At 68.1% G+C, this 57671-nt stretch carries 47 protein-coding genes (1 of these 47 running past the window's edge); 22 read left to right on the forward strand and 25 right to left on the reverse strand.

The window, feature by feature from the left end:
- Positions 1-2875: Ig-like domain-containing protein (locus tag H0X95_RS29915; RefSeq protein WP_196446312.1), on the reverse strand; the 2875-nt coding region annotated here is incomplete at its 3' end.
- Positions 2876-4088: 1213 nt separating this feature from the next.
- Here H0X95_RS29915 and H0X95_RS29920 point away from each other — a divergent pair.
- The gene (locus tag H0X95_RS29920; RefSeq protein WP_006490854.1) at positions 4089-4826 is read left to right on the forward strand and encodes a sulfite exporter TauE/SafE family protein; all 738 of its coding nucleotides are present in this window, start codon (positions 4089-4091) and stop codon (positions 4824-4826) included.
- 289 nt (positions 4827-5115) lie between these two features.
- Entirely contained in the window at positions 5116-6495 is a 1380-nt protein-coding gene (locus tag H0X95_RS29925; RefSeq protein ID WP_006490861.1) for an amino acid permease, read from the forward strand.
- Between the two features lie 33 nt (positions 6496-6528).
- On the opposite strand, the gene H0X95_RS29930 is transcribed toward H0X95_RS29925, so the two are convergent.
- The 5 genes from H0X95_RS29930 to ftrA form a co-directional block, all read right to left on the reverse strand.
- Positions 6529-7107, reverse strand: coding sequence for an NnrU family protein (locus H0X95_RS29930; protein WP_006490860.1), 579 nt, complete (start codon positions 7105-7107; stop codon positions 6529-6531).
- Positions 7108-7408: 301 nt separating this feature from the next.
- Entirely contained in the window at positions 7409-7948 is a 540-nt protein-coding gene (locus tag H0X95_RS29935; protein ID WP_006490858.1) for a TfoX/Sxy family protein, read from the reverse strand.
- Positions 7945-9054 (reverse strand): malate/lactate/ureidoglycolate dehydrogenase, encoded by a 1110-nt coding sequence (locus H0X95_RS29940; RefSeq protein ID WP_006498874.1) that lies wholly within the window; start codon positions 9052-9054, stop codon positions 7945-7947. The genes H0X95_RS29935 and H0X95_RS29940 overlap by 4 nt, the downstream gene beginning before the upstream one ends.
- A 59-nt stretch (positions 9055-9113) precedes the next feature.
- Positions 9114-10568 (reverse strand): M20 family metallopeptidase, encoded by a 1455-nt coding sequence (locus H0X95_RS29945; protein WP_196446313.1) that lies wholly within the window; start codon positions 10566-10568, stop codon positions 9114-9116.
- Positions 10569-10753: 185 nt separating this feature from the next.
- Positions 10754-11716 (reverse strand): transcriptional regulator FtrA, encoded by a 963-nt coding sequence (gene ftrA / locus H0X95_RS29950; protein ID WP_196446314.1) that lies wholly within the window; start codon positions 11714-11716, stop codon positions 10754-10756.
- 114 nt (positions 11717-11830) lie between these two features.
- Here ftrA and H0X95_RS29955 point away from each other — a divergent pair, with 114 nt between their 5' ends.
- Entirely contained in the window at positions 11831-12250 is a 420-nt protein-coding gene (locus tag H0X95_RS29955) for a rhodanese-like domain-containing protein (protein WP_058903385.1), read from the forward strand.
- A gap of 90 nt (positions 12251-12340) precedes the next feature.
- The gene (locus tag H0X95_RS29960) at positions 12341-12667 is read left to right on the forward strand and encodes a superinfection immunity protein (protein ID WP_006490851.1); all 327 of its coding nucleotides are present in this window, start codon (positions 12341-12343) and stop codon (positions 12665-12667) included.
- 15 nt (positions 12668-12682) lie between these two features.
- Here H0X95_RS29960 and H0X95_RS29965 read toward each other — a convergent pair whose 3' ends face one another.
- The 7 genes from H0X95_RS29965 to H0X95_RS29995 all read right to left on the reverse strand — a co-directional run bounded on the left by H0X95_RS29965 (position 12683) and on the right by H0X95_RS29995 (position 19168).
- Positions 12683-13843 (reverse strand): cytochrome P450, encoded by a 1161-nt coding sequence (locus tag H0X95_RS29965; protein WP_196446315.1) that lies wholly within the window; start codon positions 13841-13843, stop codon positions 12683-12685.
- 105 nt (positions 13844-13948) lie between these two features.
- On the reverse strand, positions 13949-14215 hold the full coding sequence (locus H0X95_RS29970) for a YodC family protein (RefSeq protein WP_034178596.1): 267 nt from the start codon (positions 14213-14215) through the stop codon (positions 13949-13951).
- Positions 14216-14550: 335 nt separating this feature from the next.
- The gene (locus tag H0X95_RS29975; protein WP_196446316.1) at positions 14551-15411 is read right to left on the reverse strand and encodes an isocitrate lyase/PEP mutase family protein; all 861 of its coding nucleotides are present in this window, start codon (positions 15409-15411) and stop codon (positions 14551-14553) included.
- A gap of 146 nt (positions 15412-15557) precedes the next feature.
- Positions 15558-17225, reverse strand: a complete 1668-nt coding sequence (locus H0X95_RS29980) for an ankyrin repeat domain-containing protein (protein WP_125331651.1) — start codon at positions 17223-17225, stop codon at positions 15558-15560.
- A gap of 183 nt (positions 17226-17408) precedes the next feature.
- Positions 17409-17834, reverse strand: a complete 426-nt coding sequence (locus H0X95_RS29985; RefSeq protein ID WP_006485684.1) for a GNAT family N-acetyltransferase — start codon at positions 17832-17834, stop codon at positions 17409-17411.
- Positions 17835-17898: 64 nt separating this feature from the next.
- Positions 17899-18759 carry a MurR/RpiR family transcriptional regulator gene (locus H0X95_RS29990; protein ID WP_006485686.1) on the reverse strand — a complete coding sequence of 287 codons (861 nt, stop codon included), beginning with the start codon at positions 18757-18759 and terminating at the stop codon, positions 17899-17901.
- Positions 18760-18814: 55 nt separating this feature from the next.
- Positions 18815-19168 (reverse strand): YgiW/YdeI family stress tolerance OB fold protein, encoded by a 354-nt coding sequence (locus tag H0X95_RS29995; protein WP_077188780.1) that lies wholly within the window; start codon positions 19166-19168, stop codon positions 18815-18817.
- A gap of 234 nt (positions 19169-19402) precedes the next feature.
- On the opposite strand from H0X95_RS29995, the gene H0X95_RS30000 reads away from it, so the two are divergent.
- The 5 genes from H0X95_RS30000 to H0X95_RS30020 all read left to right on the forward strand — a co-directional run bounded on the left by H0X95_RS30000 (position 19403) and on the right by H0X95_RS30020 (position 23396).
- Positions 19403-20065 (forward strand): response regulator, encoded by a 663-nt coding sequence (locus H0X95_RS30000; protein ID WP_006485687.1) that lies wholly within the window; start codon positions 19403-19405, stop codon positions 20063-20065.
- 5 nt (positions 20066-20070) lie between these two features.
- Complete coding sequence (locus H0X95_RS30005; protein ID WP_006485692.1) at positions 20071-21438, forward strand: ATP-binding protein; 1368 nt, start codon at positions 20071-20073, stop codon at positions 21436-21438.
- Between the two features lie 322 nt (positions 21439-21760).
- The gene (locus H0X95_RS30010) at positions 21761-22207 is read left to right on the forward strand and encodes a MarR family winged helix-turn-helix transcriptional regulator (protein WP_006485683.1); all 447 of its coding nucleotides are present in this window, start codon (positions 21761-21763) and stop codon (positions 22205-22207) included.
- A 35-nt stretch (positions 22208-22242) separates the two neighbouring features.
- On the forward strand, positions 22243-22611 hold the full coding sequence (locus H0X95_RS30015) for an antibiotic biosynthesis monooxygenase family protein (protein WP_006485685.1): 369 nt from the start codon (positions 22243-22245) through the stop codon (positions 22609-22611).
- Between the two features lie 584 nt (positions 22612-23195).
- Positions 23196-23396 (forward strand): membrane protein, encoded by a 201-nt coding sequence (locus H0X95_RS30020; protein ID WP_006485688.1) that lies wholly within the window; start codon positions 23196-23198, stop codon positions 23394-23396.
- A 481-nt stretch (positions 23397-23877) separates the two neighbouring features.
- Here H0X95_RS30020 and H0X95_RS30025 read toward each other — a convergent pair whose 3' ends face one another.
- Positions 23878-24816 carry a class A beta-lactamase PEN-B1 gene (locus H0X95_RS30025; RefSeq protein WP_109342732.1) on the reverse strand — a complete coding sequence of 313 codons (939 nt, stop codon included), beginning with the start codon at positions 24814-24816 and terminating at the stop codon, positions 23878-23880.
- A 136-nt stretch (positions 24817-24952) separates the two neighbouring features.
- Between H0X95_RS30025 and penR the strand changes: the two genes are divergently transcribed.
- The gene (penR, locus tag H0X95_RS30030) at positions 24953-25843 is read left to right on the forward strand and encodes a beta-lactamase transcriptional regulator PenR (protein WP_196446317.1); all 891 of its coding nucleotides are present in this window, start codon (positions 24953-24955) and stop codon (positions 25841-25843) included.
- 478 nt (positions 25844-26321) lie between these two features.
- Here the strand turns inward: penR and H0X95_RS30035 are convergent, their stop codons facing one another.
- The 3 genes from H0X95_RS30035 to H0X95_RS30045 form a co-directional block, all read right to left on the reverse strand.
- Positions 26322-26573, reverse strand: a complete 252-nt coding sequence (locus H0X95_RS30035; protein WP_006482135.1) for a hypothetical protein — start codon at positions 26571-26573, stop codon at positions 26322-26324.
- Between the two features lie 96 nt (positions 26574-26669).
- A complete protein-coding gene (locus H0X95_RS30040) occupies positions 26670-28892 on the reverse strand; it encodes an amylo-alpha-1,6-glucosidase (protein WP_006482131.1) in 2223 nt (740 codons plus the stop codon).
- Positions 28893-28997: 105 nt separating this feature from the next.
- Positions 28998-36095 (reverse strand): autotransporter-associated beta strand repeat-containing protein, encoded by a 7098-nt coding sequence (locus tag H0X95_RS30045; RefSeq protein WP_196446318.1) that lies wholly within the window; start codon positions 36093-36095, stop codon positions 28998-29000.
- On the opposite strand from H0X95_RS30045, the gene H0X95_RS30050 reads away from it, so the two are divergent.
- On the forward strand, positions 36037-36234 hold the full coding sequence (locus H0X95_RS30050; RefSeq protein ID WP_077209982.1) for a hypothetical protein: 198 nt from the start codon (positions 36037-36039) through the stop codon (positions 36232-36234). The two genes, H0X95_RS30045 and H0X95_RS30050, sit on opposite strands and share 59 nt — an antisense overlap.
- Positions 36235-36718: 484 nt before the next feature.
- Here H0X95_RS30050 and H0X95_RS30055 read toward each other — a convergent pair whose 3' ends face one another.
- Both H0X95_RS30055 and H0X95_RS30060 read right to left on the reverse strand, forming a co-directional pair.
- The gene (locus H0X95_RS30055) at positions 36719-37378 is read right to left on the reverse strand and encodes a YdcF family protein (RefSeq protein ID WP_048989341.1); all 660 of its coding nucleotides are present in this window, start codon (positions 37376-37378) and stop codon (positions 36719-36721) included.
- A gap of 192 nt (positions 37379-37570) precedes the next feature.
- A complete protein-coding gene (locus H0X95_RS30060; RefSeq protein WP_006498859.1) occupies positions 37571-38605 on the reverse strand; it encodes a rod shape-determining protein in 1035 nt (344 codons plus the stop codon).
- A 272-nt stretch (positions 38606-38877) separates the two neighbouring features.
- Between H0X95_RS30060 and H0X95_RS30065 the strand changes: the two genes are divergently transcribed.
- The gene (locus tag H0X95_RS30065) at positions 38878-41286 is read left to right on the forward strand and encodes a patatin-like phospholipase family protein (RefSeq protein WP_196446319.1); all 2409 of its coding nucleotides are present in this window, start codon (positions 38878-38880) and stop codon (positions 41284-41286) included.
- A 60-nt stretch (positions 41287-41346) separates the two neighbouring features.
- Here H0X95_RS30065 and H0X95_RS30070 read toward each other — a convergent pair whose 3' ends face one another.
- The 3 genes from H0X95_RS30070 to H0X95_RS30080 all read right to left on the reverse strand — a co-directional run bounded on the left by H0X95_RS30070 (position 41347) and on the right by H0X95_RS30080 (position 44185).
- Positions 41347-41973 carry an FMN-dependent NADH-azoreductase gene (locus H0X95_RS30070; RefSeq protein ID WP_059721938.1) on the reverse strand — a complete coding sequence of 209 codons (627 nt, stop codon included), beginning with the start codon at positions 41971-41973 and terminating at the stop codon, positions 41347-41349.
- 306 nt (positions 41974-42279) lie between these two features.
- A complete protein-coding gene (locus H0X95_RS30075; RefSeq protein WP_006483159.1) occupies positions 42280-43410 on the reverse strand; it encodes an ATP-binding protein in 1131 nt (376 codons plus the stop codon).
- A 64-nt stretch (positions 43411-43474) separates the two neighbouring features.
- Positions 43475-44185 carry a response regulator gene (locus tag H0X95_RS30080; protein WP_006498855.1) on the reverse strand — a complete coding sequence of 237 codons (711 nt, stop codon included), beginning with the start codon at positions 44183-44185 and terminating at the stop codon, positions 43475-43477.
- A 219-nt stretch (positions 44186-44404) separates the two neighbouring features.
- On the opposite strand from H0X95_RS30080, the gene H0X95_RS30085 reads away from it, so the two are divergent.
- The 3 genes from H0X95_RS30085 to H0X95_RS30095 all read left to right on the forward strand — a co-directional run bounded on the left by H0X95_RS30085 (position 44405) and on the right by H0X95_RS30095 (position 47004).
- Positions 44405-45319, forward strand: coding sequence for a glutaminase (locus tag H0X95_RS30085; RefSeq protein WP_058903396.1), 915 nt, complete (start codon positions 44405-44407; stop codon positions 45317-45319).
- 180 nt (positions 45320-45499) lie between these two features.
- On the forward strand, positions 45500-46150 hold the full coding sequence (locus H0X95_RS30090) for a hypothetical protein (RefSeq protein WP_059721936.1): 651 nt from the start codon (positions 45500-45502) through the stop codon (positions 46148-46150).
- Between the two features lie 218 nt (positions 46151-46368).
- Positions 46369-47004 (forward strand): isochorismatase family cysteine hydrolase, encoded by a 636-nt coding sequence (locus H0X95_RS30095; RefSeq protein WP_125331647.1) that lies wholly within the window; start codon positions 46369-46371, stop codon positions 47002-47004.
- A gap of 25 nt (positions 47005-47029) precedes the next feature.
- Here H0X95_RS30095 and H0X95_RS30100 read toward each other — a convergent pair whose 3' ends face one another.
- Positions 47030-47761 carry a ribonuclease T2 gene (locus H0X95_RS30100; protein ID WP_006498851.1) on the reverse strand — a complete coding sequence of 244 codons (732 nt, stop codon included), beginning with the start codon at positions 47759-47761 and terminating at the stop codon, positions 47030-47032.
- A gap of 35 nt (positions 47762-47796) precedes the next feature.
- Here H0X95_RS30100 and H0X95_RS30105 point away from each other — a divergent pair, with 35 nt between their 5' ends.
- Positions 47797-48381 (forward strand): OsmC family protein, encoded by a 585-nt coding sequence (locus tag H0X95_RS30105; RefSeq protein ID WP_226244715.1) that lies wholly within the window; start codon positions 47797-47799, stop codon positions 48379-48381.
- A gap of 78 nt (positions 48382-48459) precedes the next feature.
- On the opposite strand, the gene H0X95_RS30110 is transcribed toward H0X95_RS30105, so the two are convergent.
- Both H0X95_RS30110 and H0X95_RS30115 read right to left on the reverse strand, forming a co-directional pair.
- The gene (locus H0X95_RS30110) at positions 48460-49032 is read right to left on the reverse strand and encodes a hypothetical protein (protein ID WP_059721933.1); all 573 of its coding nucleotides are present in this window, start codon (positions 49030-49032) and stop codon (positions 48460-48462) included.
- A gap of 93 nt (positions 49033-49125) precedes the next feature.
- Positions 49126-50529, reverse strand: coding sequence for an HdeD family acid-resistance protein (locus tag H0X95_RS30115; RefSeq protein ID WP_196446320.1), 1404 nt, complete (start codon positions 50527-50529; stop codon positions 49126-49128).
- A 446-nt stretch (positions 50530-50975) separates the two neighbouring features.
- Here H0X95_RS30115 and H0X95_RS30120 point away from each other — a divergent pair, with 446 nt between their 5' ends.
- The 6 genes from H0X95_RS30120 to H0X95_RS30145 all read left to right on the forward strand — a co-directional run.
- The gene (locus H0X95_RS30120) at positions 50976-51542 is read left to right on the forward strand and encodes a helix-turn-helix domain-containing protein (RefSeq protein ID WP_058903402.1); all 567 of its coding nucleotides are present in this window, start codon (positions 50976-50978) and stop codon (positions 51540-51542) included.
- Between the two features lie 78 nt (positions 51543-51620).
- The gene (locus H0X95_RS30125) at positions 51621-52202 is read left to right on the forward strand and encodes an HD domain-containing protein (RefSeq protein ID WP_006498847.1); all 582 of its coding nucleotides are present in this window, start codon (positions 51621-51623) and stop codon (positions 52200-52202) included.
- Positions 52203-52257: 55 nt separating this feature from the next.
- Positions 52258-52986: a class I SAM-dependent methyltransferase gene (locus tag H0X95_RS30130; protein WP_006483165.1), complete on the forward strand. Its 729-nt coding sequence runs from the start codon at positions 52258-52260 to the stop codon at positions 52984-52986.
- A gap of 271 nt (positions 52987-53257) precedes the next feature.
- Positions 53258-54451, forward strand: coding sequence for an efflux RND transporter periplasmic adaptor subunit (locus H0X95_RS30135; RefSeq protein ID WP_006483156.1), 1194 nt, complete (start codon positions 53258-53260; stop codon positions 54449-54451).
- A gap of 2 nt (positions 54452-54453) precedes the next feature.
- A complete protein-coding gene (locus H0X95_RS30140) occupies positions 54454-56487 on the forward strand; it encodes a MacB family efflux pump subunit (protein WP_196446321.1) in 2034 nt (677 codons plus the stop codon).
- 6 nt (positions 56488-56493) lie between these two features.
- Positions 56494-57671, forward strand: partial view of an efflux transporter outer membrane subunit gene (locus H0X95_RS30145; RefSeq protein ID WP_059721927.1) — the 5' portion only. The gene runs 202 nt beyond the window's last position; only the first 1178 of its 1380 coding nucleotides appear in the window; the start codon lies at positions 56494-56496; its stop codon lies beyond the right edge, outside the window.

Genomic DNA, 57671 nt, shown 5'->3' on the forward strand with positions numbered 1-57671 from the left:
CGTCCGGCGTGCCGTCGCCGTTCGTGTCGATGTTGACCGTCGCACCCGCTTCGGCCGTACCCGACAGCGACGTACCGTCCGTCGCGTTCACTGTCGGAATTGACGGAGCCGTCGTATCGATCGTCAGCTCGAAAGCCGTGCTCGGAACACTCACATTGCCTGCCGTGTCCGTGGCGGTGACGGTCAGGCTGTGCGCGCCCTCTCCCAAACCCGTGGTCGGCGTGAACGTCCAATTTCCGGACGGGTCGGCCGTCGTCGTACCCAACAACGTCGTGCCGTCATACACGCTCACTGTGCTGCCTGCCTCCGCTGTACCGCTCAATGTCGGCGTCGCGTCATCAGTACTGCCGCCGGAAATGATCGCACCAACAACAGAACCCACGTCATCCGTCACGGTGCCGATGACCGGCGCACCCGGTGCCGTCGTGTCACCCGTCACCGTTACCGAGGCAGACGGGCCCGTGTTGCCTGCCGCATCGGTGGCCGTCACGCCGATCACCGTACCAGCCGGCAGCGGGGTCGAGGGCGTGTACGTCCACGCGCCGCTGGGGTCGGCTGTTACGGTGGCGTCCGGCGTGCCGTCGCCGTTCGTATCGATGTTGACCGTTGCGCCCGCTTCGGCCGTACCCGACAGTGACGTACCGTCCGTCGCGTTCACTGTCGGAATCGCCGGAGCCGTCGTATCGATCGTCAGATCGAAGGCCGTGCTCGGAACACTCACGTTGCCGGCCGTATCCGTTGCGGTGACGGTCAGGCTGTGTGCACCCTCACCCAGTGCAGTAGTCGGCGTGAACGTCCAGTTTCCGGATGGGTCCGCTGTCGTCGTGCCGAGCAACGTCGTGCCGTCATACACGCTCACTGTGCTGCCTGCTTCCGCTGTACCGCTCAATGTCGGCGTCGCGTCATCAGTACTGCCGCCAGAGGCAATCGCACCAACAACAGAGCCCGCATCGTCCGTCACCGTACCGATGACCGGCGCACCCGGTGCCGTCGTATCGCCCGTCACCGTTACCGAAGCAGACGGGCCCGTATTGCCCGCCGCATCGGTGGCCGTCACGCCAATCACCGTGCCAGCCGGCAGCGGGGTCGAGGGCGTGTACGTCCACGTGCCGCTCGGGTCGGCTGTTACGGTGGCATCCGGCGTGCCGTCGCCGTTCGTATCGATGTTGACCGTCGCACCCGCCTCCGCCGTGCCCGACAACGACGTACCGTCGGTCGCGTTCACTGTCGGAATCGACGGAGCTGTCGTATCGATCGTCAGGTCGAAGGCCGTGCTCGGAACACTCACGTTGCCGACCGTGTCCGTGGCGGTGACGGTCAGGCTGTGCGCGCCCTCTCCCAAACCCGTGGTCGGCGTGAACGTCCAGTTTCCGGACGGATCTGCCGTCGTCGTGCCCAGCAACGTCGTGCCGTCATACACGCTCACCGTGCTGCCTGCTTCCGCTGTGCCGCTCAATGTCGGCGTCGCGTCATCAGTACTGCCGCCAGAGGCAATCGCACCAACAACAGAGCCCGCATCGTCCGTCACCGTACCGATGACCGGCGCACCCGGTGCCGTCGTATCGCCCGTCACCGTTACCGAGGCAAACGGCCCCGTATTGCCCGCCGCATCGGTGGCCGTCACGCCGATCACCGTGCCGACCGGCAGCGGAGTCGAGGGCGTGTACGTCCAGACGCCGCTCGGGTCAGCCGTCACGGTGGCGTCCGGCGTACCGTCGCCATTCGTATCGATGTTGACCGTCGCGCCCGCTTCCGCCGTGCCCGACAGCGACGTACCGTCCGTCGCGTTCACCGTGGGCAGCGCGGGAGCCGTCGTATCGATCGTCAGCTCGAAGGCCGCGCTCGGGGTGCTCACGTTGCCGGCCGCATCCGTCGCAGTCACCGTAATCGAGTGCGCGCCCTCGCCCAAACCCGTGGTCGGCGTAAATGTCCACTTCCCGGACGAATCCGCTGTCGTCGTTCCCAGCAGCGTCGTGCCGTCATACACGCTCACCCTGCTACCCGCTTCCGCGGTACCGCCGAGCGTCGGCGTCGTATCGCTCGTCGCACCGCCGATCGTCACCGGATGTTGTGCATCGTCGCTGACGGCCGTAATCGCAGGCGTTTCCGGCACGATCGTATCCACCACGATCCCCACCGTGCTCAGCTCGCTCGTATTGCCGCTACTGTCGGTCTGCGTCACGGTGATCTGATGGGCGCCCTCCGGCAACGTACCGGGCGTGTACGACCAGCGCCCGTTCGCGTCCGCAGTCACCGCACCGATCGTCTGACCATCGACCTGGATCGTCACCGTCGTGTTCGGCTGAGCGCCCGAACCCGCGATCGTCGGCGACGCCCGCCCCGTGACGATATTGCCGTTGCCGTCGGTCGACTGCCCATCGATCGAATCGATCGCCAGTCGCGCCGGCCCGGTCGGCGTTCCTCCGCCACTGGCGCCGCTACCGCCGTCATCCCCACCGCCGCCGCTGGCCGCGGCTGCCGCAATGCCGCCGGCCGCGGCGACGCCGCCGAGTATTCCGAGCAGCGCACCAGTCGACAACCCGTCGCCGATCGGCGCATAAGTGAGCGCCGCATCGACGATGCCATCGCCGGTCGCCTGCAGTGCGGGGCCGAACTGCACAAGAAATCGCCCGTCGTCCTGAACGAAGACGAGATTGTGATAATCCGCGCCGTTCTCGAAGAACGCCTGAACGCGCACTGTTCGGCCGTCCTTGAATTCGACGACCAGGTCGTTCCCCGAACGCGCATAGTTGGCCACGTCCTCCTTGTGGGCCGACAGCAGAAAATTCGCCGGGCCTCCCGGCGACGCGACGACCTGCGAACCGTTGGCGACCGGAACATCGACGTGATTGCTCAAGACCGACGAGGAAACCATTGCCCGACTCCTTGTAGATGGATGTGACAAAACCTGGCCCGTCGATGACAGGCAAACGTTCAACCAAACAGGCGCGACGGAGCACGACGCGAATTCGCGCCGCTGCAAACCGGGTATCCGGCTCGCGCGGGACGCAACGAGCCGCTAGCCCGCCCGAGGCGGCCTATGCCGGAAAAGGAAGAATGGAGCCGGGGCTGCTACGGAATCAGGGATGAGTCCAGACGGCCGGAACAGCCGTTCGCCCTGCGTGCCGGGAAATGGCCCAATACAACGCGCCAGTCCGACGGACATACGTGTTTGATGGCCCTCGCGCCGCGGGTGTTGTCCACGCGGCGATTTTTTGTTTGATATTGGATCTGCATTTCTACCGCCCTCGCCATATTAGTTATTTCCTTTTATCGCGAATCATCAACAATTCGCTTGATCAGGGCGAATTGCCGCGGTGCACCATCACTCTCTCTATGTACCGCTCGTGCCTGCGTTTAGATTACACCGGTCTTTCACGTACATGATTGCACTCCACTGGCACTTTTACAAATATTTTCAGCCTTTCTTTCGCATATTTCCCGTCGCTTATAAAAACATAAACAATTGTCTGGATTGGTTCACCTTATTCGCTGTCGTGGCAATGATTCACCGCGATACGGGTTACCCCGAAAGCACCGCTGGAAACCGAATGTTTTCGGCCCAGCCGGCGCGACAAGGCGCATGTACGCACGCTCGCACCCAACGCTGCAGGGTGAAAAATGAAATCGAACCTCACCATGCAACTATATTGAGATCGAGCATTTCGACGCGTCGGATCTTGCCAAAAACCTCTTCGACGACAAGGATTTTCGCGAGACGCTTCTCTCTTCCCGACATTCACTCAAAAACTTCCGACATCCGGGCGCTTCCGACCCCAGCATCCGTTTCTGCCTGGATGCCCGGAATCCAATTGAACTTTCACCGCAACCCTGTCCGCTCATACCAAAAAACCCGCCTCCCGAAAACCACACCCGATGAATCCAGAAACGAAATAAACGACCTGGTCTTTATTAATTGAATCGTCGCCGCAGACAATCGATGCTCATTTCGTCCGTGTCCTGGCCGCCATCGGCACGCCGCGTATCGTGCGTGCATCGGCCGCGGTCCTGAATTACCATCGTGCATCCCCGCCCCGCAAGCCTGGCCGTTCGCGGTTCAAGGTCGGAATATCCCGGATCAATCGATCGTGCTCGCCCTCATCATCCTCGCCGGCCTGTGGGCCGGCCTGCAGAACGCTCTCGCCGGCGGCGGCTCGTTCGTCACGCTGCCCGCGCTGATCGTGTCGGGGATGTCGCCGCTCGCGGCCAACATCACGTCGACGGTCGCACTGTTCCCCGGCCAGGTCACGACGGGCTGGGCGAGCCGGAACATGGTGAGCGGCGTGGGCAGGCTGCCGTTTCGCGCGCTGTTCGCGATCAGCGTGGTCGGCGGCGCGCTCGGCGGGCTGCTGTTGCTGAAGACGCCTTCGTCGATCTTCTCGCGCCTCGTCCCGTGGCTCGTGCTGTTCGCGACGATCGTGTTCGCATGGGGCAGCTTCTTTCGCAAGCCGGGCGCGGGCACGCAACATCTCGGCCCAGTCGCGGCCGGGGCCTCGCAGTTCCTGATCGCGATCTACGGCGGCTACTTCGGCGGCGGCATCGGGTTCCTGATGATGGCCGCGCTGACGATGGCCGGCCTGCCGCCGCGTCGCGCGATGTCGACCAAGAACGCGCTCGCGGGCGTGATGAATGCGTCGGCGGTCGTGCTGTTCCTCACCTCGCCGCACCTTCACTGGCGCGCGGCGATCGCACTCGGCGGCGGCGCCATCGTCGGCGGCCTGCTCGGCGCATGGGCGCTGCATCGCGTCAACGAACGCGTGCTGCGAATCGCGATCGTCTGCATCGGCGTGCTGCTGACCATCGGGTTGTTCGTCAAACCGATCTGACCCACGCCCACGCCTGCCGCGATCGCGGCAATTGATGAGCAAACCGCAAGACGTCTTTCGCATATCTCGTTTGCCGTCGCGGCGGTGTCCGCCGACAATCCGGTTTGTCGCCATCATCGCCCTCTCGCGGGCACCGACCGGCACACCGTGGCCGCCATTTCGATACACCGCAGGCGGCCCCGCACATCGCGTCACACACGCTCCCTCGACATCGGCGCCCCGCGGCGGCAGAACGCTTGCCGCCGCGCCGCCCGATACGTTCCCGGCCAACAATAACTAGAGGTAGGAGATGCAGGACAACTCGTTGAGGCAAAGCCTCAAGCAACGGCACATCACGATGATCGCGCTCGGCGGCGTGATCGGCGCGGGCCTGTTCGTCGGCTCCGGCGCGATCATCGCAACGGCCGGCCCCGCGGCGATCCTGTCGTACCTGATCGGCGGCGTGATCGTCACGCTGGTCATGTTCATGCTCGGCGAAATGGCGTCCCGCAATCCCGACAGCGGATCGTTCTCCACGTATGCGAGCAGCTATCTCGGCGAATGGGCCGGCTTCGCGGTCGGCTGGCTGTACTGGTTCAAGTCGATGATGACGATCACCGTCGAAGCGATCCTGCTCGGCGCGATCCTCCACGATTTCCTGCCGTGGCTGCCGATCTGGGGCGGCGCGCTGTTCATGCTCGTCACGCTGATCGCGAGCAACGCGTATTCGGTGCGCTCGTTCGGCGAAGCCGAATACTGGCTGTCGTTCGCGAAGGTCGCGACGATCATCGTGTTCATGGCGCTCGGCGCGTCGATCCTGCTCGGCTTCCAGCCGCGCATTCCCGCGCCGGGGCTCGTGAACCTCACGGATCACGGCGGCTTCATGCCGAACGGCATCTCGCCCGTGCTCGCCGGCGTGATGGTCGTGATCTTCTCGCTCGGCGGCAGCGAGATCGCGGCAGTGGCCGCGGGCGAATCGGAAAACCCGAGCAGGAACGTGATCCGCGCGATCAAGAGCGTGATCGTGCGCGTGATGGTGTTCTACGTCGGCTCGGTGTCGATCCTGATCCTGTGCATGCCGTGGACCGACAAGGCCAACCTGAAATCGCCGTACGTATCGCTGTTCGGCATGGCAGGCTTCACGGAGGCCGCCGTCGCGATGAAGATCGTGCTGTTCGTGTCGTTCATGTCGGTGATGAACTCGTTCCTGTTCTCGAACTCGCGCATGCTGTTCTCGCTGAGCCAGCGCGGCCACGCGCCCGCGGTGTTCGGCCGCACCAACGCGAAGGGCGTGCCGATGAACGCGCTCGTGCTGTGCCTCGCGATCTGCGTGTCGATCCTCGGCATTCACTTCGTGAGCGGCGGCGACCTGTTCCTGATGCTCGCGAAGAGCAGCGGCGCGTTCGTGATGATCGTGTGGATCTTCATCATCGTCGCGCACTTCGCGATGCGCCGGCAGACGAAGCACGAGCAACGCGATCCGACGGCGTTCCGCGCGTGGTTCTATCCGGTATCGAACTGGGTCGCGCTGCTGGCGCTGGTCGCCGTGCTGGGGTCGCAGGCGTTCAACCCGGATTCGCGCTTCCAGTTCTGGTTCACGGTGCTGACGGCGCTCGCGATCGTCGCGGCGTACTTCCTGCGGCGCAAGCAGCCGTCGTTCGGGCAGGCCGCCGGCGCGAAGGGGCGTTGACCGGCGGGAGGCCGACCGGCGTGCGCGTTCCGTTCAGCCGAACGGCCGCACGCCGATCAGCGGGCCGTGCAGGAACAGCGCGAACACGGCCCAGGCGACGAGCCCGGCCGCCACGGTTGCGAGGTCGCCGGCCAGCCCGCCGGCCGGATAGCGGACACCGTCGCTGCGATCCCGCGCACGCGACACGACGAAATCGACGATCGACCACACGAAGAACGCACCGAACAGCACGACCGCATGCACGGTGCCGTTCACGAGCAGGTGCGCCACCGCCCACACCATCACGCCGGCCAGCATCGGATGCCCGACGAGCGTCTTGATCCGGTTGCGCGGCACGTAGGACGCGGCGATCAGCACGAATGCGACCGCGGTCAGCATGCCCGTCAGGTGGCGCACGCCGACCGGCGACACCCACAGCAACGTCGCGCCCGCGCGGGCGATCCCGTACCCCCAGATGATCAGCACGAAGCCGACGATCGACGCGATCGCGTAGCCGCCCTTCCAGCCTTTCTCGCCGATCCGATCGATCGTCGCGGACCGCCAGCCGTCGGCGACGATCCGGACCGAGTGCACACCGAGGAAGATCGCTAAACCGAGAATCAGGACGAGCATCGGCTGTCTCCGTCTGGAATGATGAGTGGGGAAGCGTGCCGCGCGGCGTACGGTGCGCCGTTCGCGGGCCGGCGGCGAGGCCGGCGCGGGTCGCGCGACGCACGGGCGCAGCCCGCGCCGATCATAAACGTCGGGGCCGCCGTTGTGAAGCACGCAGGATGTGCGGTGCGTCACGCTCGATGCGTTCATGCGCCGGATCGCGCGGGCCAGTCGCCCGCGCGGCGTGCTGGTCGGCCGCGACGAGGCGGTCTGAAAGAAAGGAAAGCGAACCTTGCGAGGCTGTCGCGCCACGCGGCCGGTATTACGTCTGCTTGCGCTTCGCTGCCGGTTTCGGTGCCGGCGCGGATGATGATTTCGATGCCGGTTTCGCTTTCTGCGCCGACGCCGGTTTCGATGCGGATTTCGCCGCTGGCGTGGATGCCTTTTTGGGCGCCGGTTTCGCTGCAGGCTTCGGCGCCGCCCTCGATCCCGTCTTCGACACCGCCCGCGCCTTGCGCTTCGGCGGCCCGGCCAGCAGCGCCGCGCGATACGCGCTGCGGCACCAGTCGAACAGCGCGCCCGCATCCTCGAGCACGTCGGCCGGCGTTTCGTAATAGCCCTCGAGCGAGACGGTGCGCGTGGGCCGCGCATACGAGAACGGCCCCATCCCCGCCGCGACGAACGCCGGGCGATTCACGTCGTCGACACGCAGGAACAGCGACCCGCGCGACAGGAAGCCGAACATCACGCCGTCGAGCCGCAAGGCCGCCCCGCTGAAGAACCGTGCTACGGCGACCGTACCGAGCGGCGCAAGCTGATACGCAATTTCCTCGCCGTGCGCCTTCTCCGCCTGCCAGCTCATGCGGACGCCTCGCAGCGCTGCGTCCACGCATCGAACTCGGCCGCGTCGACCCCGACGGCCGCCGCGCTCTCGCGAATCTGCCGCCACGTTGCGCGGTCGACCGGAATCCCGGCCGTGCCGCGTGCGGCGCGGCTCGCCTCTTCCGGCTCGCCGGGCACCTGCACCGGCGCATCGCCGGCCCGCGGCGACGCCTTCGCCCACGCGACGAACGCATCGGCTTCGCGTTCGGCATCGGCCGCGTCGAACGCGTTCGGATCGATCAGCACCGACAGCATTCCGTTGACGATCGCGCTCGTCTTCTGCAGCGTATCGCCGTACGTCGTATGCCCGCCCACCAGCGCGCCGCCGAAGATCTCGCACATCGCCGCGAGCGCATAGCCCTTGTGCAGCCCGAACGGCAGCAGCGCGCCGAACGGCTGCTCGTGCATCACGGCCGGATCGTCGGTCGGCTGGCCGCGATGGTCGATCAGCGACCCGGCCGGCACGCGCTTGCCCTGGTTGTACGCGACACGCGTCTTGCCGTACGCGATCGCACTCGTCGCGAAATCGAGCAGCAACGGCGGCTTGCCCGCCCGCGGATACGCGGCGCAGAACGGATTCGTGCCGAAACGCGGATCGGTGCCGTGCAGCGGCGCGACCAGCAGGTCGCCCGGCACGTTGACGAAATGGAACGACACGAGCCCGGCGCGCGCGCACTGCTCGGCCCAGTGCCCAATGCGGCCGAGGTGATGAACGTCGCGCAGCCCGATCGCGCAAATGCCCATGCGCCGCGCGCGCTCGATTCCTTCGACCATCGCCTCGAACGCGATCACCTGGCCGAAGCCGCGCCCGCCGTCGATCGTCAGCACCGCGCCGCCGTCGCGGACGATCGACGCGTGCCCGTTCAACTGCAACTGCCCTTCGCGCCACGACGCGACGTAATTCGGGATCATCCCGATCCCGTGCGAATCGTGGCCCGCGAGATTCGCGCCGACCAGGTGATCGGCGACCAGCGTCGCCTCGCGCGGGTGGCTGCCGGCCCGTTCCCAGAGTGCCGCGACGAAGGCATGCAGCGGTTCGGCGCGCATGCGCAGCGGTTCGGTATCGGGCGTCGGCAGTGCGGTCATCGGCAACACTCCATCAAGGCGGTTCGGGTCGGGCAACGGTACGTCGAACGTTGCGCCGATCAGCGCGCGGTCGCGATCACGTCGGCAACGGCCGCGGTGAGCTTCTTCGCATACGGTACGGGCAGGAACTCGTTCGGGCCGTGCGCGTTCGACTTCGGCCCGAGCACGCCGCACACCATGAATTGCGCTGCGGGGAAGCCTTCCTGCAGCACGTTCATCAGCGGGATCGTGCCGCCGAGGCCCATGTACGCGCAGTCGGCGCCGAAGTGGCGGCGCGACGCGGCGTCGAGCGACGACGCGAGCCACGGCGCGAGATCCGGCGCGCTCCAGCCCGTCGCGGCGCCGGCGTCCGGCTTGAACGTGACCTTCGCGTTGTACGGCGGATCGAGTTCGAGCAATTCCTTCAGTTGCTGGACGGCCTGCGCGGCGTCGACGAGCGGCGGCAGCCGCAGCGACAGCTTGAATGCGGTGCGCGGACGCAGCACGTTGCCCGCATCGGCGAGCGCCGGCATGCCGGCCGCGCCCGTCACCGACAGCGACGGACGCCACGTCGAATTCAGCAGCGCCTCGCGCGGATCGGTCGTGGTCGGCAGCACGGGCTTGCCATCCTGGCCGCACGCCCACGGCAGCCCCTTCCACACCGTGTCACCGAGAATCGCGGCAGCGGCCTCGGCTTCGCGCACGCGGCTCGACGGAATCTCGCAATGGAACACGCCCGGCAGCAGGTTGCCGTTCTTCGCGTCTTCGAGGCGTTCGAACAGCTGGCGCATCACGCGGAAGCTCGACGGCGCGATGCCGCCGTAGACACCCGAGTGGACGCCTTCTTCCAGCACCTCGACCTGCAGGTCGCCGGACACGAGGCCGCGCAGCGACGTGGTGAGCCACATCTGGTCGTAGTTGCCGGCGCCCGAATCGAGGCACACGACGAGCGACACCTGACCGAGCCGGTCGCGCAATGCGTCGACGTACGGCAGCAGGTCGTAGCTGCCCGACTCCTCGCACGTCTCGATCAGGCCGACGCAGCGCGGCCGCTCGATGCCCTGCTCGTCGAGCGCGCCGAGCGCCGCGAGGCTTGCGTAGATCGCATAGCCGTCGTCCGCGCCGCCGCGGCCGTACAGCTTGCCGTTCTCGAACTTCGGCGTCCACGGGCCGAGGTCCGCGCGCCAGCCGTCGAATTCGGGCTGCTTGTCGAGGTGGCCGTACAGCAGGATCGTGTCGGTGCTGCCCGAGCGCGTGGCCGGAGACTCGAAGAAGATCACCGGCGTGCGGCCCGGCAGGCGCACGATTTCGAGCTTCAGGCCCTTCACCGGCTGCCGTTCGGCCCACTGCGCGGCATCGGTGACGACGCGCTCGAGATATCCGCGTTTCGCCCAGTCGGGGTCGAATGCGGGGCTCTTCGCGGGAATCGCGATGTAGTCGGTCAGGGCGTGGAGGATTTCATCGTTCCACTTGCGCTCGATGAAGGTAACGAGCTTGTCATGGTCGAGGACGGGGGTAGTGTCGACGGAAGTCATGGTGGGGGTGCCTGGATCGGGCTGACGAAAACCCAGATCATACGCCGATGCGCCCCCGCCGGCGCCCCTCCTGGCCGTTCAGACAGCGTTCGGAAATGCGTCGCGCAGCCCGGCCGCGCGGGTGAGCGCATCGTGCCGCAGGGACGGCTTTTCATCGTCGCGCGAGCGCTCCGGCCCGACACCCGCTACGTGCCGCCGCGATCCATCCCGCGCCGGTACGCGGCCGGGCTCGTCGCCGCGACGCGCCGGAAATGCCGGCGCAGCGACTCCTCGGAACCGAACCCGGCGCGCGCCGCGACTTGTGCGAGCGGCAGCGCGGGCTGCGCCTCGAGCATGTCCTTCGCGACGTTCACGCGCTCGCGGATCAGCCACGCGAGCGGCGACATCCCCGTCGCATCGGAGAACTGACGCTGCAGCGTGCGCGTGCTCATCGCGGCCTGCGCGGCGAGCGACGCGAGCGTGTGCGGCTCGGCCACATGCGCGCGCATCCAGTCGATCAGCTTGGCGAGCCGGTCGGTGCCGCCCGGTGCGACCGGACGCGGCACGAACTGCGCCTGGCCGCCGTCGCGATGCGGCGGCAGCACGAGACGCTGCGCGACGCGGTTCGCGATCGCGCCGCCATGATCGCGGCGCACGAGATGCAGCAGCATGTCGAGCCCCGCCGCCGAGCCGGCCGACGTGACGATCTGCCCTTCGTCGACGTACAGCGCATCGGGATTCACGCGCAGCGCCGGATTACGGGCCTGCAGGCGTTCCGCATACCGCCAGTGAGTCGTCACGGTGAGGCCGTCGAGCACGCCGGCCGCCGCGAGCACGAACACGCCCGAACAGATCGAGCAGAGCCGCGCGCCGCGCCGGTGCGCGGCCCGCAGCTTCTTCAGCAACGGCTCGGGCGGCAATTCGTCCGGATCGCGCCAGCCGGGAATCACGATGGTGTCCGCGCGATCGAGCGTCGCGAGCCGGTAGGGCGCGGCAACGGTAATGCCGCCCGCCGCGCGCACCGGCCCCGGCTCGCTCGCGGCTACCGCGAAGCGATACCAGTCGACGCCGAGTTCGGGGCGCTCGAGCGCGAACAGTTCGACCACGCAGCCGAATTCGAACGTGCAGAGCCGATCGTAGGCGAGCGCGACGACGAGATGATTGTGCATGGCGCGATGTTACCGGAACTTGTCGATCGCGCCACTGCCGCGACCCGCGCCGAACCGCGATACTGCCCTTCATTGCGGCGCATTTCGTGCCCGTTCAACCCGGAGAGCCTGACCATGTCCCACGTCACCGACGTCCCCGCCGCCGACAGCCCCGCCGCCCTCGCGCATTTCGAGGCCTCGCTGCGCTTCGAGACCGATTGCTGGGACGTGCACGACGCGTTCGCATCCGGCACGCCCGATTTCGTGCTGCTCGACGTGCGCGGCCCCGACCAGTTCGCCGCCGGCCACGTGCCCGGCGCGCGCAACCTGCCGCACCGCAAGATCGTCGAAAGCAAGCTCGCCGGCTACCCGGCCGACACGCTGTTCGTCGTCTACTGCGCGGGGCCGCACTGCAACGGCGCCGCCCGCGCGGCGATCCGGCTCGCGCGCCTCGGCCGCCCGGTCAAGCTGATGATCGGCGGCGTGACGGGCTGGCTCGACGAAGGTTTCGCACTGAGCAACGACGTGCAGCCGGCGGACGTCGAACCCGCCTGATCGTCACTAAAAGCGCAACAATCAATTGCCTGCACACGAACGGAAAAAGCGCGACAATCAGCCTCATTGCAGTTCGGACGGAGCAGCACCATGCATGATGCAGTCCTGATTCAAGTGGCCGGTTCAGTCGCGGCGATCGCGCTCTATTTCCTGCCGGCCGTCATTGCCGACCGGCGCGGCCGGCACGACAAGCTGACGATCGCGATGTTCAACGCCCTGTTCGCGTGGACAGGCATCGGCTGGCTGATGACGCTGTACTGGGCGTGCCAGCCGAACCCGCGCACCGACGTCGCGCAGACGATCCTCGCGAAGCGCCGCGGTATCAGCATGCGGACTTTTTCGACCGGCCTCGTCGAACGCGTGCAACGCCGTGTCGCCGCCCAGGAGCAATGGGCGGAAAAACAAGGCTGTCGGTAAGTCCCTCTTTCCCCTTCACCGACTCGCGTCGAACTTCGGCATCCTGACATTGGTCGACGCGCGGTAATCCCACTTCAGTGCGTCACGCGGCGGCCAGCCGCCCGCGTGCAACCGCGCCGCGAATGCCCCCGCCGTGACCGCCAGTGCGATCCGCTCGCCCGGACATCCATGCGGCCCCGTGCCGAAGCCGAAATTCGGCCCCGCCGTGCGGCCGGGCATCAGCCGGTGCGGCTCGCGATGCACGGCCGGATCGCGATTCGCCGCCGCCAGCACGACGAGGATCGCGTCGCCGGCTTCGACGCTCACGCCTTCGATCGTCGTGCGTGCCGCGACGAAGCGGCGCGTGTTCTGTACCGGTGAATCGAAACGCCCGACTTCGGCGACGAATGCGTCGATCGCGGCGGCGTCCGGCACCTCGCGTGCTTCGCCGTTCCACGCCACGAGTGCATTGCCGAGCCATGCAGCGGTCGCCTCGCATGTCTGCGACAGCAACCCGACGAGATTCGCGACCAGCGCGCCGCCCGCCTGCCAGCCCGACGCGCGGGCCGCCTGCTGTACCGCGGCGACCAGCGTGCCGTCCTGCGCATGCGACTGCGCGACGCGTTCCGTCATCCGGTCGAGCAGTTGTCGCGCCGCGTCGCTCGCGCGCGCCAGCGCCGCGGCATCCGACAGCGGCGACAGTGCCGCGACGAATTCGACGACCCGCGCCGCGATGTCGTCGAGCTGGGTTTCGTCGAAGCCGAGCAGCTCGGCAACCGCGCACACGGGCACCGTCATGCACCACGCGTTCAGCGCGTCGGCATCGCCGGGCGCGGACAACCGCCGCGCGGCAATCGCCTCGGCGCGATCGCGCAGCGCGGCCGGGTCGAGCGGCGCGAACGCCGCACGCAACGCCTGCTTCGGTACGTCGTGTCGCGATGCACCCTCGTTCATGCGTACCAGCTCGCCGAACAGCGCGCCGGCCGTCGTGCCGCGCAACGCGGGCGGCACCGGCGCGTCGAGCGGGCGCACGCGGCAGGCCGGATCGCCGAGCACGGCCGTCACGGCCGTCGCGCGGCTCGCGACCCACAGGCCGAGCGTGGCATCGAACGCGAGCGGCGGCCCGTCGACGAGCGCGGCGTAATAGGGATAGGGACCGCGGTGCGTGACCGCGGCAATGGGATCGGTCGGGTTCATGCGCTCAGTATCGGCGCAGTGCGCCGCCGCATGTTTCGGGATGGCGTGAAATGTCGCGGTACGGACGGGGAGCGATGAGTCACGGCATGGCTGAGGCGGCCGGCGTCAGGCCGCCGATCGGTCGCGGTGCGACTGCATGCGCAGCCGGACCCGCCCGGCCGAAATCGCGCGCGGTTCGGGCACCACCGTGTCGTGATGGAACATTTCCTGCCGGAATTCGCCGCTTTCGTCGAACCACTGGCAGATCAGCCAGTCGCCGTCGTCGAACACGACCGGCCCGGCATACGTGACGGTCATGCGCGGGCCGCCCGTTTTAAGCGTCACGACATCGCCCACGCGAAACCTCATGCGGTGATTTTCTCGGATCGTCATCGCTCTCTCAGCTTTTTATATATTGAATATATTGATATTCCCGGCGGCGCACTGACCGGCCATTGGAACGTGCCGCAGATTATCAATCAAAAAATCATCCGGCAACTGCCGCGCGCGGCAACGCTCTGAACAATAACCTGCAACAATGCGCGGGATCGTCACGCCTGACGGCCCGCCGGGCGTCAGGCGCGGCGCGCCGGCTGTGGCCGAACAGGCGGAATGCGGAGAATAGACGATGATTTTCGCGTCGTCATCGACGATTAATTCGGACGCGAAACCGGTTGATTATTGTCAATCAATGTTTCGCCGTAAACGATTCCGGCTTTTATTGGGGCTCATTCGTCGAACAAAATCGGCGAATTATCCGGCGCCGCAAACCAGCGGTTGATATCGCGCCCCGGCACGGCCGCCTGGGTAAAGGTGAAGGTGCCGTCGCGCCTCATCTCCGTCGCCGCGCGCAGGAACGCGCCGAGCGCGGCCCGCGCCAGCGCGCCGCCGACGCTGACACGCTTCACGCCGAGCGCCGCCAGTTCGTCGAGGCTCAGCAGCCCGCCCTGCAGGCCCATGACGACATTGACCGGCGCGCCGACCGCCCGCGTCACCGCCGCGATCTCGTCGGCGTCGGTGATGCCGGGCGCGTACAGCACGTCGGCGCCGGCGTCGCGATAGGCGACGAGCCGCGCGATCGTGTCGTCGAGGTCGCGGCGGCCGTGCAGGTAGTTTTCGCAGCGGGCGGTCAGCGTGAACGGAAACGGCAGCGCGCGCGCCGCGTCGACGGCCGCCGCGATGCGCTCGACCGACGCGTCGCGCGCATAGATCGGCGTATCGGCGCGACCGGTCGCATCCTCGATCGAGCCACCGACCGCGCCGGCTTCGGCCGCCAGCCGGATCGTTTCGGCCACCGTGCCGGGCGCGTCGCCGAAGCCGTTCTCGAGATCGGCGCTCACCGGCAGGCCCCCCGCGGCGACGAGATCGGCGATGTGATCGAGCATCGCGTCGCGGTCAATCGCGTTGTCGGGCTGCCCTTTCGAAAACGCGTAGCCGGCGCTGGTCGTGGCGAGCGCCTCGAAGCCGGCCATCGCGAGCAGGCGCGCGGTGCCGGCGTCCCACGGGTTCGGGATGATGAACGCGCCGGGGCGCGTATGCAGCGCACGGAAAGCTTCGGAGTGGCGGGCTTGCAGGTCGGAACGGATCATCGCGAACTCCAGGGACAGTGTTGACGGGTGAGCTTACGCCGGTCGTGCACGCGACGTTTCAGCTTTCGTCGAAATGTCGTCGCGCAACAGGAAGAATGCGGCCCAACGCCGAATGCAGGCAACCCCGCGCGGCCGCCCGCGTCGGTTCACGTCGATACGGGCCGCCCGCCGTCGCTGCCGAGCAACACGTCGGTGACGGCCTCGGAGAACCGCATCGCGCGACCGTCGATCAGCACGCCATCCGGATTCGACGGATCGCGCACCGCTGGCGGCACGCCATGCGCAAGCAGCACGCGCGCGCACGCCTCCCAGTCGGCCTCACCGGCTCCCTCCGGTTCGTTGACCGACGCCCACGACAACGTACCGAGCGCGTCGCTGCCGAACCCGTGCAGGTCGCGCCAGCCCGCACCGTGCGCGAGCAGAAACGCCAGCAGTTCCGCATCGCCGCGGAACACCGCGTGATTCAGCGCGCTCGCGTCCCAGTCGCCGCCACGCGCGTCGATCGGCCAGCCCAGCTCGACCATCACCTTCACCGCATCGCGCGAACCCCATGCGGCGGCGTCCGGCAGCAACCGCAGCCGGTCGTCGGACAGCGCACCGGGCAGTTCGCGATGACGCCCCTGGATGCGCCGTGCGTCGTCGGCATCGGCGCGCGCGCACGCCGCCACGAACGCGTCTTGCGCATCGAGCGCTTCCTCCGCGCCGGCCGCGCGCAACAGCGCCGCGACATCGGACAATCCGGTCTGCATCGCGAGCCGGTACGCGCTGACGCCCGCGGCGGTCCGCGCGTGGGGATCGGCGCCGGCCGCCAGCAGCGCGGCGACGTGGCGCGCCGGGCAACGCACGGCGATCGCGCGCAGCAACGGCGCGCCCCACGTCCTGGTCGGCCCCTCGCCGGCCGGTTCGTTCGGATCGCCGCCATGCGCGAGCAGCAGTTCGAGCGCGGCCGCGTCCGGCACGTCGAGCGCGCGTCGCAACGCATTCGTCCCGCCCACCCGCGCGCCGTGCTCGAGCAGCAGCCGCGTGCACGCCGGGTTCTCCACCGAGTGATACAGCGATTCGCCGTCGTTCGGATCGGCGCCGGCTTCCAGCAGCATCGCGGTGAGCGCCGGATCGCGCTGGACGCCGGCGGCGCCATAGAGCGCCGACAGCGGCGCCGACGCATCGGGCGCGGCGAGCGAGGCCGGCGGATACCGGTTGCCGATCCGCTGGTTCGGATCGGCGCCCGCATCGAGCAGATGACGCGCGCACGCACGCAACCTCGCCGCGAATTCGGGAAGCTGCCCGAGCCGCGAATGCGTGACGGCGACGAGCGGCGGCAGCTTCAGCGCCCCGCCGGCGCGCGCGATCCAGCCGGGATCGGCGGCCAGCGCGGCCTTCACCGCGTCGAGATCGCCGGCCGCACACGCGATGGTCGGGTCCGCCGAAACGAGATCGGGATGATCGAGCAGCAATTGCGCGGCGACGCGCGGCCGGGCCGCGTCGAAGCCGCCCGTCACGTCGGCGCCGTAAGCGAGCTCCAGCCAGCGGCGGATCAGCAGCGGCCGCGGTTCCCGCGTGAGCGCATGGGTTTCGACGAACACGCCGAGATCGGCCCACGAAGCAAAACCGTACTCGCGCGCGATGCAGGACTGCGCGTCGTGCAGGCGCAGCCCGAGCGCGAGCGTTTCGTCGTGCGTGCGATTCGCGGCGGCGGGCAGCGACTCGACGAAGCGCGCGACGGCATCGGCGTCACCCTGCCGGTACAGGCGCAACAACGCCTTGGCCTGCTTTTTCAGATGATCGGGATGGGCGTTGGGAGGCAGCTTTTTCATGCGGATCCTCGTGCATGGATGGCCGAAGGTCCGCAATACCGCCAGCACAAAGGATGGGGAAAGACCGGATTTGCCGCGACAGGTGGGTTGAACCCTTTCCGCGGACCCGGAAGCGACCTGCATCGCTGCCCGGTATCGTAGGCGACGGCCGCCGGCAACGTCAATCGTGCCGCGCGGCGGCGCTCAGCCCGCGAGTTTCTTCGTCAGGAAAATGCGGCTGTGCCCGACCGGATAATCGGGCAGCTCGCCGAAGCGGACATAGCCGCGCTTCTCGTAGAACGGTCGCGCCTGGAAGTCGAACGTGTCGAGCCACGCGCTGTGGCAGCCGCGCGCGACGGCCTCCTGTTCGGCCAGGTCCATGATGCGCGTGCCGGCGCCCTGGCCGCGCGCGGCCTCGGGCACGACCAGCAGGTCGACATGCAGCCAGCCGAACGCCGTGCCGCCCCACAGGCCGCCGACCACCGCGCCGGCCTCGTCGGTCACGATCACGGCCAGCGGCCGGAAGTCGACCGGGCCGGCCTGGCTTTCGTTGAAGCGGATGAGCGGCGCGACGATCTGCTTGCGCACCGCCGCGTCGCCCGCATCGGTCACTGCGTAGGTCAACGTCATCGAGTTGCGTCGGGTCGTGAATGAAAGTGATGCGAGGGGGCTGAAACTGCCCGTGCCGCGCCCGTCAAACGACGTACGCGCCCTTCGCGTGCAGTTCCGCTTCGGTCCGCTCGAGCGCCGCGATCGCATCGCTGCCTTCGAGCGCCAGCAACTGCGCGACCAGCGCCTCGGCCATCGCATGCGCGGCCACCAGCGACGGAAAGAACGACGGGCTGTCGTGCGTGAAGATCAGTTGCGCGTCCGCGTGCAGCGCGATCGGCGACACGGCGCTGTCGGTGATCGCGACGATCCGGCTGCCCTGCGCCTTCGCGGCCTGCGCGACGCGCGTCGCTTCGGCCGAATACGGCGCGAAGCTGACGATCACGGTCACGCTCTGCTTCGCGATCGTCCGCAGCTCCATTTCGAGCGAACCGGCGACGCCGTTCAGCAGCGACACGGTCGGCCGGAACAGCCGGTAGCCGTAGACGAAACCGAACGCGACCGGATAGCACGAGCGAAACCCCGCCACGTGCACATGCGATGCCTTGCGGATCAGCTTTGCCGCATCCGCGAGCGCATGCTCGTTCTGCGCGGCGGTCGCCGACAGGTTGTGCTGCTGCGCGGCGAGCAGGTCGTGCGCGAGCGACGCCTTCGCGTCGGGCCGCACGAGCGAGCGCGCACGCTGCGTGAGCGGCTCGGGCCGCGTGCGCACGCGCGCGACGCACAGGTCGCGCAGCTCGTTCCAGCCGGGAAAGCCGAATTGCTGCGCGAGCCGCACGAGCGACGCAGGCTGCACCTGCGCGCGCTGCGCGACCTTGCGCATCGACGACGTGGCGACTTCGTCGGGATGATCGAGCAGGAAGGCGGCGCCCGCCTGGAATTGCGGGCTCAGCTCGGAAAATTGCGCCCGGATCCGGGACGCGAGTTCGTCGAAATTGGCGGCCATCTTGATGGGAACGGGAACCGGTCGTCCATGGTATCACCGGCCCCGCGCGCATCGGTCAGCGCAGCACTTCGACGTGATCGGCGTCGACCTTCACGCGGCCCGACCATTTGCGCTCGAATTCGCCGGTCAGCTTCACCTCGTTCTTGTCGCTGACGGGCTGGCCCGCCGCCCACAGCTTGTGGTCGATTTCGACGTGGATCGTGCCGGTGGCGTCGGCGAACTCGTAATCCTCGCCGCCGACGTGCTTGACGATGCGCCCCTGCAACTGCACGTGCTGGTCGTCCCGGCCGTTGGCGAGCAGCGCCTTCACGGTCGTCGTCGTCAGCGCGGACGGCCCCGTGTATTGCGCGTAGACGGCGGCGGGCAGCGCGACGAGCGCGACCGCCAGAATTCTGGCCAGGTGTTTCATGATCGTGGTCCTCTTCTTCGATGTGGCGCCGCGCTCCGTTGAACGCGACGGCGTCAGATTACGGACCGTAAGATTAAGCAAACCTGAAGGGCATGCCGAAGTGACACGGTGCCGCATTGGACGAGTACGAAAACCGCGCGGCGCCCTGCGCGCATTTAAGCTTGGTCTAAGACGCGTGCGCTTATCATGGGAATCCCGGGCGCCGCGGCGCCCCGTTTGAAGAGACACGAATTCATGCGCGTACTGCTCGTCGAGGACGATCCGCTGATCGGCAGCGGGCTCGAACAGGGCCTCAAACAGGAAGGCTTCGCGGTCGACTGGGTGAAGGACGGCGACGCCGCGTCGCTCGCGCTGCGCGCGACCGGCTACGGATTGCTGCTGCTCGATCTCGGGCTGCCGAACCGCGACGGCCTGTCGGTGCTCGCCGCGCTGCGCCGCCGCGACGAAAACCTGCCCGCGATCATCATCACCGCGCGCGACGGCGTGCCGGACCGCATCGCCGGCCTCGACAGCGGCGCGGACGACTATCTCGTCAAGCCGTTCGAGCTCGACGAGCTGCTCGCCCGCATCCGCGCGGTCAGCCGCCGCCATGCGGGTCGCGCGCAGACGACGCTCGCGATCGGCCCGCTGCGGCTCGATCCCGTCAAGCACCTCGTCTGGCTCGACGGTGACGAAGTGCCGCTGTCGCCGAAGGAATTCGTACTGCTGCACGAGTTGATGCGCGAACCGGGCGCGGTGATTTCGCGCGAGCAGTTCGAGGAACGGCTGTACAGCTGGGGCGAGGAAATCGAGAGCAACGCGGTGCAGGTGCATATCCACAACCTGCGCAAGAAACTCGGCCACGACATGATCCGCACGGTGCGCGGCGTCGGCTACCGGATCGGTGACGGCACGTGACGCGCATGGAACGCGCGGTCGAGCGCTGGCGCAACGCGTCGCTGCGGCGGCGCCTGCTGACGTGGCTGCTGCCGGCCGCGTGCGTGATCGGCCTGGTCGCGAGCGCCGGCACCTACTGGGGCGCGCTGCGCGAGCTCGACGACCTGCTCGACGACCAGATGCGCAGCATGTCGAAACAGATCGTGGTCGGCCCGAACGGCGAGCTGTCGTTCAGCAACCATGCCAAAGGCAAGCACGGCTTCGAAGCGAGCGACCCCGACGCGGTGCTGCTGCAGGTGTGGCGCAACGGCACGCTCGTGTATTCGACCGATCGCGACTCGAAGCTGCCGCCGCCCGCGCAGCAGGGCATCGCGAGCGTCGACGTCGGCGGCCAGCCGTGGCGCACCTATGTGACCGAGCGCGGCGGCACGACGATCCGGCTCGCACAGGCGCGGCATGCGCGCTGGGAAGCGATCGCGGGCATCGCCGTCCACCTGCTGTGGCCCGTGTTCTCGATGCTGCCGCTGCTCGCGCTCGGCCTGTGGTTCGGCATCGGCGCGGGGCTGCGGCCGCTGCGGGCGATCGCGTCCGGCCTGAAACGCAGGAATGCGAACAACCTCGAACCGGTCGACGTCGCGTCGATGCCGAACGAGGTCCGCCCGCTCGCCGAAGCGATCAACGACCTGCTCGCGCGCCTCGACCGCTCGTTCACGCTGCAGCGGCACTTCATCGCCGATGCCGCGCACGAGCTGCGCACGCCGATCATGGGGCTGTCGATCCAGTCGCAACTGCTGCGGCGCGCGGCGACGGCCGAGGAACGCGAGCACATCCTCGCGCAGATCCATGCGGGCACGACCCGCCTCGGCCACCTCGCCGAACAGTTGCTGACGCTCGCGCGCCTCGAACCCGATGCGCAGGCGGTCGTCTCCGCATCGGCGCCGGTCGATCTCGCCGCGCTGTGCCGCTCGGTGGTGTCCGATCGCGCACGCGTCGCCGACGCGCACCGGATCGATCTCGGCGCGATCGTCGACGTGCCGGTGATGGCCGCGGGCAATGCCGACACGCTGCGCGTGCTGCTGAACAATCTCGTCGACAACGCGATCCGCTATGCAGGCGAAGGCGCGCGCGTCGACGTGTCGGCGCGCGTCGACGGCACGACGCCCGTGCTCGAAGTCGCGGACGACGGCCCCGGCATTCCGGAAGCCGAGCGCGCCGACGTGTGGGAACGCTTCTATCGCGGCGAAGGCGCGCAGGCCGCCACGTCGTCGGGCAGCGGGCTCGGGCTGTCGATCGTCAAGCGGATCGCCGAACAGCATCGCGCGACCGTCTCGCTGGGCACCACCCGCGGCGGACGCGGGCTGACCGTCACGGTGCGCTTCCCGCTGCCGGCCTGATGCGCGGGCGGCCGAAGGCTTGTCCACAGATAATGTTGGCAAGCTTGTGGACAACCCTCCATTAACAGCACCAAGCCATTGATCGGAAAGGGTTTGCCGTGCGTGCGCGGCAAATGCGCCGGCCAGGGGCAAGCACGCACGCGCGCGTCACTTCTCGTGGACGATCCGCTCGCCCCAAAGATCGGTCGAGGTTTCACGGATGTTCGCGTGCGCTTCCACGCTGCAATACCGAAGCCCCTTCGTCTGTCGACACTCGCCCATCAATTTGACAACTAGTTGTCTATTACGTAAAGTAGTTGTCAATTTACGACCCGAGCTGGCCATGACGAAATCCGACAAGTTGACCGCCGTCGCGCTATCCGTATTCCGGTTGAACGGCCTGCTGATCGAATGGGGCAACACCTTCGCCGGGCCGCACGGCTTGACCAGCGCGCGCTGGCAGGTGCTGGGCGCGATCTCGATGGCGCCGGACGCGCCCAACATCCCGCAGATCGCCGACACGATGGGCATCACGCGGCAGGCCGTCCTGAAACAGATCAACGTGCTGACCGACGAAGGGCTGGTGCTGTCGTTGCCCAATCCGGCGCACAAGCGCTCGCCGTTGTATGCGCTGACGCCGCGCGGCGAAGCGGCCTATCAGGCCGTGGTCGAGCAGTGGCAGCGGCATGTCCGCGACATCGCCGGCGACTTCAGCTCTTCCGACCTCGACGCGGCGCTGCGCGTGCTGTCGGCGATGTCCGGCGCGCACGGCCAGGACGGCCACGCGTAGCCGCCCGCTCGCCCTCTACCTCACCAGGAGCACCCATGCCCCAGTTCAAGCCGATGGATCCGGCCTTTCCGATCCAGCAACAGATTGCGATCGACGCGGACCCGGTCGTGCTCGTCAACGTGTTCACGCTCGCGCCCGCCGACGAAGCCGATTTTCTCGCCGCCTGGAAAGACGACGCGGCTTTCATGAAGCGGCAGCCGGGATTCATCTCGACGCAGCTTCATCGCGCGCTCGGCGACAGCCCGACCTACCTGAACTACGCGATCTGGGAATCGACGGACGCGTTTCGCGCGGCCTTCACGCATCCGGAGTTCGTCGCCAAGCTGTCGGCCTATCCGTCGTCCGCCGTCGCCAGCCCGCACCTGTTCCAGAAGGTCGGCGTGGCCGGTATCTGCACGGCGTGAGCGGGCATGCGAAGCGTGGCAGTGCGTGGCATCGGCCGCCTCGCGAACGTGGAGTTCTCCACAGAAAATGTTGGCAAGCTTGTGGATATCCTGCGCACCGCGACGCTAAACCCTTGATCCGATGGACTTTGGCACGCGTGATGCAGACACGGCGCGCGCCATGGCCATCGCGCACACCGCGTCGCCGCACTTCGCATCACGACGCCACGGCGATGTAGTCCCGATGTACTCCGATGCAGTCCGATGCACGCTCGATGCGCGTCGTAACGGCCGGCGCTGCGCCACTTACCCACAGATTGTGTTGGCAAGCTTGTGGATATCCTGCGCAAGCCTGCGCTAACCCATTGATCGGTCTACGGTTCGTGCCACGTGTCATCGTTTCGGCAGCGCGCGGTAGCGGCCGGCGCGCACGCGGACGATTCAGTGCGATCGCAGCGCGGCGCCGATACCTTGACGCCCGCGCCCGTCACCCATCAAGATCACGCAAGCCGCACGCGGCCGCGCATGGCCGGCAACGCGCGTCGGCGCCACGGGCCGGCCGTTCCGCCGGCACCGCATGACGACATTTCAATCCGAGGAAGACCATGGAACACTTCACCGCGTGGCAATTGCTCATCTCGCTCGTGCTCGTCGCCATCGTCGTCTATCCGTACGTCCGCATCGTCCGGCGCACCGGGCATTCGGGCTGGTGGATCCTGACGATGTTCGTCCCGGTGCTGAACTTCATCATGTTGTGGGTGTTCGCGTTCGCGCGCTGGCCGGCCGTCGGCGATCGGCAGCCCTGAGCGTTGCCATCGCGGCAGCGCGCGGGCTTGTCCACAGATTGTGTTGGCAAGCATGTGGATAGCCTGCGCATACCGCGATCAAGCACTTGATCCGAAAGACTTTGTCCGCGCCGCCTCGAAAACGGCACGCGAGCGGCCAATCACCGATTATGTGCTGCCTCGACGCGTGACGCGCCGGCTGCCACGCTGCTCGCCGCGCTTGTCCACAGATTGTGTTGGCAAGCGTGTGGATAGCCTGCGCATACCGCGGCCAAACGCTTGATCCGAAAGACTTTGTCCGCGCTGCTTCAAACGCGGCACGACGGCGGGCGCATGCCGGGCGCCGCCGCGTGCGGGCTTGTCCACACTTTTTGTTGGCAAGCATGTGGATATCCTGAGCATGCGCGATCTAAGTCGTTGATCGCACAACGTTTGATCGCGCGGGTCACGACTGCGGCACGGCGCGCCCGCGGATCTCGCCACGCACGCCGCGCCGCGCGGCTCAACCGAACGTCTGCGCGACGATGCGCGCGACCGACGCGATCACGTCATCCTTCGCCCGCGCATCGGCTCGCGTCTGCGTGTAGTACACGGCCAGCACGATCGGCGCGCGCGACGTCGGCCAGATGACGCCCGCGTCGTTCGTCGTCCCGTAGTCGCCGGTACCGGTCTTGTCGCCGACGGTCCATCCGGCCGGCACGCCCGCACGAATCCGCTTGTCGCCGACCTTGTTGCCGCGCAGCCACGCGACGAGCTGCGCACGCTGCGCGGCCGGCAGTGCGTCGCCGAGCGTCAGCACGCGTATGCTGGCGGCCATCGCGGCAGGCGTCGTCGTGTCGCGCGGGTCGCCCGGCAACGCGGTATTCAGTTCGGTCTCCCATCGATCGAGCCGGAACGCGTCGTCGCCGATCGAGCGCGCGTAGGCGGTGACCGCCGACGGGCCGCCGATCAGCTTCATCAGCAGGTTCGCGGCCGAATTGTCGCTGTACTGGATCGTCGCCTCGCACAGCGCGGCCACCGTCATGCCCGCGCCGACATGCTTCTCCGACACCGGCGAATAGTTGACGAGGTCGGCCTTCGTATACTTCACGCGCTGTTGCAGCAAGCCCGGCCGCTCGACGCTCTGCGCGAGCACCGCCGCACTCAGCATCGCCTTGAACGTACTGCAGAACGGGAAGCGCTCGCCCGCGCGATGCTCGATGACCCGGCCGCTCGCCGTGTCGATCGCGCATACGCCGAGACGGCCGCCCGCGTCGCGTTCGAGATCGGCGAGCGTCGCTGCTGCCGCGGCGGGCGCCATGGCGTCCGCGGCAGCCGCTGCCGCCGCCGTGGCCGGGTCCGGCGCAGCGGCCTGCCGCGACGCGCACGCGGTGGCGGTGAGAACGAGCGGCGCCGTCGCGGCGGCCAGCAACAGGGTTCGACGTTTCGATGAGTAGGTCATGTCGGTTGTCTCGTGGTGGAATGGCGGCGCAACGGTGTCGGGAGAGGGAAAACGGCCGGCCGCCGAGACAGCACTATCGAGACTTTACGGTTGCCTGACAAGCAACGATAATTGAGCGCTGACAAAAGAAATTCTTATGACGAAGCTCCGCCCTCATCTTCCGCTCAATGCGTTGCGCGCGTTCGAATCGTCGGCGCGCCACCTGAACTTCACGCGCGCCGGCCTCGAGCTGAGCGTGACGCAGGCCGCCGTCAGCCAGCAGGTGCGCTCGCTCGAGGAGCGGCTCGGCTGTACGCTGTTTACGCGGTTGCCGCGCGGCCTCGGGCTCACCGACGAAGGGCGTGCGCTGCTGCCGGTGCTGAGCGACGCGTTCAGCCGCATCGAAACGGTGCTCAAGCAGTTCGACGGCGGGCGTTTCCACGAAGTGCTGACGCTCGGCGTCGTCGGCACCTTTGCCCTAGGTTGGCTAATGCCGCGGCTGAAGCAGTTCGGTGACACGCACCCGTTCGTCGAGCTGCGGCTGCGGACCAACAACAATGTCGTCGACCTCGCCGCCGAGGGCCTCGACTTCGCGATCCGTTTCGGCGAAGGCAACTGGCCGGCGACGCGCAACGAGCGGCTGCTCGATGCGCCACTCACCGCACTGTGCACGCCGGAGATCGCGCGGCGCCTCGCGCGGCCGGCCGATCTCGCGAACGAAACGCTGCTGCGCTCGTACCGCACCGACGAATGGCTCGGCTGGTTCGACGCCGCACGGCTCGAACCGTGGGCCGTCAACGGACCCGTGTTCGATTCGTCCCGGCTGATGGTCGAGGCCGCGATGCAGGGTGCGGGCGTCGCGCTCGCGCCCGCGTGCATGTTCGCGCGCGAACTGCAGCTCGGCCAGCTCGCGCGGCCGCTCGACATCGACGTGCGCGCGGGCGGCTACTGGCTCACGTCGCTGAAGTCGAAACCGCTGACGCCCGCGATGACGCTCTTTCGCGACTGGATCGCGGCCGAGGCGGCCGGCGCCGCGCCCGTCGAATAACGCCGCTTGTCCACAGAAAGTGTTGGCAAGGATGTGGATATCCTGGGTACCTGGCGCCTAAGCCCTTGATCGCGCACGCATTAGCGTGCCGGTGCACGGCGCGGGCAGCCTTTGCGCACGGGCTTCGTGCCCCGGTCGCATTCCGGCCGGATCCTCAACCCCTGCGACGCAATCGATTGCGAGTTGTCCACAGATTTTGTTGGCAAGCCTGTGGATATCCATCAGATCGGACGCGTAACATCTTGATACACAAGGGGATTCGATCCACGGACCTTGACCGGTCAATGGTGTGGCACCGGAACGGTTGTCGAACCGCTCGCCACGCACCCGCGACGCACCCGGCCGGCGGCCGGGCGGTTCTCCACAGATTGTGTTGGCAAACTTGTGGATATCCTGCGTATCGGGCACCTAACTGGTTGAGCGCACGGGGTTTTGTGCCGCGTCTGCCAAATCGGGCAGCGCCCGCGCCGCCCGTGCATCAATGGCGGTCGAGCCCGCCGCGCAATTCGCTCGCCTTGTCGCGCAACGCTTCGTAGCCCGAACGCGCATGCTCGGGCAGGTCGGGATCGCCGATCAGTGCGCCGAGCGTTTCGATCAGGCTGAACAGGATGCCTTTCGCCGCGCCGACCGCGATGCTCTGCGATTCGATCGACTTGTGCAGGTGGTCGACCGCCGCTTCCAGATTCTCGAGCTTGTGCTCGCCGTCGTCGGGCCGGTTGTCGGTCGTCATCGTCTACCTCCGCCATCGTTCAAGGGTCATGTCACGATTCTATGCCGCTGCGCGCGAACGTGGCGCGACATCGCGCAACGTTCGCGCAGCGCCCCGCTACAGTACCGCGACCACCTTCACGCGGCCCGGCTGCTCCGCCGCCGCGACGACCTGACCGTCGACACGGCGGAACGTCAGCGATACGGTTTCGTCGCCGACGCGCAGCGCGTCGATCCGCAGCCAGTCGACGCCTTCCGGCAAGGCCGGGCGCTCGACGCGCACCTCGTGGCGCGACGCGTCGATGCTCACGCCGAGGCACGCCTGCAGCATCATGAACGGCGCGCCGGCCGCCCACGCCTGCGGCAGGCAGGCCACCGGATACGCGGTCGGCGGTTCGCCGCGCCGGCGCGGGAACCCGCAGAACAGCTCCGGCAAGCGCATCTCGAAGCTCACCGCCGCCTCGAACAGCGCGCGCAGCAGATTCACCGCGGCCGTCTTGTCGCCGTAGCGCGCGAGACCGCGCGCGATCAGCGCATTGTCGTGCGGCCACACCGAGCCGTTGTGATACGCCATCGGGTTGAAACGCGGCTGGCCGGCCGCGAGCGTGCGGATGCCCCAGCCCGTCTGGAACAGCGCCGAGCCGAGCACGCCGGCGACCGCCGCGCCGCGCTCGGCGTCGGGCAGCCCGAATGCCAGCAGGTGGCCGGCGTTCGACGCGAACACGCGGCACAGCTCGCCATGACCGTCGAGCGCGATCCCGTAGAAATCGCCTTCCGGCATCCAGAACAGCGCATCGACCTGATCGCGCAGCGTCTTCGCGCGCAACGCGTAGCGCGTCGCGTCGGCCGCATGGCCGCGCCGGTGCGAGCATGCCGACATCGCGTCGAGCGCCGCGCACGCATAGGCCTGCACTTCGACGAGCGCGATCGGCCCGTCCGGGAAACGGCCGTCCGCGTGGAACACCGAATCGTGGCTGTCCTTCCAGCCCTGGTTCGCGAGGCCGCGCTCCGACGTGCGCTGGTAATCGAGCAGTCCGTACGGATTGCGGTCGCACTTGTCGATCACCCATTGCGCGGCGCGCTCGAGCGCGGGCCACAGCTCGTCGATCAGCGCATCGTCGCCGGTGCGTTCGAGATAGGCGCCCGCGAGCACGATGAACAGCGGAGTCGTATCGACGCCGCCGTAGTACAGCGCGAACGGCACCTCGCCCGTCGCGGCCATCTCGCTGCGGCGGAACTCGTGCATGATCTTGCCGGGCTCCGCGTCGCGGAACGCGGAGGTCTCGCGCGCCTGATGCTCGGCAAGAAAACGCAGCACGCCGCGCGCGAGCGACGGCTGCAGCCACAGCATCTGCAGCGACGTGATGATCGCGTCGCGGCCGAACGGCGTCGAGAACCACGGAATGCCCGCATACGGGTACGGCCCCGTGTCGAGCTGCGTCGTGAGCAGCCCGAGATCCGCGAGCGAACGATCGAGCCATGCGTCGAACAGCGGATTGCCGGTGTTCACGCGCGCCATCGACTCGCGCCGTGCCCGCATCTCGCGATGCACGCCGACCAGCGCGGTACGCAGCGCGACGCGGCCGCATCCGGGCCCTTCGCCCTGCTCGGGCCCGAGCGTCGCATCGACGGTCAGGTAGATCGACACGCACGCCTGCGCGGCGATCGTCAGCGTGTAGTCCGCACGATCGACCGACAGCGCGTCGGGCGCCGGCGAGAAATGCACGGTCACGTTGCGCTCCACGCCGTCGAGGCCGTCGTAGCGCAGCCGCACCGCGCCCGCGTCGACGCGCGGCGCGCCCACCGTGCCGCGCTTCGGCCGCTGCGTGCCGCGCACTTCGAACATGTCCTTGAAATCGGCCGCGAACGACAGCGACAGCGGCACCTCGGCTTCGCTCGCGCCGTAGTTCGTCAGCGTCAGCGCTTCGTACAGCACGTCGCCCGCGAGCACGCGCATGCGCTCGATATGAATCACGCCCTCGGGCGTCTCGTGGCCGCCGAGCGGCGGCAGCGGGCGGTTCGTCAGGTGCGCGGTGAACGACGCGTTGTCGGCGCTCGTCGCGCCCGACAGCAGCGACGGCGCGCGGCCGCCGAACGTCAGGCGCCATTTCGACAGCACGCGCATGTCGTCGACGAACAGGCCGTCGTCATGCCCGCCGATGTCACCGAGCGCGTCGCTGACCACGAACGCGTCACCGGATTTCAGCACGTACTGGTTGTTGCGCGCGAGAACCTGCTGATCGGCTTCGGGCGCGATGAAGGCGGGACCCGACGCGATGGTCGGGGCAACTGGCGCGACTTGCGGCGCCTGCGTCGTCGTGGCTTCGGCGTGATTCGGCATCGATGCTCCTGTGTCGAGGCGCAACGCGCGGCGCGCGTCGCGTGTTTCGCACAGGATAGGCCAGAACCGGGCACGTGCGCCGCGGACGGGTACGTCAGTTGCCGGTCAGAATTTCCACAGGATGTTGCCGAGGATCGCGTTGTCGCGCACGCCGCTGCCATACTGGCCGCTGTACGTGAGGCCGAGCGTCAGGCGCTTCGTGACGTTCGCGTCGATGCCGGCTTCGAGTACCGCGCTGTCGCGAGCAATCGGCACACCCGACACCTGGAACGACGTGCCGCCATTCGCGAACGTGAACGCCGACGACGGCCGCACGTTGCCGAACGCATGCCGCCAGCCGACCGTCCCGCGCGCGGTGAACGTGCCGCTCGCGATCGAGCCGAGCTGCGACGCCGCACGCAGGCCGAGCGTCGAGAAGCCGACGTGGGTCGTCTCGCCGCCGGCGCGCAGCGCGGCCGCGCCGCCGGTTTCCGTATAGCCGTCGGTATGCAGGTTCACGTACGCGAGGCCCGCGAACGGCTCGATCGCGACCGGCCCGACCGGCAGCGCGTAGCCGACTTCGCCGAACACCTGCGCCGAATTCGCGTTGTAGCCGGCCGAGTCGTGATCGGAGAAGCCCGCGAAGCCCGGATAGCGGTCGCTGTTGATGCGGTACCACGTGTACGACGCGCCGCCGCGCACGCCGAGCGCGCCGTACTGCGCGCCGCCGTACAGCGACAGGTAGTAGCTGTTCACCGCCGCCGAGGAACTCTGGTCGTTGTCGAGCGAGCTGTGCGTGACACCGGCCGCCAGACCCGCGCGCCACTTGTCGTTGAGCGCCATGTCGGCGCCGGCGATGAAGCCCGTCATGCTGCGGTTGATCGTCGACGCGTTGCCGTCGCCGGCGAGCCGGCTGCGGCCGCCGAACGCCTGCCCCCAGACGACCTGCTGATACGGCGTCCCACCGTAGCACCCGTCGCGCGAGCCGATCCGGCGTTCCGGCGGCAGCGTCGGGTCGGCCACGCCGGCCGTGTTGTCGCCGCACAGCGCGGCGCCGCCCGACGACAGGGCCGCGAGCGGGCCCGATCCGGGCGCGAGACCCTGGCGGACACGATCGGTCACCGCGTCGCGTACATAGCGGCTGTCGAGCAGCAGCATGCTCTTCAGGCTCGCCTGCAGTTCGCCGTCGAGCAGCCCGTACGCGCGGCGCGCGGTGGGCGCGTCGGTCGTCAGCACCGCGTCGTACAGCGGATTGCCGGCGCCGAGCCCGCCCAGCGCGGTCGCGACCGAGCGCTGGTTCGGCGTCGTCGCGACGTCGGGCAGCGACGTGCCGTTCTGAACCAGTCGCAGGTACACGTGGCCCGGGTCGTAGCTGAGGGTCGGCGTCAGGAACGCGTAGTTCGCGCTCACCTGGGTGAACGCGCCCTGCACGCCCGACGACGCGCTGAGGATCGTGTACGTCGTGCTCGGCTGGTAGCCGCTCTGGTTCGCCAGCACCTGCACGGTGCCGCCGTTCAGCGTCGCCGTGCCGCTCGCCGCGAGGCTGCCGCTTTGCTGCGGCGTGGCGGCGACCTGGAACGTCGAACCCGGCTGGAACGTGACGTTGCCGCCCACGTTCAGCGCCGCGCCCGGTTGCGTGGCAGCCGCCGTCGCGCCGTTCTGCACGACGAGGCCGCCGACCGTGCCGGTGCCCGTCAGCGTCGCGCCGCTCTGCACGGTGACGGTCGACTGGCCGAGCGAACCGTTGACGGCGAGGGTGCCCGCACTGACCGTGGTCGGCCCGCTCAGCGTGCTCGCGCCGGTCAGGGTCAGTTGTCCGCTGCCGACCTGGGTGAGGGAGCCGGTGCCGGACAGCACGCTCGCGATCGTCACATTGCCGGATTGATTGACGATCAGCGCACCGTTGTCGACGACGTTGCCGGCCACGCTGCCCGACGTGCCGCCGTTGCCGAGTTGCAGCGTGCCGCCGGCGGCGATCGTGGTGCCGCCCGTGTACGTGTTGCCGCCGGTCAGCACCTGCGTGCCGCTCGCCACCGTCACGCTGCCCGAGCCATCGATGGTGCCGCCGAACGTACTGCTGCCGGTGCCGTTCAGCGCCAGCGCATTCGCGCCGAGATTCACGTTCGTGCCGGCCGCGCCGGACAGCGCACCGATCGTTTGCGTACCGGTCGCGGCGCTCACATCGAACGTCGCACCGGTGCCCGCAAGATTCACCGCGCCCGTCGACGCGAGGCTACCTCCCGCGCCGAGTGCAAGCGTGCTGCCGCCATGGATCGTCGTGCCGCCCGTGTACGTGTTCGCCCCCGTCAGCGTCTGCGTGCCGGTGCCCGCCAGCGTCACGCCCCCCGTCCCGCCGATCGTGCCACCGAACGTGTTGTTGCCGCTGCCGTTCAATGTCAGCGTATTCGCGCCGAGATTCACGTTCGTGCCGCCCACCCCTGACAGCGCACCGATCGTTTGCGCGCCGCTCGCAGCGCTCACGTCGAACGTCGCACCCGTGCCCGCGAGATTCAGGGTGCTACCGGACGCGAGACTGCCACCGGCTCCCAGCGCAAGCGTGCTGCCGCCGTTGATCGTCGTGCCGCCGGTATATGTGTTCGCGCCCGTCAGCGTTTGCGTGCCCGTGCCGGCGAACGTCACGCCGCCCGTCCCGCCGATCGCACCGCCGAACGTACCGTTGCCGCTGCCGCTCAACGTCAGCGCATTCGCGCCGAGATTCACGTTCGTGCCGGCCGCGCCGGTCAGCGTGCCGAGCGTCTGGGCGGCCGTCGCGCCGCTCACGTCGAACGTCGCGCCCGCGCCCGCGAGAGTCACGGCGCCCCCCGACGCGAGGCTGCCGCCCGCACCGAGCGCGAGCGTGCTGCCGCCGTTGATCGTCGTGCCGCCGGTATACGTGTTCGCGCCCGTCAGCGTTTGCGTGCCCGTGCCGGCGACCGTCACACCGCCCGTCCCGCCGATCGCACCGCCGAACGTACCGTTGGTGGTGGCATTCAGCGTCAGCGCATTCGCGCCCAGATTCACGCTCGTGCCGCCCGCACCCGCCAGCGTGCCGATCGTCTGCGCGCCCGTCGCGCCACTCAGATCGAGCGTCGCACCCGTGCCGGCGAGGGTCACCGCGCCGGTCGACGCGAGGCTGCCGCCCGCACCCAGCGCCAGCGTGCCGCCGCCGCTGATCGTCGTGCCGCCGGTATACGTGTTCGCGCCCGTCAGCGTCTGCGTACCGCTGCCGGCGAGCGTCAGGCCGCCGGCGCCGCCGATCGCGCCGCCGAACGTGTTGCTGCCGTTGCCGCTCAGCGTCAGCCCGTTGCCGCCGAGGTTCACGTTCGTGCCGGCCGCACCGGTCAGTGCGCCGATCGTCTGCGCGCCCGATGCGCCGCTCAGGTCGAACGTCGCCCCGGCCCCGGCCAGGTTCACCGTGCCGGTCGACGCAAGGCTGCCGCCCGCGCCGAGCGCCAGCGTGCTGCCCCCGCCGATCGTCGTGCCGCCCGTATAGGTGTTAGCGCCGGACAGCGTCTGCGTGCCGGTGCCCGCGAGCGTCAGGCTGCCCGTGCCGCCGATCGCACCGCTGAACGTGCCGCTGGCGGTCCCGCCCAGCGTCAGTGCGTTGCCACCGAGGTTGAGGTTCGTGCCCGCGACGCCCGACAATGCGCCGAGCGTTTGTGCGCCCGTCGCGGCGCTCAGATCGAGCGTCGCGCCGGCACTCGCGAGATTCATCGCGCCGGTCGACGCGAGGCTTCCGCCCGCGCCCACCGCCAGCGTGCCGGCGTTGATCGTGGTGCCGCCCGTGTACGTGTTCGCGCCCGTCAGCGTGGTCGTCGCCGCGCCGTTCTTCACGAGGCTGCCCGCACCGGAAATCGCACCGCTCAGGTCGAGCGCATTGCTGCCGCCCAAGGTGAGCGCCGCACCCGTGCCGAGATTGACCGCATTGGCCACCGTCAGGCTCGCGTTCGTATCGAGCGTCGCCGCGCCGCCCACGTTCACCGTGCCGGTGCCCAGCGCCGTATTGTTGCCGAGCACCACGCCACCGCTATTGAGGTTCGTGCCGCCCGAATAGGTGCTCGCGCCGTTCAGCGTCTGCGTGCCGGTGCCTGCGAGCGTCAGGCTGCCCGTACCGCCGATCGCACCGCTGAACGTGCCGCTGGCGGTCCCGCCCAGCGTCAGTGCATTGTTCCCGAGGTTGATGTTTGTTCCCGCGACACCCGACAGCGCGCCGAGCGTTTGGCCGCCCGTCGCACCGCCCAGATCCAGCGTCGCACCGACGCCCGCGAGATTCATCGCACCGGTCGATGCAAGACTGCCGCCCGCGCCGAGCGCCAGCGTCCCCGCGTTGATCGTCGTGCCGCCCGTGTAGGTATTCGCGCCGGTCAGCGTGGTGGTGGCCACGCCGTTCTTCACGAGGCTGCCCGCGCCGGAAATCGCGCCGCCCAGCGTGAGGTTGTTGCTGCCGCCGAGCGTGAGCGCGGCGCCCGTGCCGAGATTGACCGCATTGCCGACCGACAGGCTCGCATTCGTATCGAGCGTCGCCGCCCCGCCGACGTTCAGCGCGCCGGAGCCGAGCGCCCCGTTGTTGCCGAGTACCAGACTGCCGCTATTGAGATTCGTGCCGCCGGTATAGGTATTTGCGCCGTTCAACGTCTGCGTGCCGGTACCCGCCAGCGTCAGGCTGCCGGTGCCGTCGATCGTGCCGCTGAACGTGCCGCTCGCAGTCCCGCCCAGCGTCAGCGCGTTGGCGCCGAGGCTCACGCTCGTGCCGACGCCGCCCGACAGCGCGCCGATCGACTGCGCGCTGCCCGCGCTGATGTCGAGCGCGGCTCCCGCATTGACCAGATTCACCGTACCCGTGGACGACAGGCTGCCGCCCGCGCCGAGCGCGAGCGTGCCGGCATTGATCGTCGTGCCGCCGGTGTAGGTGTTCGCCCCCGTCAGCGTCGTGGTCGACGCGCCGTTCTTCACCAGCGCGCCCGTACCGGAAATCGCGCCACTCAATCCGAGTGCGTTGCTGCCGCCGAGCGTCAGCGTTGCGCCCGTGCCGAGACCGATCGCATTGCCGACCGACAGGCTCGCATTCGTATCGAGCGTCGCCGCGCCGCCGACGGTCAGCGCACCGGTGCCCAGCGCGGAGCCGTTGCCGAGCACGAGGCTGCCTGCGTTCAGCGTCGTGCCACCGGTGTAATTGTTCGCGCCGTTCAGCGTCAGCGCGGCCGCGCCGTTCTTCACGAGACCGCCGCCACCGGCAATCATGCCGCCGAGGCCGAGATCGGTGCCGCCGCCGAGCGTCAGCGTGGTGCCCGTCGCGAGATTGACGCCGTTTGCCAGGGTCACGTTGGTCGTCGCGTCGAGCGTCGACGAGCCGTTCACGTTCACCGCGCCGCTGCCGAGCGCCGTATTGCTGCCGACGACGAGGTTGCCGCCGTTCAGGTTGGTGCCGCCCGTGTATACGTTCGTACCCGTCAGCGATTGCACGCCGGTACCCGACAGCGTCACGCTGCCCGACCCGCCGATCGTGCCGGCATAGGTCGCATTGCCGGTGCCGCCGAGCGTCAGCGAATTGACGCCGAGGTTCACGTTCGTGCCGGCCGCGCCGGCCAGCGAGCCGATCGTCTGCGCGCCCGACGCAGCGCTCACGTCGAACGTTGCACCAGCACCGGTCAGGTTGACCGTGCCGGTCGCCGACAGACTGCCGGCCCCATTCAGCGCGAGCGTGCCGCTGTTGATGGTCGTGCCGCCCGTATACGTATTGACGCCGCTCAGCGTCGTGGTCGCCGCGCCGTTCTTCACGAGGCCGCCGCTTCCGTTGATCGCGCCGGTCAGCCCGAGACTGTTGCTGCCGCCGATCGACAGCGTCGAGCCGGAGGCGAGATTGACCGTGTTGCCGAGCGTCACGTTCGTGCTCGTGTCGAGCGACGCCGACGCGTTCACGTTCAGCGTGCCGATGCCGAGCGCCGAATTGTTGCCGATCACCAGGCCGCCGGCGTTCAGGTTGGTGCCGCCCGTGTAGCTGTTCGCGCCGGACAGCGTCAGCGTGCCGCCGTCGTTCTTCGTCAGCGCACCGCCACCCGACACCGTACCGGACAGCGTCAGCCCGGTCGTGCCCTGCACCGTCAGGCCCCCCACGCCGAGCGACACGTTGTTAGAGACGTTGAGCGCCGCCGTGCCCGCCTGCAACGCACCGCCGTTCCCGGTGATGTTGCCGGTGCCGAACGACGCGTTGTCGTTGATGATCGCCACGCCGCCGCTCAGCGTCGCGTCCTGCGCGGTGGACGCGCCGTTGATCGTCCAGTTGCCGCCCTGGACGTTCAGGTGATTGAAGTTGATGTAGTTGTTGGCCGCGATCGTGCCGTTCGCGGAAGCGCCCTGCTGCAGGTTGAGCGTGTTGTTGCCGCCCGCGCCGCCGTCGACGATGCCCGTCTGCGCGACGTTGAGCGTGTTCGCCCCGACCGTGATGTTGAACGCGCCCCCGGTGCCGCCCGCCGTGTTGACCTGCGAGCCCGTGATCGCATTGAACGTGTTCGTGCTGTTCGCGCCCATCGACACGCTGCCGTTGATCACGCCCGAGTTGGTGAACGTATTGCCGCCCCCGGGCGCGCTGTTCGAGCCGAACGACACGCGGCCGCTGATCGTCCCGCTGTTCGTCATGTTGACCGTGCCGCCGCCGTAGGCGGCGACCACCGGCGCATCGGCGCCGATCAGCGTCGCACCGACCAGCGCGGAAGAGCCGATCGAACCGGTGTTCGTAATGGTCGACGTGCCGCCCTGGCCGTTCTGGACCGACAGCGCCATGCCCGTCACGCCGCTGATCGCCACGCCGGTCGAGCCGTTCATCACGCCGTTGTTGGTGACGTTGACCGAGCTCGCCGCCGCGTTGCCGATCACCGCGCCGCTCGACAGCACGCCGAGCCCCGAGCCGAGCGCCGACGGGTCGATCGTGCCGTTGTTGGTCAGCGTGGTGTTGTTGCCCGTCAGCGACATCGCCGTGCCGCCGACGCCGAGCAGCACGCCGACGCTCGCACCGGGGTTGACCGTCGCGTTGATGTTGTTGAGGTTGCTCGAGAAACTCGGCGCCAGCGGGTTCGCGACGCCGGAACAGCTCACCGTCGTGCCCGCCTGGTTGCAAGTTGCATGAGCGGGCACGATACCCGCGCCGGACAGTGCCAGGAAAACACCCGTGGGCAACAACAGTCTCGGGAACGGTTCACTCGCCTTTTTCGAACGCGCAGTATTCATGCTTTCCCTCGTTATTGATTTCGGCCTTGGTATTGGTATTGCGACCACACAGGGTGACGCACAGCAGAAAATCACGGATGAAAGCGTCCGCTCCGGCAATCGCGGCGCGATGTCGGTTTATTCATGGATGAATTTTTAGCCAGACCGGGAATGCAAGTCGAAACTAGTCGAATGACATGATGGCGGCCCCTGTTTTTTGCAGCGACTTTCTGTTGATTTGATTACTGCCCTGCTTTTATCAGACAAGGCTATATCAAACTCAACCCGTTTTCCAGTCGATGTTTTCCCATCGGATCAAGGGCCGACGCACATGTATTTTTTACTCGCCGGAAGGCGCTCATCAAATAACGACCGGCAGGTCTTTCACCGGCTTGTTTCAAGTTTTTCGCAAAGATATCGGACGCGCCGCATCCGTGAAAACGCTGATATATCGTCGTGATGCGTTATACGCGAATCTTGCAGTGCAATATTTTTACCCTGCCGGATCAGGAAATGGATAATCCGCGCCGTCAATAATCATCAGAGGAATCCGGATTTTCAAGCAATCCCCGGAATTGCTTCGATTTTCGTCTTGAAACACCGTTGCAACGCGGCCGGAAGCATGTGCCGCCGCGGCTGCCGCGTCACGAAAACAGGCTCATCAGATAAAGCATCGGCCGAAACGAAACCGGCCGCGCATCGGGATTCACCCACAGCCGCACCGCATACACCGCATAGGCCGGCACCTCGCGCCAGCTCGAATAGACATCGCGCCACTGAAAGCGGCGCGGATAGGCGGCGGAGATAGTCGACCGCGCAATGCCGACGCGCTCGAACGCGAGGCGCGCCCGCGCGAGGTGGTAATACTGGCTGACGATCAGCACGCGCGACAGGCGGTGCGTGCGCAGGTAGGCCAGCGTGTGCTGCGCGGTCGCGAGCGTGTTGTCGCCCTGGTCGTCGACGGCGATCCGGTCCGCCGGCACGCCGCGCGCGACGAGGTAGTCGCGCATCGCCGTCGCCTCGTTCAGCCCGGGGCCGTCGATCGCGCCGCTGACCAGAAACGCCGGACACTGCCCCGCGCGGTAACACCGCACGCCGACATCGAGCCGGGCCGCGAGCACGGGCTTCGGCGCGCCGGTTTCGTCGAGCGCGTTGCCGAAGATCACGGCGACGTCCGCCGGATCGCTCGGCATCCGCATGCCATGGACGACGATCGCGCCAGCGGCCGCGGCCCAGACGCACGCAACGACGGCCAGCACGCGGCCGGCCCGGGCCGCGAAGCCCCGTTTGGTTCGATATTTCAAGGTAGTCGGTCTCTCTCAGGTATCGCCGCGCGCATCGGCCGGCCCACCCCGAATGGGCGCGTCACGCTAGCACGGCGCGCTCGCGCCTGTCCATGCGACGAACCGATGCCGGCCACGCAGGCCGGCCATCGGGAGATCGAAAGTATGTGAAGGATGCGCCGCGTCGCGACGCGAACCCGGCACCGCCCCGGGTCAGTCGGCCGGGCACATCGCGAGCCGCCCCATCGCCTCGCCCGCGCCACGTACCGCGCAGGTGGCCGGCTCATCGGCGATCCGTGCGACCAGCCCGGTCTCGTCGTACAGCAGGCGTTCGAGATCGGCGAGCAGCGCGCCGCCGCCGGTGAGCACCACGCCGCGATGCGCGATGTCGGTCACGAGTTCGGCCGGCGCGTTTTCCAGCACCGACTTCACCGCGCCGATGACCTGCTTGAGCGGCGCGGCCAGCGCGTCCGCGACGTCGTGGTTGGACAGCTCGACCGAGCGCGGCAGGCCGTCGCCGATGCTGCGACCGACGGCGCGCGTGGACGTGCGCGGCACCGCGCTGGTGGCCGAGCCGATCGTCTTCTTCACGTGCTCCGCCGTCTGCTCGCCGAGCAGCACGCCGTACAGGTTGCGGACATGGTTGACGATCGCCGCGTCGAACTGGCTGCCGCCGACGCGGATCGCCTCGCGGTAGACGATGCCGCCGAGCGCGATGACCGCGACTTCGGTCGTCCCGCCGCCGATGTCGATGACCATCGAGCCGACCGGCTCGGTCACCGGCAAACCCGCGCCGAGCCCGGCCGCGAGCGATTCCTCGATCAGTTCGACCTCCGATACGCCGGCCGCGAACGCGGCCTCGCGGATCGCGCGGCGCTCGACGGCCGTCGCGTCGGACGGCACGCACAACGTGACCTCGACGCGGCGACCGAAGCGCGAGCGGGTGCGCGACATGTCGATGAAGCTGCGGATCATCTGCTCGGCCGCGTGCGCGTCCGCGATCACGCCGTGCCGCATGGGCCGCACGGCTTCGAGGTGCCCCGGTTCGCGGCCGACCAGCGCCTTCGCGAGCTCGCCGACGGCCTCGAGCGTCGGCCGCGCGTCGCTCGCGCCGCCCTTGCGGAAGCAGACGACCGACGGCTGGTTCAGCACCACGCCGCGTTCGTGCGTATAGATCCGCGTACTCGCCGTTCCCGGGTCGATCGCAACGGGTTGCGCAAACAACTTTCCGAACAGCGGTGTCGACATATCAAACCTTGGTGAGGGAACGGGCCGGGACGGCCGCGCCGCACTTTTTTGCCGCGCGTCCATGCCGCCCCATCACGAGCTTAGCGGCAAATCATTCCGATACTTTAGGCAATTCCCATGATTTTTTCGCGACGAAATTGCCGAAACGGGCATTCCGCGCCCGTCCGGCTACGCAACAGCCTCTCGCGTTGGGCCTGTAAAACACGGTAATCTCTCGGTCTTGCCTGCTCCCGGCAGGCGTCAGACGCACGATCACGCCAGGTATTTTCACCATGACAGCGACCGTTTCCTTCCGCTGGGCGCCGGTGCGCCCGCTCTGCACGACGCTCGTTGCCTTCTGGTGCTGCACGGTCGCCGCGCAACCGCTGCCGGCCACCGAATCCGCCGCCGCCCAGGCCGTCGCCGCGGCGGCCAACGCGCCGGCGGCCGCCACGCCCGCTGCATCCGCGCACACCTGCTCGGCCGACGGCGGCCCGGCCGGCCGCCCGTCGATCGGCCTCGTGCTGTCCGGCGGCGGCGCGCGCGGCTACGCACACCTCGGTGTCCTGAAAGTGCTGGAGGACAACCGGATCCCGATCGACTGCATCGCGGGCACCAGCATGGGCGCCGTCGTCGGCGGCCTGTACGCGAGCGGAATGGCGGCCGACGAAATGCAGAAGCGGCTGTCGGAAGTGAACCTCGCGGATATCGCGTTCGACGTGACGGACCGCGCGGACCTGCCGCAAACCAGCCGGGAGGACGAACGCCTGTACATCAACGGACTGACGCTCGGCTTCGGCAAGAAAGGCGTCAAGGCGCCGGTCGGCCTCGTGCAGGGCAACCGGCTGCAGGCGCTGCTCGCGAACTGGACGGCCGCCGTGCCGACCAACCAGCCGTTCGACCGCCTGCCGATCCCGTATCGCGCGGTCGCGACCGACCTGCAGACCGGCCAGATGGTCGTGCTCGACCACGGCTCGCTGCCGCTCGCGATTCGCGCGAGCATGGCGATGCCGGGCCTGTTCGCGCCGGCCGAGATCAACGGGCGCGCGCTCGTGGACGGCGGCCTCGTCAGCAACCTGCCCGTCGACACCGCACGGCAGATGGGCGCGAACGTCGTGATCGCCGTCGACATCGGCTCGCAGTTGCGCCCGCTCGACGCGCTCACGTCGCCGGCCGACGTGATGCAGCAGATGGTCGGCATCCTGATCCGCCAGAACGTGACCGCGCAGCGCAAGCAACTCGACGCGCAGGACGTGCTGCTCACGCCGGACCTCGGCTCGCTCGCGTTCACCGATTTCCAGAACGCGAAGCAGGCGATCGCCGCCGGCGAGGCCGCCGCGACCGCGGCGCTGCCGAGGCTGCGGCGTTTCGCGCTCACGCCGGAACAGTACGCGGCGTACCGGTCCGCGCACGCGCAGCCGCTGCCGCCACCGATCCGGATCACGCGCATCGACATCAAGACCAGCGGCGGCGTGCCGAAGCGGGTCGTCAGCAACGCGCTGCACGTGAAACCCGGCGACATCTACGATCCGCAGACCGTCAGCCAGGATCTGCTCGGACTCACGACGGGCGGCAACTTCGAGAGCGTCACGCAGCAGATCGTGAGCCGCGGCGACGACAACGTGCTCGAGATCGACGCGCGCGAGAAGTACTGGGGGCCCAACTTCCTGCTGTTCGGGCTCGGCATGTCGAGCAGTTCGACCGACGAAGGCGGCTTCCGCCTGCACGTCGGCTACCGGCGGCCGTGGCTCACGGAATCGGGGCTCGAATTCCGCGCGGACACGACGATCGGCAGCGACCTGCAGTCGGCGCGCGTCGAATTGCGCCAGCCGCTGCCGGCCGCATACGGCGTGTACCTGTCGCCGTACGCGGAATACCAGCGTCGCTATGCGAACCTGTACGACAACAGCAATGACGTGAAGCTGAACCAGTACCTGATGCAGACGGCGCGCGCGGGGCTCGACCTCGGCTTGCCGATCGGGCGTCTCGGTGACTTCCGGATCGGCCTCGGCTACGCGACCGGGCACGGCTCGCCGAACTACAACCTGCCGTTCTCGGCCGACGACGGCAGCAGCTCGACGCTGCTGTGGCCGAGTTTCACGTCGCAGGCGCTCATCGCCCGTGCGCGGCTCGTCATCGATCAGCTCGACGATCCGATGTTCCCGCGTCACGGCTACTACACCGAATTCCGCGTCGAACGCTCGCTGCTGTCGCACAACAGCCAGTCGGCGCAGGAATTCGACGATGCGATCTCCAACACGCCGTACACGGAGATCTACGGCAAGGCGATGATCGCGCAACAGTTCGGCCGGCACAGCATCAGCGCGACGATCGAAGGCGGCAAGAGCATCGGCGGCACCAACCTGATCAACGCGTTCAACTTCACGCTCGGCGGCTTCCAGCATCTGGCCGCCTATGCGGCCGACCAGTTGAACGGCAACGAGCTCGCATACGGCAACGTGACGTACATGAACCAGCTGATGACGTTCAACGCGTCGCCGATCAAGGCCCTGTCGATCGGCGCCAGCGCGGAAGTCGGCAACGTGTGGGCCGCCGGCGAGAAGATCGGCGGCGGCGCGCTCAAGCAGAGCTATACGTTCTTCACGAGCCTGTCGACCGCGTTCGGGCCGGTCTACATCGGCGTGGCGCTCGCCCCCGGCGGCCGACGCAACGTCTACCTGCAGCTCGGCCGGACTTATTGAGCATGCGCGGATGCCGCTGCGGCGGCATCCGCGCGGCCGTCGCGCCGGCGTGTTCCCCGCTCAGAAATCGGCGGCCATCGCGACCGCACGCGCTTGCGCGCGTTCGATGCTTTCGTGCGCTCTCGCATGCCACGTGTGTTCGACGGTCAAGCTTTTGACCTCGTCCACGCCGATGAACTTCAGCCAGAATTCGATGTAATCGGCCTGATGCCCGAAGCCGGGATGGCCCGCACGTCCCGCGCCGGCCGCCTCGCCCTGCCCGCGCACATGGATGGCCAGTGCGCGCGGAATCTCCAGCAACGGGCCGTAGGCAGTGCCATCGAACGTGAACAGCATGTTCCGCTGGCTGACGAGATCGATCAGTTGCTTGAGCTTGTACGGATAGCCGAAATTCCACATCGGCACGCCGACGACGATCCGGTCCGCTTCCTGAAAGCGCTTCACGAGGGACTGGATTCGTCGCCAGATCGACTGCTCCGCCTCGTCCATCGGCACGTTGGCGACGCCCTTGTATTTCGCGCCGATCGCGTCGCCGTCAAAGTCCGGCAAATCCTCCTCCCAGACATTCAACGTATCGACGTCGAGCGTGGCGCCCGTCTGCCGGTACGCCTCGATAAAGGCATTGGCGACCGCGATCGAAGCCGACTTCGCGCCGCGGGGAGAAGACACGATATTCAAAAGCCGCATGATGTGTGACCCGGACAGGAATGCATGAACAAGGGGACGGCCATCGCGGCGGCCCCGGCTTCACTGCTGCGTCGCGGGGCGCCCGCGTCCGCTGTCACGGATCGGCCACCCATATAGTTGCAATTGCAATCGTAATGCAAAGCGCGCCCGCGTGGCAAACGAATCGTCACGCGCTCGCGGTGCAGGAAGGCATCGATACGGGGAAGGTATGGCGGGAAAGGCCGGCGACGCACCCGGTCCGGCGCGCGCGGCTGCGTGCTGTCGTGCCGTTGTTGCGGCTAGGCTCGGGACGCTTGCCGCGTATCGCTAGACCGGCCAGCTGATCTCGAACCGCGCGCCGCCGAGCTCGACCGGATCGACGACCGCGATCCGGCCGTTGTGCGCGTGGAGCACCTGCCGCGTGATCGACAGGCCGAGCCCGTAACCGCCGGTGCGGCGGTCGAGGCGCACGAACGCGTCGAAGATCCGTTCGCGCTCGCTCTCGGGCACGCCGGGGCCGTCGTCCTCGACGAAGATCCCGATGTTGCCGTGCACGAGCGAGATCCCGACGACGATCCGCGATTTCGCGTACTTGCTCGCGTTGCGCAACAGGTTGCGCATCGCATACGACATCAGCCGCCGGTCCATCTTCACGCGCAAATCCGACGCGATCGCGATGCGCGACTCGATCGCACGCTCCGGATACAGCAGCTGCGCGTCGTTCACCTGATGCTCGAACCATGCGACGGGCGCGGTCGACTCGAGGTTCGACTGCAGCGAGCTGTATTCGAGCCGCGCATACGTGAGGCTCATGTCGATCAGTTCCTCGAGCTCGGTCACGTCCTGCGCGATGCTCTCGAGCGCGCCCTGGTATTCGGCCGCCGAGCCCGGTTCGCGCAACATTTCGAGCGCGAAGCGCACGCGCGCGAGCGGCGTGCGCAGTTCGTGCGAGATGCCGTTCGTCAAATCGCGTTGCGCGGCGATCAGCCGCTCCATGCGCATCGCCAGCGCATTCAGCGTGCGCGCGAGCGGACCGATGATCACGCTGTGCGATTCGCGCGCGCGGGTGTTGAAGCGGCCGCCGGTGAAGTCGATCGCCCGCTCGCGCACCATCACGAGATCCGACCAGACCGGCCGCATCCACCGGTACGCGGCGAGCGCGGGCGCGGTGAACACGAACGCGAGCACGATCCAGATGTCGCCCGGCAACGAGTCGAACGCATGCCACACGACCTGCGGCGACAATTCGACGCACAGCGCGAGCGCGGGCACCAGTGCGGTGAGCAGCACGAGGCCGAGCAGATGCAGATAGGTGCGCACGTACAGGCGCGACCAGCTCGGAATGCGGTCGGCGCGCGTGTCGGTCCACGCGCGACGGAAATGCAGCCAGCGCCACTTGACGTAGCGCAGCGTCGGCAGCGGCGGTGCATCGGGGTGCGAACGGGTTCGTCGGATCATCGCGGCTCCCGGCCGGCAGGCGGAATGCCCGCGCGGAACGTGACGGCGTCGCGCGAGCGCGGCGTCATTCCCACGCGTGCTTGCTGAATTGATAACCCTTGCTGCGGATCGTCTTGATCCGCTGCGGGTTGCTCGCGTCGTCGCGCAGCTTGCGGCGCAGCTTCGAGATGCGCCCGTCGATCGTGCGGTCGAGGCCGTCGAATTCGACGCCGCGCAATTGCAGCATCAGGTCGTCGCGGCTGACGACTTCGCCCGCATGACACACGAGCGCCCACAGCAGGTCGAATTCGGCCGACGTCAGATCGGGCGTGCTGCCGTCGGGCAGCACGACGGTGCGGTCGGTGCGGTCGATCGAGAACTTGCCGAACGCGTAGCGCTCCGGCTGCGGCGCGGTGCTCTCGGCCGCGCGCGCGGGCGCACGGCGCAGTTGCGCCTTGATCCGCGCGAGCAGGATGCGCGGCTCGACCGGCTTGTGCACGTAGTCGTCCGCGCCGAATTCGAGGCCGAGCAGCTCGTCGAACGGCTCGTCGCGCGCGGTCACCATGATGATCACGCCGTCGTACTGCTTGCGCGCCTCGCGGCAGATTTCGAAGCCATCCTTGCCCGGCAGATTCACGTCGAGGATGACGAGATCGGGACGAATGGACAGGATCGCCGGCACCGCGGCGTCACCATGCAGCACAGTGTCGACTTCATAGTCGTTCTTGCGCAGGTAGCCGGCGATCAGCGTGGACAGGCGGGTGTCGTCTTCGACGAGCAGGATGCGAAAAGACATGGGCAGCGGTCGGATCATCGGGGAAGCCGCGGCGGCGCCGGCCGGTGCCGGACGCCGGCCATCGGCCGAAACGTACCGCATGATACTGCGCCCGCCGCTTGCCTGTTTGCCGGTCTTGAAAATAAGGGCGCGATTCGGCCCGCGCTTGACGAATCGGCGCCGGGACGGTTCCATACGGGCTCGCCGGAATCCGGCCGTGCCTCTACCCTGCCTGACGCGATGAATTACCAGACGACTCTCGAACGCATCCACACCGAACTCGCCCCCTGGATTGGCCAGGGCCGGGTGGCCGACTACATTCCCGAACTCGCAAAAGTGCCCGCCGACAAGTTCGGGATGGCGGTCGTGACGCTCGACGGAAACGTTTACACGGTCGGCGATGCGCACGAGCGCTTCTCGATCCAGAGCATCTCGAAGCTGTTCGCGTGCACGCTCGCGTTCCAGCTGCTGGGCGACGAACTGTGGGAACGGGTCGGCCGCGAGCCGTCCGGCACCGCGTTCAACTCGCTGGTCCAGCTCGAAAGCGAGCGCGGCAAGCCGCGCAATCCGTTCATCAATGCGGGCGCGCTGGTGGTCACCGACGTGCTGTGCCGCCGCTTCGTGAAGGCCGAGACGGCGCTCGTCGAGTTCGTGCGGCGGCTGATCGGCGCGAACGACATCGACTACGACTCGCGCGTCGCGCTGTCGGAGTTGCAGCACGCGGAGCGCAACCGCGCGATGGCGCATTTCATGGCGAGCTTCGGCAACATGCAGATGCCGCCCGATACCGTGATCGACGCGTATTGCCGCCAATGTGCGATCGAGATGAACTGCGTCGAACTCGCCAGCGCCGCGCTGTTCCTCGCGAACGGCGGGGTCGCGCCGGTGACCGGCGAGCGGATCGTCGATTCGAGTTCCGCGAAGCGGCTGTCGGCGCTGATGCTGACCTGCGGCACCTACGATGCGGCCGGCGATTTCGTGTATCGGGTCGGGTTGCCGGCGAAGAGCGGCGTGGGGGGCGGGATCGTCGCGGTGCTGCCGGGGGAGATGGCGGTGTGCGTGTGGGCGCCGGGGCTCGATGCGAACGGGAACTCGTTGGCGGGGACGCTGGCGCTGGAGTGGTTGACGACGTACACGGGAAGGTCGATTTTTTGAGAAGTCTCAGTGGACGCTCGCGTCGTCCGGTGCCGTGACAGCGTATTGATGTCGACGCGCACCACGAAGTGACGCCATTACGTCGGCGAGATTGTCGACAATGTCGTCACAACGCCGCGCGGGACGGGCACGGGGAATGGACATCGTTGCTTTGCTCGACGACAACAAGGATCCAGCGTGATGCAGACCAAGAACAGAATTCACGTCGTTTCAACCGCTCATACCAGGCACGGCTTCGTCAGCCCCTTGGCCGTCGTGACGGCATTGAGCCTGTGCCTGCCGTTCGGCGGCGCACATGGGCAATCGGCGGATGCCCCACCCGACGGCAGCGGGGCGTCGCCCGTCGAATCGCGAAGCCCGGCGAACCTGACCGTCACGCAAGCGCTGCAAGGCATGCTGGAGCTGATTCGGATCAGCAATCAGGTTACCGACATGACACCCGACGCGGTGCACCGCACCTTCGGCGTGCAGACCCACGCGATCGATCAAGACAGCTTCGGCTACGGCCAGCGCCTGCCCGGTAACTGGGCGGTCGGTATCCAGCGGTTCGTGGTCTATGGAAGGGGGACGCGCGTAGAACTGGGCTTTGATCCGATTCCCGGAATGCCGGCTGCGCCGCTGACGACATGCGAGCCGAATTTCGCGCAATTCACTGGAGCACTGGAGTCGATGGGGTTCAATCATCGTACCCATTACGGCGAGCACGGCCGCCGGATCTCCGAGATCTTCTGGCGCGAGCAGATGTCCGTGGAGGTCGTCCCCTACAGAGAACGCGGCGATAACGGTGAGCCGCCGGCCCCGGCTTGCGTAAGAACGGTACGGGTGCGATAGATCGCTGTCGCCGCAACGCGCGATTCCGGCAAGCATCGCAACGAAACGCCGTGATCCCCTGCCGTCAAGCCGCGCTGGAAATCGTTCGACTCGTTGATATCCTCGGGAAATATCCAACCGAGACTGCGCAACGCGCGAGCACGCTGGCGCCGCCGTGACCGACGATACGGAACAACCGACTTTCCCGACATTCCGCAGCGATTACTGGAGCCCCACGCATGAATCCGGACAACGCATCAAAAGTCGCAACGACGGCCCGCGCGCATGCCGACAGCCATTCCTCCTCGCCGATCCCGCGCATCGCGCCATCCCGAACCGCGCTGCTCGTCATGCATTACCAGACCGACATCCTCGGCCTCTTTCCGTCGGTCGCCCCTGAATTGCTCTCGAATACGCGCCGTCTCTGCGACGCGGCGCGAGCGGCCGGCGTCGGCGTGTGGTTCGCGAATCTGCGCTTCAGTCCCGGCTATCCGGAAGTCAGTCCGCTCAACAAGAACGGCCAGGGCATCAAGCAGCTCGGCCTCTTCATCGACGATGCCCCCTGCCCGGAGCTGGCCAAACAGCCCGACGAGCCGCTGATCCTCGCCCACCGCGCGAGCGTATTCTTCGGCACCGATCTGCAGGCGCGGCTCATCGCCCAAGGCGTCGATTCGCTGATCATGGTCGGCATCGCGTCGACCGGCGTGACGCTGTCGTCGATCGCCCATGCGAGCGACGCCGATTTCCGCCTCTACACGGTCAAGGATTGCTGCTACGACCCGGACCCGGTGGTCCACGAGCATCTGTTCGCCACCGCGTTCGAATCGCGCACGACGGTGCTGTCGCTCGCGGAGGCGCTGCGGCTGCTGGCGTAACGACGGCCGAGCCGCAGCATCCGCCTTACTTCGCGATGAACACGCCCGACGTCGGGCACGTGCCCTGCGTGTTGCCGTCCGTTACGAGCGACGCCGCGCTCGGAAACTGCGCGGTCGCATTAGTCTTCACCGCGATCCACGCTTCGGTGAAGTAGCTCACGCCGTTCGTCTTCGTGCACTTCAACGACACCGCGCTGCGCGTGTTGCTGCCGAACGCGCCTTCGAACGCCGACAGCAACTGGTTACGCGTGACCGTCTTGCCCGCGTTCGCCTGCAGGAACGCGTTGAACGACGTGTTGCCGAGCCGGCTGATCATGCCCGACGCCTGGTTCCAGTACGCATCGGGCGTCGCCGAGTTCGAACAGGTGCCGTGCTTGAACCACTCGTGCTTGTCGAGACAGGATGCGACGCCCGGCATGTACGTCGAGAGCGTGTTGCGCGTCGCGCTGCTGATCGGGTACGCGTCCATGCTGCACCACTGGTGCGCGTTGTCGAGGTCGATGTCGTTCTGCGGCACGCCGCAGTAGAACGGCTGGTTGCCGTCGTAGCGGTTCGGCCACAGCCCGTGCAGCGACAGGCTCGTCGCCGCGTACGATCCGGCGAGGTTCGTGCATTCCGGTGTGTCGTGCGACGCGCAGAAACCCGGCTCCCACGATGCGGCGAGCAACAGGTAGTCGTAGCTGGTCTGCGCGGCGGCGTGCAGTGACACGGAAGCGACGGCGAGTGCGGCAGCGGCGCGGGCGAGCGTCTTGAGCATGGCGTGTTTCCTCGGAAAAGGCTTGCGGTCGCGGGATGCGCCGCAAGGTTGTCGAATGTCTGCCCGCGATTGTTGCTGCCGCAACGTGGCACGAATGTGAAGGTGCACGAAAGAACGCGCGGGGTACCGCCGAACCTGTTACAGCCGGTACCGGTACCGGCGATTGCCTTCCGCCGCATGCGCCCCCGGCATACGCTGTCGCCACTTTCATCCTGCAACGGAGCATCCCCATGGTGACGGCCACACGGCTGGGCAAGCCGTACTGCGTCGAGATCGGAAACGGGCGCAGCGTCGTGCGCTCGGACACCCACAAGGCAGGCAAAGGCGGCGACGCCGGCCTGCGGCCGCACGAGTTGCTCGAAAGCGCGCTGGCGGCCTGCGTCTGCATGTCGGTCGAACTGGCAGCGGAACGCGCGGGCGTGACGCTGCCGGCCTGTACGGTGGACGTCACCCTCGAACGCCGCGATGTCGAAACCGGTTTCGACATCGCCCTGCGCTTCGTGGTGCCGCTGTCGCAGGCGCAGCACATACTCGTCCGCGACGCGGTACGGGCCTCGCCGGTCGCCCGAACGCTCGGCAAGCCGATACGGATCGGGCCGGCCACGATCGTGCACGACTGAGCTGATCGTCACGGATGCCGCATGGTCGGCACCCGTGCGTCGACGGTCGAACGGCACGCACTTACCGCACGTGATCGCTCAGGTGCCGAGCTGCGTGCACGCGCGCGCCGACGCTTCGGGCCCCTCGAGCGCGAGAATCTGCCACACGCCGATACTGACGCGCCGGCGCGCCGCGGTCGACGCATCGGCCAGCAACGCCTCGACACGCGGTGCGACATCGGGCGCCTTCTGCTGCAGCGCCGCGTGGTGCCGCGCGCGCGACGCCGGCCCGGATTCGTACACGTCGCACAGGCGCACCATGCCGGCGAGGCCGGCCAGATCGTCGTCCTTGTCGATCGCGCGCGGCTCGACGGGCGCAAGGCCCTTGCGCTCTTCCGGCGGCAGCTTGTTGCGCGCGCCTTCGTCGATCGCCGACGCGGAAGCCGGCGGCAGGCCGCCGATCGCCGCGACGATCCTGCTGCCCGCGGCGATCATGTCGCCCTGGCACATGATCTTCTCGTCGGCCGTGACGTTCGAGCAGAACGATACCGACATCCGATACACGTCGTTGCTCATGCGCGGCACTTCGTCCATGCCCGCCTGCGCGAGGCCGGCGCTCGCCAGCGCCAGCGCGGCGGGAATCACGATGCGGAACGTTCTCGTCTTGTTCATTGTTGTCGTCTGTGGGTGCGGGTAGCGGGCAATATCGCCGGGCCGCGCCGGGCGCCCTTCGTGATGCCGGGCCCGCGTCCGGCATCACGCGTTTCACTTCATCGACGCCGCCTCCGAGCCGCCCGGCGACAACGCCGCGCTGTCCTGCTCGCGCCACGCACGCCGCGACGCCATGATCGCGCTCACCGCCGAGCGCGCCACCTTCCACCATGCGAACGGACGCGGATCGGCGAGCATGCTGAGCGCGCGCGCATAGTCGAGCGTGAGTCCGGGCGTCCACGCCATCGTCACCGCACGCTTGCGGATCTGCGCGGCCACCCACAGTTCGGGCGTGAACAGCAGCCGCACGAACGCGCCCCACCCGGCCCGCGCGCCCTTCAGCCGCCACACCGCACCGTCGAGCGCCGCCTCGAGCGCGTTCGACACGGTGCTCGAGCAGTTGCGGTGCGTGAGGTTGTACGTGAGGTTCTGCCGATACGACGACCAGAACGCCTCGAGCTTGGCCGGATCGTAGTTGCGGATGCGCACGCGCACGGTCGACGGGCACCACGCTTTCGACTCGGTTGCATAGTCGGGCTGGAACAGGCCGGGCACGTCGTTCTCGCGCGTCGCGCGCAGGATGCGCGTGAATTCGTCGGGAGAACGATCGATCTCGACAGCCGGATACAGGCTGATGTAGATGCCCTCCGGCGATTCCAGCGCCGCATGGCCGGTCGAGATCACGCCGTTGACGTCCACCGCCGCGATGTAGCGATCGATCACCGGATAGCGCTGCGCTTCGGCCTTCGACGTGCCGGTCGGGGTCCACACGTGCACGGTCAGCGCCCGCTCGCCGTCGGCCGGCGGCCCGTCCCATTCGGATTGCGCGAACTGCGGCGGGTACTGCGCATCGTCGAGATCCGGCGCCAGCGCCGGCGCGGGCGAGGTCGCGAACGCCGGATTGCGCGTCAGCCGCCGCACGCGCGCGGCGAGGCTCAGCATGTGCATTCCGCCGAACATCAGCAGCAGGCCGAGGCAGTACGGCACGGTGCCCGCGTAGTGCGTCGGGTACGGCTGGAAGAAGAAGATCGCGAGCAGGATCTCGACGACACCCCACGCGAACGCGACATTCCAGCGGCGATAGCGCACCATCCACGCGGACGTGCACTGCAGCAGTCCGTCGACGAGGAACAGCGTGCCGAAGATCATCGACAGCAGGAAGTGGCCGTGATGATGGCCGGCAAACACGAGCCCCGCGGCCACCACGACCGCGATGCCCTTCACGTAGCGCAGAATGCGCTGGCCGCCGACCCCGCTGCCGGCCACCGCGAGCGTCGCGAGCCCCTCGATCAGGAACAGCCATGCGAACAGCTCGATCGGGAAATGCAGCGCACCATCGAGCGCGTCGATGAAAATGCCGACGCCCGCCACCACCCACAGCCAGCCGAGCACGGTCAGCCCGCGCCAGCGGGTTCGCAGATATTCGATGCCCAGCAGCAGCAACACCAGTCGTACCATTGCGCCCTCGTATTTTTTCGGGATACGCGCGGCCTCGCGCCCCCTGTCGCTTCGACCGCGCGTCGGGCGACGTGCCGGCCGGAAGGCGGTCGTCGTGGCCGGCCCGTCATGTCGTCGACGTGATCGATGGCGGCCGGCACGCGCCGCTCTGGCCGAATAATAAGATATGGCGGAGCCGGTTGAAAGCCTGGCGAAAACGTTTTCGGCGGGGCGCGGACCGCCCCGGCCGCCCACTGCCACGGCAGGTTTCGGGTTCGACAACGGGCGGCGGATACGGGAGAATCCGGCTTCCGAGGGCGAAAGCCACCCAGCCGAACCGCACAGACGGGACGAGAGCACATGCATGGACCGATTACACGCCGGCACATGCTGGCCGCCACTCGCCAGGTTCCAGGCCGGCCCTGTCAGCCATGGCGCTGGCCGACGCATGAAACAGGAGCATCGACATGCCCCACCCGCCGCTTCATCCATCCTCGCTCGGCCCGCAACTCAAGCGCTGGCGCGCGCTGCACCGCGTAAAGCAAAGCCATGCAGCCGAACTGTTCCGCGTCGCGCAATCGACGATCTCCCGCTGGGAAGCCGGCCTTCAGCAGATGTCGCCCGCCGAGCGCGCGACGGCCGAACGGCTGCTCGCCGCGCGCCTCGATTCCGCGGGCGACCACGCGCTCGCGCGGCTGATCGCCGGCAGCACGGGCCGCATGCATCTCGTGTGCGACTTCACGCACCGCCTGCTGGCCAGCTCGCCGGCGCGCGCGGCCGAGTTCTCGCGGCCGCTTTCGACGCTGCTCGGCGCGTCGCTGTGGCGCTATGCGACGCCGGAAATCGCCCGCATGGAAGCCGCGCTCGACCCGCTCGGCTGGTACGACCGCGCGGGACCGCCGAGCGTCGAGTTCGATACCGGCGCGAACGCGTCGCGCGTCGTGCCGATTCGCGGCAGCCTGTGCCGATGGACGCGGATGACGCTGTCGGACGGCTCGGCCGTGCGGCTCGTGGAAACGCTGGACGCGCACTGACGCCCACGCATATTTCATGCGTGGACACCCCGCGGCCGGCCGGCGTACGCTTGGCGGTTCATCGCAAGGACACCGACCATGAATCCCGATACGATCCGCGCGCGCCTCGATTTCCTGCGCGACGCCGAACGCCTGAAAGACGTGCTGCGCAGCGGCCACACGTCGGCCGGGCGCGCGGAAAGCACGGCCGAGCATAGCTGGCGGCTGTGCCTGATGGCGCTCGTGTTCGCCGACGCGCTGCCCGGCGTCGATACGCTGAAGCTGCTGAAACTGTGCGTCGTCCACGACCTCGGCGAGGCGCTGCACGGCGACATCCCCGCGATCGAGCAGGCCGCGCACCCCGACAAGAGCGCGCACGAACGCGACGATCTGCTGACGCTGACCGCGTCGCTCGACCGCGCGGCGCGCGACGAGATCGTCGCGCTGTGGGACGAATACGAGGCAGCCACCTCGCCGGAAGCCCGCGCGGCGAAGGCGCTCGACAAGCTCGAAACGATCCTGCAGCACAACCAGGGCAGCAATCCGCCCGATTTCGACTATGCGTTCAATCTCGGCTACGGCCGGCGCTATACCGACGCCGCGCCGCTGTTCAGCGCGATCCGCGAGATCGTCGATGTCGACACGCAGCGCAGGATCGACGCGGGTGGGCAGCGCGCGTAAGCTCGCGGGATCGGGCGTACCACCTTGCGCGCCCCACCCGCACCTGAGCCGACGCATGACGCAGAACATCTACGACGACCCGGCCTTCTTCGAAGGTTACAGCCGCCTGAACCGCTCGATTCACGGGCTCGACGGCGCGCCCGAATGGCCCGCGCTGCGCGCGCTGCTACCCGACCTGCACGGCCGTCACGTGCTCGATCTCGGTTGCGGCTACGGTTGGTTCAGCCGCTGGGCCGCCGACCAGGGCGCTGCCGGCGTGCTCGGCATCGACGTGTCCGAACGCATGCTCGAACGCGCGACATCGACCACCGCGCATCCGGCGATCACGTACCGTCGCGCCGACCTCGAAACGCTCGCGCTGCCGGATGCCGCGTTCGATCTCGCGTACAGCTCGCTCGCATTCCACTACGTCGTGCACCTCGACACGCTGCTGCGCACGATCCACCGCGCGCTCGTGCCGGGCGGCCGGCTCGTGTTCTCGATCGAGCATCCGATCTATACGGCGCCGCGCCGGCCAGGTTTCGTCGTCGATGCGCAGGGCAACCGCTCGTGGCCGCTCGACGGCTACCAGCGCGAAGGCGAACGCGTGACCGACTGGCTCGCGCCGGGCGTCGTCAAGCAGCATCGCACGCTCGGCACGCTCGTGAACCTGCTGATCCGCAGCGGCTTCACGCTCACGCACCTCGACGAATGGGCGCCGACGCCCGGGCAGGTCGACGCGCTGCCCGCTCTCGACGAGGAACGCGACCGGCCGATGATGGCGATCGTCGCCGCGCGGCGGTAGCGCGGTCGCGGCGGATCGCCGCCTTCACAGATCGAAACAATTGCACCGTCCGGCCCGCGCATCGATACGGCGTCCACACAATTCAGCACAATTTCCACACGATTTGGCGCGAATTCCTCGCTTACCATGAGCGCCTGATTCGATTCGGCACGCCCGCGCGATGCGTACGCGGAACCCGTCGCGGGCAACACGCCCGGCACGCGGCGCCGACCGGATCGTTCCGTTCGGCCGCACGCATCGCCGGCGCCCGCTTCATCCTCGCTGCATTCTCATGACCCAGAAGACCCATCGCCGCCGGCGCATCGTGCTGGCTACCCTTGCCGTCGTCGCAATCGCCGTCGGCGTCACGCTGAAGGCCTGCGCGCCCGACAAGCATCCGCAGTACCTGTCCGCGCCCGTCACGCGCGGCGATCTCGAGAACGCGGTGCTCGCGACCGGCGCGCTGCAGGCGTTCAGGCAAGTCGACGTCGGCGCGCAGGTGTCGGGGCAGTTGAAGACGCTGAAGGTCAAGCTCGGCGACAAGGTCACGAAGGGCCAGTGGCTCGCCGAGATCGACCCGGTGATCTCGGAAAACGCGCTGCGCCAGGCGCGCGCCAGCGAAGAAAGCCTGCGCGCGCAGCAACAATCGACCGCCGCGCAGTTGACCCAGGCCGAACTCGCGTTCCGCCGCCAGCAGGCGATGCTGCCCGACGACGCGACGTCGCGCGAATCGTTCGAGGCCGCGCGCGCGGCGCTCGACGTGCAGCGCGCGACGCTCGCGTCGCTCGCCGCGCAGATCCGTTCGGCCCGCATCCAGATCGAGACCGCGCAGGCCAACCTCGGCTACACGCGCATCGTCGCGCCGATCGACGGCGAGGTCGTCGCGATCGTCACGCAGGAAGGCCAGACCGTGATCGCGCAGCAACAGGCGCCGGTGATCCTGAAGCTCGCGAATCTCGACACGATGACCGTGAAAGCGCAGGTGTCGGAAGCGGACGTGATTCGCGTGAGCGCCGGCCAGACCGCGTATTTCACGATCCTCGGCGAACCGGACAAGCGTCACTACGGCAAGCTGCGCGCGATCGAACCGGCGCCGCAGAACTACGCCGAAGCGCAAAGCCCGCTCGGCGGCGGCGCGGGTGGCGGCGCGAAACCGAACAGCGCGGTGTTCTACAACGCGCTGTTCGACGTGCCGAATCCCGAGCACCGGCTGCGCATCGCGATGACCGCGCAGGTCAACATCGTGCTCGGCAACGCGCGCAACGCGCTCAGCATTCCGGCCGCCGCGCTCGGCGAGAAGCGCAAGGACGGCACCGTGGCGGTGCGCGTGCTGCGCGCCGACGGCAGCACGGAAACGCGCCATATCCGCATCGGCATCAACAACAACGTGCGCGTCGAAGTGCTGGCCGGCCTGAAGGACGGCGAGCGCGTCGTGATCGGCGAAGCGTCGGCGGACGAGCGCGCACCGCTGTCGGACGTGGTGTAACGATGCGCCGGCCCCTGCTGAAACTCGCCGCCGTCACGCGACGCTTTCCGGCCGGCGACAAGGACGTCGTCGTCCTGAACAACGTCAACCTGTCGATCGACGCGGGCGAGATCGTCGCGATCGTCGGCGCGTCGGGGTCCGGCAAGTCGACGCTGATGAACATCCTCGGCTGCCTCGATCATCCGAGCGAAGGCACCTACACGGTCGGCGGCCGCGACACGCACATGCTCGACAGCGACGAGCTCGCGCAGCTGCGCCGCGAGCACTTCGGCTTCGTATTCCAGCGCTATCACCTGCTGCCGCACGTCGACGCGGTCGCGAACCTCGAAATGCCGGCGATCTACGCGGGCACCGCGCGCGCCGAGCGGCATGCACGCGCCCGCGCGTTGCTCGCGCGCCTCGGGCTCGCGGATCGCGCGCATCACCGTCCCGGCCAACTGTCCGGCGGCCAGCAGCAGCGCGTGAGCATTGCGCGCGCGCTGATGAACGGCGGCCAGGTGATCCTCGCGGACGAACCGACCGGCGCACTCGACACGAAAAGCGGCCAGGACGTGATCCGCATCCTGCACGAGCTGAACGCGCTCGGCCATACGATCGTGATCGTCACGCACGACAAGGCGGTGGCGCGCCATGCGCGGCGCATCATCGAGATCAGCGACGGCGAGATCGTCGCCGACCGGCCGAACCGCCACTACGCGGAGGCGCTCGCGGAAGTCGGAATCGGCGCAGCCGACGTAGCCGAAACGGCAGCCGAGACGGCTTCGTCGCCCGCGCCACACGATGCCCCGCCGCCCGCCGACACCGATCCCGGCCCACGCGCCCCCCGCTTCGCCGCCGGCACCGGCCGCTTCGCCGAAGCGTGCCGGATGGCGTGGATCGCACTCGTGTCGCACCGGCTGCGCACGCTGCTGACGATGCTTGGCATCATCATCGGCATCACGTCGGTCGTGTCGATCGTCGCGGTCGGCGAAGGCGCGAAGCGCTACATGCTCGAGGAGATCGGCAGCATCGGCACCAATACGATCAGCCTCTATCCGGGCGCCGACTGGGGCGACAGCCGCGCGGACACGATCCAGACGCTCGTGCCCGCGGACGTCGTCGCGCTCGCGGAGCAACCGTACGTCGACAGCGCGACGCCCGAAACGTCGCGCACGCTGCTGCTGCGCTTCCGCAACGTCAATGTGAACGCGCTCGTGAGCGGCGTCGGCGAACGCTACTTCCAGGCGCGCGGAATGCGCTTCGCGCTCGGCGTCGCGTTCGACGACGATGCCGTGCGCCGTCAGGCGCAGGTGGCCGTGATCGACCAGAACACGCGCCGCAAGCTGTTCGGCGCGACGCGCAATCCGGTCGGCGAAGTGATCCTGGTCGACAACGTGCCGTGCGTCGTGATCGGCGTGACCGCCGACAAGAAGAGCGCATTCGGCAGCGTGAAAAGCCTGAACGTGTGGGTGCCGTACACGACCGCCAGCGGGCGTCTGTTCGGCCAGCGCCATCTCGACAGCATCACCGTGCGGGTGCGCGACGGGCAGCCGAGCGCCGCCGCCGAGAAAAGCCTCGAGAAGCTGATGATCCAGCGCCACGGCCGCAAGGACTTCTTCACGTACAACATGGACAGCGTGGTCAAGACCGTCGAGAAAACCGGCCAGTCGCTGACGCTGCTGCTGTCGCTGATCGCGGTGATCTCGCTCGTCGTCGGCGGGATCGGCGTGATGAACATCATGCTGGTGTCGGTGACCGAACGCACGCGCGAGATCGGCATCCGGATGGCGGTCGGCGCGCGCCAGTCCGACATCCTGCAGCAGTTCCTCGTCGAGGCCGTGCTCGTGTGCCTGCTCGGCGGCACGATCGGCATCGCGCTGTCGTTCGGGCTCGGCGCGCTGTTCTCGATGTTCGTCGCGCAGTGGAAGATGGTGTTCTCGGCCGGCGCGATCGTGACCGCATTCGTGTGCTCGACGCTCACCGGTGTGATTTTCGGGTTCATGCCCGCGCGCAACGCGTCGCGGCTCGATCCGATCGATGCGCTCGCGCGCGACTGACGAAACATGACCATCACGCATTCCTCCCCGCTTCGCCGCCTCGGCGCATTCGCCTGCGCGGCCGCGATGCTCGCCGGCTGCGCGGGTACGCGCCACGATCCGCTGCCGCCCGTCGCGATGCCCGCGAACTGGGCCGCGCCGGTCACGGCCGACGCGCCGCCCGCCGCGCGCGACTGGTGGCGCAGCTTCGGCGATCCGCAACTCGACGCGCTGATCGACGACGTGCTGCGCGCCAACAACGACCTCGCGATCGCGGCGATCCGCGTGTATCGCGCGCAGTTGCAGGCCGGGCTCGTCGATACGAACCTGACGCCCAACGTGACGCTCGGCGCGAACGGCGCCGTGTCGCGCACGCTCGATACGCACCGGACGAGCCAGTCGAGCGGCCTCAACGGTTCGCTCAGCTACGAAATCGACCTGTGGGGCCGGCTGGCCGCGCTGCGCGACGCCGCGCACTGGGAAGCCGACGCGACGGCCGCCGATCTCGAAGCCGCGCGGCTGTCGCTGATCGGCACGACCGCGGCGCTGTACTGGCAGATCGGCTATCTGAACCGGCAGATCGCGCTCGGCGACGCGAACATCGCGTATGCGGTGCGCACGCTCGCGCTCGTCCGGTCGCGGCACGCGGCCGGCGCCGTGTCGGGGCTCGATCTCGCGCAGGCCGAACAGAGCCTCGCCGCGCAACGCGCGGCGCAGACGCAACTGATCCAGCAGCGCACCGAGAACCGCCACGCGCTCGCGATCCTGTTCGACCGGCCGCCGCAGCAACCGGCGGCCGAGCCGGCGGCACTGCCGGACGCCGCACCGCCCGACGTGGCGGCCGGCCTGCCCGCGAGCCTGCTCGGCCGGCGCCCCGATCTGCGGGCGGCGGAATTCCGGCTGCGCGAATCGCTCGCGCAGGTCGACGCGACGCGCACGAGCTTCTACCCGACCTTCACGCTGACCGGCAGCGCCGGCACGACGAGCGCGAGCCTCGAGCGCGTGCTGACGAACCCGGTCGGCACGCTCGGGCTCGGCCTCGCGCTGCCGTTCATCCAGTGGAACACGATGCAGTTGCAGATCAAGGTGTCGAAGTCGCAGTACGAGGAAGCGGTCGTCGGGTTCCGCCAGCGGCTCTACACGGCGCTCGCGGAAGTCGAGAATGCGCTGTCGGCACGCGTGCAGCTCGAACGCGAGGCCGAACA

It is taken from the genome of Burkholderia sp. 9779_493 (assembly GCF_015712215.1).
GTDB classification, from domain to species: Bacteria; Pseudomonadota; Gammaproteobacteria; order Burkholderiales; family Burkholderiaceae; genus Burkholderia; species Burkholderia cenocepacia.

Bases quoted from the DNA above. Each gene is read 5' to 3' on its own strand.
- H0X95_RS29925 (WP_006490861.1), top strand. From the start codon at position 5,116: ATGCAGGACAACTCGTTGAGGCAAAGCCTCAAGCAACGGCACATCACG.
- H0X95_RS29930 (WP_006490860.1), bottom strand. From the start codon at position 7,107: ATGCTCGTCCTGATTCTCGGTTTAGCGATCTTCCTCGGTGTGCACTCG.
- H0X95_RS29935 (WP_006490858.1), bottom strand. From the start codon at position 7,948: ATGAGCTGGCAGGCGGAGAAGGCGCACGGCGAGGAAATTGCGTATCAG.
- H0X95_RS29940 (WP_006498874.1), bottom strand. From the start codon at position 9,054: ATGACCGCACTGCCGACGCCCGATACCGAACCGCTGCGCATGCGCGCC.
- H0X95_RS29945 (WP_196446313.1), bottom strand. From the start codon at position 10,568: ATGACTTCCGTCGACACTACCCCCGTCCTCGACCATGACAAGCTCGTT.
- ftrA (WP_196446314.1), bottom strand. From the start codon at position 11,716: ATGCACAATCATCTCGTCGTCGCGCTCGCCTACGATCGGCTCTGCACG.
- H0X95_RS29955 (WP_058903385.1), top strand. From the start codon at position 11,831: ATGTCCCACGTCACCGACGTCCCCGCCGCCGACAGCCCCGCCGCCCTC.
- H0X95_RS29960 (WP_006490851.1), top strand. From the start codon at position 12,341: ATGCATGATGCAGTCCTGATTCAAGTGGCCGGTTCAGTCGCGGCGATC.
- H0X95_RS29965 (WP_196446315.1), bottom strand. From the start codon at position 13,843: ATGAACCCGACCGATCCCATTGCCGCGGTCACGCACCGCGGTCCCTAT.
- H0X95_RS29970 (WP_034178596.1), bottom strand. From the start codon at position 14,215: ATGACGATCCGAGAAAATCACCGCATGAGGTTTCGCGTGGGCGATGTC.
- H0X95_RS29975 (WP_196446316.1), bottom strand. From the start codon at position 15,411: ATGATCCGTTCCGACCTGCAAGCCCGCCACTCCGAAGCTTTCCGTGCG.
- H0X95_RS29980 (WP_125331651.1), bottom strand. From the start codon at position 17,225: ATGAAAAAGCTGCCTCCCAACGCCCATCCCGATCATCTGAAAAAGCAG.
- H0X95_RS29985 (WP_006485684.1), bottom strand. From the start codon at position 17,834: ATGACGTTGACCTACGCAGTGACCGATGCGGGCGACGCGGCGGTGCGC.
- H0X95_RS29990 (WP_006485686.1), bottom strand. From the start codon at position 18,759: ATGGCCGCCAATTTCGACGAACTCGCGTCCCGGATCCGGGCGCAATTT.
- H0X95_RS29995 (WP_077188780.1), bottom strand. From the start codon at position 19,168: ATGAAACACCTGGCCAGAATTCTGGCGGTCGCGCTCGTCGCGCTGCCC.
- H0X95_RS30000 (WP_006485687.1), top strand. From the start codon at position 19,403: ATGCGCGTACTGCTCGTCGAGGACGATCCGCTGATCGGCAGCGGGCTC.
- H0X95_RS30005 (WP_006485692.1), top strand. From the start codon at position 20,071: ATGGAACGCGCGGTCGAGCGCTGGCGCAACGCGTCGCTGCGGCGGCGC.
- H0X95_RS30010 (WP_006485683.1), top strand. From the start codon at position 21,761: ATGACGAAATCCGACAAGTTGACCGCCGTCGCGCTATCCGTATTCCGG.
- H0X95_RS30015 (WP_006485685.1), top strand. From the start codon at position 22,243: ATGCCCCAGTTCAAGCCGATGGATCCGGCCTTTCCGATCCAGCAACAG.
- H0X95_RS30020 (WP_006485688.1), top strand. From the start codon at position 23,196: ATGGAACACTTCACCGCGTGGCAATTGCTCATCTCGCTCGTGCTCGTC.
- H0X95_RS30025 (WP_109342732.1), bottom strand. From the start codon at position 24,816: ATGACCTACTCATCGAAACGTCGAACCCTGTTGCTGGCCGCCGCGACG.
- penR (WP_196446317.1), top strand. From the start codon at position 24,953: ATGACGAAGCTCCGCCCTCATCTTCCGCTCAATGCGTTGCGCGCGTTC.
- H0X95_RS30035 (WP_006482135.1), bottom strand. From the start codon at position 26,573: ATGACGACCGACAACCGGCCCGACGACGGCGAGCACAAGCTCGAGAAT.
- H0X95_RS30040 (WP_006482131.1), bottom strand. From the start codon at position 28,892: ATGCCGAATCACGCCGAAGCCACGACGACGCAGGCGCCGCAAGTCGCG.
- H0X95_RS30045 (WP_196446318.1), bottom strand. From the start codon at position 36,095: ATGAATACTGCGCGTTCGAAAAAGGCGAGTGAACCGTTCCCGAGACTG.
- H0X95_RS30060 (WP_006498859.1), bottom strand. From the start codon at position 38,605: ATGTCGACACCGCTGTTCGGAAAGTTGTTTGCGCAACCCGTTGCGATC.
- H0X95_RS30065 (WP_196446319.1), top strand. From the start codon at position 38,878: ATGACAGCGACCGTTTCCTTCCGCTGGGCGCCGGTGCGCCCGCTCTGC.
- H0X95_RS30070 (WP_059721938.1), bottom strand. From the start codon at position 41,973: ATGCGGCTTTTGAATATCGTGTCTTCTCCCCGCGGCGCGAAGTCGGCT.
- H0X95_RS30075 (WP_006483159.1), bottom strand. From the start codon at position 43,410: ATGATCCGACGAACCCGTTCGCACCCCGATGCACCGCCGCTGCCGACG.
- H0X95_RS30080 (WP_006498855.1), bottom strand. From the start codon at position 44,185: ATGTCTTTTCGCATCCTGCTCGTCGAAGACGACACCCGCCTGTCCACG.
- H0X95_RS30085 (WP_058903396.1), top strand. From the start codon at position 44,405: ATGAATTACCAGACGACTCTCGAACGCATCCACACCGAACTCGCCCCC.
- H0X95_RS30090 (WP_059721936.1), top strand. From the start codon at position 45,500: ATGCAGACCAAGAACAGAATTCACGTCGTTTCAACCGCTCATACCAGG.
- H0X95_RS30095 (WP_125331647.1), top strand. From the start codon at position 46,369: ATGAATCCGGACAACGCATCAAAAGTCGCAACGACGGCCCGCGCGCAT.
- H0X95_RS30100 (WP_006498851.1), bottom strand. From the start codon at position 47,761: ATGCTCAAGACGCTCGCCCGCGCCGCTGCCGCACTCGCCGTCGCTTCC.
- H0X95_RS30105 (WP_226244715.1), top strand. From the start codon at position 47,797: ATGCGCCGCAAGGTTGTCGAATGTCTGCCCGCGATTGTTGCTGCCGCA.
- H0X95_RS30110 (WP_059721933.1), bottom strand. From the start codon at position 49,032: ATGAACAAGACGAGAACGTTCCGCATCGTGATTCCCGCCGCGCTGGCG.
- H0X95_RS30115 (WP_196446320.1), bottom strand. From the start codon at position 50,529: ATGGTACGACTGGTGTTGCTGCTGCTGGGCATCGAATATCTGCGAACC.
- H0X95_RS30120 (WP_058903402.1), top strand. From the start codon at position 50,976: ATGCCCCACCCGCCGCTTCATCCATCCTCGCTCGGCCCGCAACTCAAG.
- H0X95_RS30125 (WP_006498847.1), top strand. From the start codon at position 51,621: ATGAATCCCGATACGATCCGCGCGCGCCTCGATTTCCTGCGCGACGCC.
- H0X95_RS30130 (WP_006483165.1), top strand. From the start codon at position 52,258: ATGACGCAGAACATCTACGACGACCCGGCCTTCTTCGAAGGTTACAGC.
- H0X95_RS30135 (WP_006483156.1), top strand. From the start codon at position 53,258: ATGACCCAGAAGACCCATCGCCGCCGGCGCATCGTGCTGGCTACCCTT.
- H0X95_RS30140 (WP_196446321.1), top strand. From the start codon at position 54,454: ATGCGCCGGCCCCTGCTGAAACTCGCCGCCGTCACGCGACGCTTTCCG.